Source organism: Pedobacter vanadiisoli, from assembly GCF_042684385.1.
Taxonomy (GTDB): Bacteria; Bacteroidota; Bacteroidia; order Sphingobacteriales; family Sphingobacteriaceae; genus Pedobacter; species Pedobacter vanadiisoli.
The window spans coordinates 1-57,671 of sequence record NZ_JBHULL010000013.1 but is presented as its reverse complement, the minus strand read 5'-3'; the positions used below and the strand labels follow the sequence as shown (position 1 = coordinate 57,671).

The window sequence follows — 57,671 nt, the reverse complement described above, 5'->3', positions numbered from 1 at the left end:
GAGAGCTTTCTGCTATGTTTCCTAAGGCGGGCGGGCAATACACCTACCTCAAGGAGATTTTTGGTAAAATGATGGGTTTTCTTTATGGCTGGGGGCTGTTTACGGTAATTCAAACAGGTACTATAGCGGCCGTTGCTGTTGCATTTGGTAAATTTACAGCCTATCTGATACCAGCTTTAAATGATGCTGCCCCGATTTTTCAGAGTGGCAGTTATAAAATTACCTGGATTCAGATTCTAGCTATCGCCGTTATCCTGCTTTTAACCTATATTAATACCAAAGGTGTTGAAGGCGGAAAAATTTTACAGAATATTTTTACAGGATCTAAAATTGTTGCCTTAATAGGCTTGATTATATTGGGGTTTCTTTTGGTTAAAAACAGTTTCTGGACTGGAAATATGGGATTTGGATGGAGTGCTTTCAATAATCTGAAAACAGATCCCAGCGGAAATTTCCTTAAATCGGGATGGGAATCCATCTCAGGAATGACCATAGTTGGCGGTATAGCAGCGGCAATGGTGGGTTCTGTATTTTCGAGTGTGGCCTGGGAAAACGTAACCTTTGTTTCGGGAGAAATTGAAAATCCAAAGAAAAATGTAGTTCGTTCAATGGTTTTAGGCACCACGGCAGTAATGATCCTTTATTTATTGGTCAACTTTGTATACCTCAATACCCTAAGCAGAGATAGTATTGGCTTCGCATTAAATGATCGGGTAGCTGTTGTGGCTTCAGAGCAGATTTTCGGTAGCGGAATAGGCACCATTATAATTGCCGTGCTGGTGATGATTTCTACTTTTGGTTGTGTTAACGGAATCGTTCTGGCCGGTGCAAGGGTTTTTCAGAGCATGGCAGAAGACGGAATGTTTTTTAAGGCTGCGCTTAAAAACAATAAAAACGGGGTTCCCGAAAAATCACTCTGGATGCAGGGGATATGGGCTTCTGTTTTATGTTTAAGCGGACAGTATGGAAATCTTTTGGATATGATATCCTTTGTGATTGTACTCTTTTATATGATTACCGTGTTCGGCGTTATATATTTAAGAATAAAAAAACCTGGTGCCGATAGGCCTTATAAAACATGGTTATATCCGGTTACTCCGATAATTTACTTACTCATTGGCGCTGCATTTTGTGCGCTGTTGCTCGTTTACAAGCAACAATATACATGGCCGGGGCTTGTAATTGTTTTGCTGGGGGTACCAGTCTACTTTTTTATTAATAAAAAAGAGCAGTAAAATTAGTAGGCAGATTTAAGCCTTCGCTGAGACCTGTAAAGTTAAATCTGCGAAGCTTTTTTGGGGGCATTTTAAGCCTCAAGTCTAGCAGTCTCAAATGTTTCGGTCATATTTTGAAAAGCAGGGTTCTGTATCAATCGGTTCCGGAAGCCCCGCTGTTCGCTTTACTTTGTGCCCGCTGCCATCGGGTTTATTTGGGTTGTTTCGTGCAGGTAGCCACGTTTTTTAACCAATATAGGTGCCCGGCTTAATGAGCAGGCAGGTATGAGTATGTAGCGGCACCAACGCTGCCATAAAAGCCAGGCCTTGCTTAAAAAAAGGAATCTACTATCTAATCCTCTAAACTCTAATCCATAAACCGATTCAAAACCGTATCATTTTTTAGACTTAAAATGCCAAAGCTGGGCATGTTAAATGATGCTGCAGAAAACTTTTCAACAATTTTACATGACCCATTTGCTGATTTAAATCCCTGTTTTAAGCCGGTAAGAATGCATTTCCTTTTCTTTTGATTTCCCCTTGGTATTTGTTAATGGGCTTGGTATGTTACAATTGGCCTAATATTTGGTTTAAGGAGCCTGGTAGCAATGGCTACACTAATCAAATTTTTAACCTTTAAACTTTAAAACTATGGCTTTCAAAGCTAGATTAAATTTTTCAGGCAAAAAGTACAAGGTACTTCAGTATGCCTACGCATTAAGCCGTGATATCTGTGGAAATGTCTGTTCCAAAATTCACGTTGACAATACAACTATCAGATTTGACGAAAACCGGGGTTAATTGCCCTGATACTAATTTAATGTGTTGGAATAAATGGTGTTACCGCTTAACACCCATCATATGCCGGCATTGTTTTTTAAACCTTTAACATGCAGTTTATGCGCTCGTACTTCCGTTTTAATGTTTTTTTTGTTTTGTTATATGCCGTATCTGCCTGTTTTGCAGGTTGTAATGGTAATGGCAAGGAGGAAAATAAACCAGGCAATAATAAGACCACAGCAAAAGTAAATGTTACCGATCTGTTTCTTTCTTATACCGATTCGGTGGCAAAGCTTCCGCTAAGCAGGTTTAATGAAGCGGGTATAACATCTTTGAACAAAACATTTGCAGGTAAATTACCACTAACCATATATGACGGTAAAGAACATAGGGATGATAAAAGTATCGTTATTCAACCCTATAAAAATAATGATGTTGCCACTATAAGTGCCGGCATGATATTGCTGGTTCCAAAATCGATTACCGAATCTTTACGTATAGGAGATTTTACCCGCCATTTTGGAGAAATTAAGAAAGAAAAACCGTTAATCTGCACCACAGAACAGCCACTTCCCGTTGAAATAAATATAGATGCCCATACCTCGCTAAAATTGACTTTTAACAATAACGAAAAACTCGATCAGGCCCATGTGACTATGGTTGAAGTTTTAAAATATAGATAACAACAATGAATACGCTCGTAAAAATTAAAGAATATGATGCTCACGGTGGGCCTTCAAATGTTAAAATGGGGAGCGATGGTCATTCGCAAACCTCTACAACAACCGGTAGGTTCGTAATCAAAAGTATCGAAAAACACGTTAGCTATGGCCGTTACGCCATGTGGTCGGGCATTGCCTGGGGAACCGAAGTAAAAATAAGCGGCAACATCGTGATGGTGAAGCTGCTTGGGAGCTGGAAAAAATTAACGGATGTAAATGCACAGTGGGGCAAATACAAAAACGATCAGAAAGGCGTTACTGATGCTGTACTTAAATACCAGCGCGATCTTTACCCCAACTCACCTATACCAACAAAATGGCTATTCAATGATTTCGGACATATTTCGGTCAAGTATTTCAAAGATCTGAATAATGATCGGAAAATGAACGGAAAGGAATATATCATGGGCGATTTTATCCATACCACGCCGCCAGATGAAGCAGCAACAGCAGCGGGCAGGGTTTTCCAGCTGGCAGAATCGCACGGTTGTATTCATGTACGCCCAAATGATATCGATACCATGATTGGAAATGGGTACCTGAAAAAAGGCAATACTATAGAGGTACATCCCTACACTAAAAAAGCTATAGAGGTTTCACCTAAAAGAAATACAGCAGGAACGCAATTCGAAGTACATTTCTACCCCGGACTTTATAAAATTGTGATTTATAAAACAATGTAGCCAATAACACTACAGATAAAGTAAATGAATACACTACACTATGGAAAACAAACTTATTGTAGAAATCAGTATTGAAGATTCGGCAATAGCCCATTTTGCATCTTTTAATCTGCTACAGGCTTTTAATCAGCACCATTATTTCGAGCTGCATTTTAACCATGATCAGCTGGGCGCTCCGGGTTTAATCAGCTTAGACGATAGCCGCGATTTCGTGGGCAAAACCTTAACCGCTTCTTTTGGCCATTCGCCAGAAAATCTGCAGCATTTTTCTGGCCTGGTCACAAAAGTAGAACTCTCGCAAAGCCATGGCTATCACGGCGTACTTGTGGTAAGTGGCTATAGCCCTACAATATTAATAGACCGCGGACCGGATTTGGGATCTTATCTTGATAAGGATCTTGATACCATTGTTAAACTGGCCACTAAAGATACGCCGGCTAATGATCTTACCATTGTAAGCAATGCCTCAAGAAAAGCGGCAATCGATTATCTTATCCAATATCGTGAAAGCGATTTTGAATTTCTGAATCGCTTATCGGGTGAATATCACGAGTGGTTTTACTATGATGGAAAACAGCTCAATTTTGGTAAACCCGATAAACAAAAAGAAGTATCGCTTTTTTATGGCCGCGATGTGTTTAACCTGCAATACGCCATGGAAGTTTCGCCCATCAAATACAAACGATTTGCCTATAATCCTAAACAGGATGAAATGCTGCAAAGTGAAAGCACAGGCCAAGCTGATGGAAATCCCGACCTGGCATATGCCATCAGGGCATCGAACACCATGTACAGTAAAACATTTAATCAGCCATCCTTAATCAGGGTCGACAATGGCAACGATATTAAAAGCCATGTAGAAAACGAAGAAAAGGCACATATCAGCGAGTTGTTAAAAATTAATGCAAGTGGCGATAACGCCCAGCTTAGTATTGGCAGTATTGCAGAAATTACCATGAGCATAAGGAAAGAACTCGCCTTTGCAACTGAAAGTCTGGGCAAATTCCTTATTACCAATATTAATCATCAGATAGATGGAACAGGTAAATATAGCAATACTTTCGAAGGTTTAGTGGCTACTACCGAGCGCATCATGGTTAAGAATTACCAAAAACCACAATCGGATATGCAGCTGGCTGATGTGATTGATAATGACGATCCACAGGGGCAGGGCAGGGTGAAGGTTAAATTTAAATGGGAATGCCAGACCAATGATCCTACAGAATGGTTAAGGGTAATCAGCCCGAATGCAGGGAGCGGCGATACAGGAAAAAACAGGGGCTTTCATGTCATTCCCGAAAAAGGCGACCAGGTGGTAATCGCTTTCGAAGAAGGGAATGTAGCCAGGCCGGTGGTAATGGGCAGTGTATACCACGGGAAAAGCGGAGATAGTAGCGGATTTAAAAACAGCAATACCAAAGGACTCACTTCTAGAAAAGGGAGCAGTTTAAGCTTTGATGACCTTAACCATGCATTAAATCTTGGTACCAATGCCGCAAATTTTGTAAAAATAGAGAATGGTCCGGGGTTGATTACGGCCCAGTCTGCCGAAACGATTGTGATTAAGACCGGGCAGAGCAGCATTACATTAAAGAAAGACGGAACGATTGATATTATCGGCAAGGTGATCAACATTCAGGGTACCCAGGTAATTAACGCAAATGCAGGTGAGAAGCCTGGCAGTGCCGTAAATATTGGTAAAAATGCTACTACTGCTGTAACCATTGATACAAAAAACATCGATTCAAAAGCAAGTAATGGCATTACAGTTAACTCTCAAACCACTATTTCGCAAACCTCAACAGGCGTACACACCATTAACGGTAGCCAGGTAGATATTAATTAATTATGAGCAGATTTAAATTTTTTGAAGAAGAGGAGGTTAATGATAAGTTGGTTCGTGTGACCCGGTCTGAAGAAGATAAGGTTGCAACAGATCATCAAGAAAAATCGGCTAAGCGCTACAGATACAGGGTAGAGCAGCTAATGATCACCAAATTTAATGGCCAGATCATTAACCATGGTACAACAAAGCAGGAATTCGTGGTGCAGAAGAATTTTTTGGATAAAAATCTTAAAAGTCTTCAATTTGAGTTGGTTGAAAATGTAATCAAATTTGAGCCACCACAACTTCAAACCGCAATATCCCTATTGTGCGATTTTGATATTATTAAAAGTAATATTGAATTAGGTTTCGATGCCGAAACGGGAAGATTAAATCGGATAATAGATAAAACAGCAGTGATGAATGCGTGGGAAGATTATAAAAAAGAAACGCTTAAAACCTACAGTTTTGTTAAATCTGCCGAAGCACAACAAAATATTCAGCTTTTTATCAATAAAGCTGAGGAGCAGATTAATAACGATAGTCTGCTTTTAAGCGATTTCGAAACCAAACTCTTTTTTGATATAATTTTTGACCGTTATCTTGTTAAGGAAGAGGGCAATATGGCGTATGATAAAGAATTTATTTCAAATCTGTTCGACTATAGGAAGATTAACCTTCATATTGGTCAGTTTATAGTGATGGAATCTCCTGAACTGATCAAAATTAAAAGAACCGGCACACTGGATCAGCGCTCCATCGATAAGGATTTTATGGTTAAGCAGTATGATGAAAAATTTAAGCCATACGTTGGATTCAGTTTCTCTTCGTATAACTACGCCTATAATCAAAGTTTTACTATAAATAATGAAGAGAACTTAATTTCCGAAGCCAACATTGTTATAGTTGAAGAAGTAAAGAACAATGTTCAGATAACAGTTAATTATGATTTAAAATTGGTTGATTTATGAGCAAGTCTTATGTTCCCGCAGGAACCTGCATAGTTTGTACCAGTATGACCGTTTCCAGTCCGCTAAAACTGGTGCATATCCATAATAGCACAACGTTTCATAAAAGTGAAAACAAAGCACTTTTGAATGTTTACGACAGGAAAACGAGTGATACCTTTGTTTGTAAAAATGCTCAAAAATTTTGGGGTGGGTTAGGGACAATGCTTTTAGGTATCGCTGCCGGAATTATTATAGGAGCGGCTATCGTTGCTACAGCCGGTACAGCTGCAGTTGTAATTGTAGCTGTTGCTGCTACGGTTGCTGTTGCAGGTGTTGGAGCAGGGATTGCAGGAGAGGTAATTGCCCGTAATGATTGTGACGTAATTCAATCTACAGATTGGAAACTGTTTCATGCCAAAGTAACGATCGATGGCAAAAATGCGCTGCTTCAATCTTCCATACTGCCATGCAGTAAGGGTGGGGTAGTCTCAATTGTTGCCGACCCGGTAAAAGCACAGCAATATGCAGAAATTTATGCCAACAACAATAATGCAGAGGTGGCAACACATATGCTTTCACAGTTTGCAGAGGGGTTTATTTCTGGCGTTACTTTCTTAGGTAGCCCTGCAGCAGCTATAGCCGGAACAGGCTTGGGGGTATATTTTTACAATAAAAATGAAAGCGAAGGATTGGATAACCAATACAAACAATTGCAGGGCGTAAGCGTGCCGCCCCCTACTTTTGGTGGCGATCTGCAAAACCAGCTTGGTCAAGAGGCAATTAATCAGCCTGTAGGAGCGGGAATCGGGGCTGCAGAAACGGGTACTAAAATTGTTAAGGAACAGATGATCCCAACTAATCAGGCCTTAAATACACAAGTTTCTCAATTGGGAAGCCAGGCGGCGGCTTTAGAAACCGAAGCAGCAGAATTGGCTGCCCGGGGCTTGACGAATGAAGCCGCAGAAACTGCAGCCCGTGCTGCAAATGTAAGGTTGGCACAGGATATTGCCAGCAGATCTTACCGCATGCCTTGGGCGGTCAGTGGATGGAGAGGCCTGAATTTAAAACCTGATCTGAAAACGTTCGGAAAAGGCCTCGGAGTAGGGATATTGGGAGCAGCAGTAAATTTTGGAATAGAACAATGGGTTAATGGAATGGAAAATGATAATTTTAAAAATGTGTTTGATCAATTGGATTTCTTAACGAAAGAAAATAATTCATCTGCACAAGGTATTAATATAATAGCCATAAATGGGTAATGAGCTGGTTTAAAAATATAGGCGGTTTTTTGGGTTATATCATTGGAGCTGTAATCATTCTACCCTTGATATTAATTGGATATAATTATTTTTTTATCAATAAAAATGATTCCGAAAAATATATTTCTTCCTATTTGAAGAATTTTTCGGAAATAAAAATAAATATTCCAAAAGCGCATTCTGTTAAAGAATTAGTGTTGTCGAAAAGTAAAACCATAAAAATGCAAGCAAAAAATATGGGGAGAGATGGGAGTAACAGGACTACTATGAGATATAGGGTTGTTTACGATCAAAATACTCATAAATATTTCCAGATTACAATGTTTGATCTTTATAACCATTTTTTTGGTGCAATTGACGATAATCGGGTTCTGGTAAAGGTTAACAAACAAGATCTCGGTAACCCAGCTTACGGAACAAAAGATAAACCATTAATGGTATTTAGCGTGCGCGGAGATGGTAAGCCTCTCACTGAGCGTCGTGCTACAGACAAGGATCCGGCCGGGCACGATTTTAACATTGATACCACCCCAGAATGGTATAGATATAATGTATATATATACCTCACTTATATTATGCCGAAAAAGGAATTTCAGGAACGCTTTGAAAAGAAATAATAAACTACCTCAAAGTATAATCATTTTCAAAAAAGCGAAATATACTATATACTTGTTTCCCCTTAATACCTAATTGTACACTCAATTTCACATCTCCTGTCTAATATCTCAAATCGAACTCCACGTCTCGTTCAAAAACCGTATTTTTGCAAACAATGGGAACACAGGTAGATTCAGGTATAAAAGGATATAAAAATTACGGCACGTATCTGCGCGAAAAATATAAAGGACAACGTGTATTTAAAGTAATTGTTGATGGCGGTTTTACCTGCCCCAACCGTGATGGCAGCAAGGGGTATGGTGGTTGCACTTATTGCAATGTCGATTCTTTTACGCCAGAGCCTTCACGGAAAAACCCTAACATCAAAGATCAGCTCGAAGAAGGCATGTTAAGGGCAAAAACCTCTTACAAAGCCGATAAGTATATCGTATATTTTCAGCCCAACACCAATACATATGCACCTGCGCACTATTTAAAGATGATGTACGATGAGGCCTTATCTGTCAACACCGAAGATATTGTGGGTTTTGCTGTGGGTACCCGGCCTGATTGTATTGATGCAGAAAAGGTTGCGCTGTTGGAAAGTTATACCGATCGTTTTGATGTGGATCTTGAAATGGGGATGGAATCAATTTACGATGAAACGCTCAATCAGATCAACAGGGGCTGTAGTCATGCGGAGTTTGTTGCTGCGGTTGAACTTTTAAAAGATAGCAAGCTCGATCTTTGTGTGCATACTATTTTTGGCTTTCCCTGGGAAACGAGGGAGCAAATGCGGGCCTACATTCATGAGATTAACCGCTTTCCGCAGATTAAATTTGTAAAATTCCACCACCTTCATGTGGTAGAAGGATCAATAATGGGGGCGAAATACAAGAAAGAACCGTTTAAACTGTTCTCTTTAGAAGAATATACCGATCTGCTCTGCGAACTGATCCCATTGTTGCGCCCGGATATTGTAATACAACGACTTTTTGGTATTTCGGACTGGGATTTATTAATTGCGCCTAATTGGGGGCTTAATAAATCGGCAATTCAGACCTATATGGATAAAGAAATCGAAAAAAGAGGTGTTGTTCAGGGTTCTGAATATTTTTATTGAAAAATTAGAATTTTATATAATTTTTTGAAAAACCAGTGAATTTTCACTGGTTTTTCTGTTTTTAACAAGTTTTTTTAGCTTATTCTTGATGTATTTTGTGTAAAATCTTTTAAAATGCTCAAAATTATGTGTTTTATTTTTATTAAAAAGACGTATTAAAAACCGCTATTTTTTTTATTATTTTTATTTTTTAGGTTAATTTTTGTTATGTTTTATAAAAATAACTGTTTTTTGTTAAAATATTTCAATTTAATGGTGTAAAAATTACAATATGTCGTATTTTTATAAAAAATAAATAACCAAAAATCACACTATTTAAACAATTCTAACAAATAAATCTAAAAACTATGAGTAAATTCTCCTTTAAGCAGTTTGCGCCTTTCGTTATATTGATGGCTGTCGCAATTTTCGCTCTATTTATTCCTCTTCTTCCAAATTTTGATGAAGGAAAGTACAGCGGCCCGGATGTTGCCTTTATTTTAATTGCTGCCGCACTGGTATTTTTAATGACACCAGGCCTTGCATTCTTTTATGGTGGTATGGTTCACCGTAAAAACGTGTTGTCTACCATGATCAAAAGTGTGGTAGCTGCTGGAGTAATCACTGTTTTATGGACAGTTGTAGGTTTTAGTTTAGCTTTTGGTGATACTATTGGCGGATTTATCGGAAATCCATCAACGTTTTTGTTCTTTAAAGGAGTAAACTCTGGAGCACCTCACTTGCAGGGAGGATCGGATCTAACTATTCCGCTTTCTTTATTTGCAGTGTTCCAGTTAATGTTCGCCATCATTACCCCAGGTTTAGTGGTGGGTGCCGTTGCAGAACGTATCCGTTTCACATCTTACATTTTATTTATTGTTTTATTCGCAATCTTTGTGTATTCGCCTTTAGCACACTGGACCTGGCATCCACAAGGCTTCCTTTTCAAAATGGGCGTGTTGGATTTTGCAGGAGGTACGGTAGTACATATTTCGGCAGGTATGGCAGCTTTGGCAGGAGCGTTGGTTTTAAAACGTAGAAAATCGCACTTGGAACATAAAGAAGTTCCGCCAGCTAATATTCCATATGTATTAATCGGTACAGGTTTACTCTGGTTCGGTTGGTTCGGTTTCAATGCAGGTTCTGCACTAAGTGCTGGCAGTTTAGCCGTTTCGGCATTCTTAACCACCAATACAGCTGCTGGTGCTGCTGGTTTATCATGGATGTTTTTCGATGTGGCCAGGGGTAAAAAACCTTCGGTATTGGGTTTCTGTATCGGTGCTGTAGTGGGTTTGGTAGCCATTACACCAGCTGCCGGTTTCGTAAGCATTCCATCAAGTATATTTATCGGCGCCATTGCTGCGGTTATTTCTAACCTGGTAGTTTCTTGGAAACAAAAAACCAGCTTAGATGATACTTTAGATGTTTTCCCTTGTCACGGTGTAGGCGGTATCGTTGGTATGTTATTAACAGGCGTATTCGCTACAAAAACAGTTAATGCAGCTGGCGCCGATGGATTGTTCTATGGCAATGCAGAATTCTTTATCACCCAGTTAAAAGGTGCTTTAATCGTAATCGTTTTTAGCTTTGTGGTATCGTTCATTATTTTCAAACTGGTAAACTTGATCAATCCAATCAGGGTTTCAGAAGAAGAAGAAGAATTAGGATTAGATGCATCTCAACACGACGAAAAATACACTCAGGGAACCTTATTGGTAGAAGAGAAAGCCATCTATATCGAAAAAAACAGTCCAATAACAGAACCAATTTAAGGATTTTATATAATATCTAAACTCAATTCAAGCTCAAACATGAAGAAACTTTTAACCGCTATTTTCGCAATGGCCAGCACTACGTGTGCCCTGGCACAAGAGACCACCTCATCACCACTTGAAATTTCAGGCTCGGTTGATACTTATTTCAAATATGATTTTGCCAAAAAAGGAAACAATATCACAACCTCCTTTGCCAGCGACCATAACTCGGTATCGTTGGGTATGATTGATATTGCTTTGAAGAAAAAAACAGGCAAAGCTTCATTTGTAGGAGAACTGTCTTTTGGTCCGAGAGGACAATCTCAATCCATCCCGGATGCTGCTGCCGGTGGCTCATCTTTCCACATCCAAAACTTATATGTGAATTATGATTTTACCGATCAGTTTTCGATGACTGCTGGTTATATGGGTACATTTATAGGTTACGAGGTAATTTCGCCTGCTGGTAACTTCAACTATTCTACTTCGTACTTATTTACCAATGGTCCGTTTCAGAACGCAGGTATCAAAGCAACCTATAAATTCTCTGATAAAGTGAGTTTAATGGCAGGTGTATTTAACGATTGGAACCTTTATAGTGCAACACGCGGTGTGTCTGCAGTGGGCGGGCAGTTAATGGTAGCACCAGTTGAAGGCTGGACCGCTTATCTTAACGTATTGTCAGGCGCTGGCGCTGGTGGTTATGGTACTATCGAAGATTTAACAACCTCGTATCAGATTACAAAAGAATTTAAACTAGGTTTAAATGCTGCAAATTACGACATCGATAATGATGGAGGTGGTTATGCAGGTGCTGCTCTTTACCCTCAGTATGCGGTTGCAGATGGTGTAACATTAGGTTTAAGAGGCGAGTACTTTAAGTATAAAAACGTAGGTCCGGTTCAAGGCGTAAAATATACTGCCGTAACTTTAACTGCAAACATTAAATCTGGCGGTTTAACTTTTATTCCGGAAGTTAGATTAGACCATAGCGGAGATAAACCGTTTTTTAACAAAAGCGGGGCAGCTGCGCCAAACGCAGGTCAGTTTTCTCTAGCTGCGGTTTACGCATTTTAAAGAATAAAATTTGTTAATATTTAGCCGTCCTGGTATAAAATCCGGACGGCTTTTTTGTACCTTTAAATATCCGGTTAGTACATTAATCCATTCTGATGAAATACATTATTCTATTTTTTTTAGTCGCTTTTTCAATTGATCTTTCTGCACAGCAAAAACAGTTTGCTAAAGATGATAACGGTAAATTTATCTACTATAAAGTGGTAGATTCTCAATTCCTGAATAAAGATACACTGCTGCAAAGGGCTAAATCTTTTGTTAAGGTGGCCTATAAAAAATCGATGAAGGCAGAAAGCATTACCGATACCTCTATTTTGGCCAAAGGGACTATGATCATTGATAAAACCATTTTAGTGGTTGGTCATCCGAGTGGCGAAGTGAGCTATAATTTTGTATTTGAAGTTCGTAAAGGGAAATACCGTTTTTGGTTTACTGATCTATTATTTATACCCTATCAGCGTGATCGTTATGGAAACTTCGTAGCAACCACCAAAATAGGTGTGCCATTAGAACGTACACCAGGTAAACTTGAAGCCGGAGCATGGAAAGATATTGTAAATAGTACCTACACTAAAATTGAAAAGTTTGAAGAGGATTTTAAAAAATACTTAGCAACCGATAGGGTAGAGAAAGCCAAAAAGAGAACCGAAACCATTTCTACCAAAAAATGGTAATGTCCTTAAGCTAAAGCTTACCAAAAATTTCTTCAACTTTCTGATAGCGGAACTTAAAAATCTTATTGATTTTATTGTTTACGATTACCGCATTTGCGATGCTGCCAATCGGGCTCCAGCCTATGCTATAGTGCAAAATATCTTGCATTAAAATGCCTCCATCTATTTTTTCGAAATGATGTTGATGGTGCCAGAAAGCAAAGGGGCCGAAACGTTGTTCATCTATAAAATATTCTTTATCCTTAACATGTGTAATTTCAGTTACCCAGTTCAATTTAATTCCGAATAAAGGAGAAACCTTATAAGTAATAATTAAACCCGGATACATTTTGGTGTTGGCCATATTAGGCGAGGTAACATCAAAAGCCATATCTTTTGGGGTAATCTCTGCCAGGTTTAAGGGCGAAGAGAAAAAATCCCATGCAGCATCTAAATCTATTGGAAGTTTCTGCTTAAATTCTAATCTGTAAGTTTTCAAGTGTTTGTTTTAAACTAAAACAACAAAGATGCGGTTTTGTTGGAGTTTAACCGCAAAGTTTGCAGAATGGAGGCGAAGAGATCGCAGAGTTAGAGCGCAACGAATTTCGTCATCCCGACTAAAGTGCAGCAGAATGCCTGCCCGTACAGACGGTGAGGCATCTATTAGCGATATTGATCGCCAACGTGATCTATAGATTTCTCGGCTGCGCTCGAAATGACGGTACCCGACTTCGGACTTCTGACCTCAAGCTTTCCGACTTACTTAATGTACCATTTTATCAGCACAGGTGGAACTGGCAAATGCTTCAGGTTTAGCTTTAAAGATAAAACCCATACTTAAAATATAACCCATCGCATCATTAAGTGCTTTGTTCGATTTAAATGAAGGACTGGTGTTGATATCGGCATGTACTTCCAGTGCCACATCATAAATGTCAAGTAAATCGCAGATAGAATAAGCTGTTTCGATAGATTTTTGTACTTCCATCAGCATCCTTTCCTTAATGCTTACCTGTTGTGTGCTTTTCTCCTGGTGGATATACATAAAGCCGCCATGATGTTCTCTTAACAACACAATTACCGTTGCAAAATCGGTTATGGCTCCTTTTACCTGCGAATCGGTGCCGATACAAACTTTAAGCTTATAGCCATTTTCGCTTTCTCTGATAATTGCTTTTTCTACTTCTTCTAAGATCGAAGTTTTAATAATTTCACCATTAAATTTTTTCCACGTCATACATTGTGTTTTTTGAGGTTAACTCCAAAGGAAATCCCTTTGGTACAAATGGTTATCAGGTTTTTATAAAAATAAGCGCTAAAAATTAAATATGTGTTAAGTGTAAATTGTTTATTTGCTAACAAAACATTAGTTATCAACAAGTTAATGATAATGTTCCGGATCAGTGTATAATTTATTGAAACAAATTATTATTCGGCCCGTTACTATTTGTATATTCATAAAAAACTTAACTATGAGAGCAGAACTGATTCTAGAGCTCCAGTTATTACAAAATAGCAGGGCCAATAAATTTTCGGATGAGCTGGCAGATAGAATTTTATCCTCAGTTGATACCATAAATGAAAAAGTGCTATCATCTATGTCCAAACGCGGAAACATGCTGATGTTATTGGATAAAACCTTAAATTTTTCGAGGCTACGTAAACTAAAGAACAGGTTTTTCAGATCCTGAGCAAATAACCGGTTTTTGCCTAGGGGGAAATGATTACCTTTATGGCTGAATGATAGAACATGCGTTAAGAAAATTAAATATTGCTGCACTGAACCAGATGCAGGAAGCTTCTTTACAAGCGGCTACAACCGGTAAAGATATTGTATTGATTGCACCAACAGGTTCGGGAAAAACATTAGCCTTTTTATTGCCTTTACTTTCCAGCCTCAAAACTGGGGTAAGGGGCGTTCAGGCGCTGATTTTGGTGCCATCTAGAGAACTTGCCCTGCAGATTGAACAGGTTTTTAAACAAATGGGCACTGCATTTAAGGTAAACTGCTGTTATGGTGGCCATGCTGTCCGGGTAGAAAAAAATAACCTCGCACACCCGCCTGCCGTTTTAATCGGTACACCGGGCAGGATAGCTTATCACCTGGATAACCAGAATTTTGATGAATCTTTTATCCAGACATTAATTTTGGATGAGTTTGATAAATCGCTCGAGTTTGGTTTCGAAAGCGATATGTCTTACATTATCGGTTCGCTGCTTTCATTAAAACAACGCATACTAACTTCGGCAACCAAAATGGAAGAGATTCCGGCATTTGTGAAAATCAATGCTCCGGTAGAAATTGATTTTTCAAAGAATATCGAAGCCAGGCCAGATTTAAAGTTTAAAAAAATAACAGCACCGGCAGCTGATAAATTAGATTACCTTTTCAGGCTGCTAAGTAAGATAGGCGATAAAAACACATTGGTTTTCTGTAACCACAGAGAAACCGTCGATCGGATCAGTGATCTGCTTTTCGAAAACGGTTTAGGGCATGATGTCTTCCATGGCGGAATGGAACAGTTTGACCGGGAAAAAGCTTTGCTGAAATTTAGAAATGGGAGCCATAGGATTTTGATTACGACAGATCTTGCTGCCCGTGGCCTTGATATCCCTGAAGTAGAACACATTGTACATTACCAGTTGCCTTATGCACAGGATGCCTACATCCACCGAAATGGTCGTACCGCACGTATGCATGCCAAAGGAACAGCTTATGTTATTTTAACCAACGAAGAAAATTATCAATATCTACCTGATGATATTGAAGAGGAAGTTTTATCAGCTCAGTATAAATTGCCCGAGGTTAGCGATTGGATAACCTTGTATTTGGCCCACGGCAAGAAAGATAAAATCAACAAAATTGATATTGTTGGATTATTTTTGCAAAAAGGCAATTTATCCAAAGAAGATCTGGGATTGATAGAAGTTAAAGATACCACGAGTTATGTAGCCGTTAAAAGGAGCAAGGTAGAAAAACTATTGAAAGCGCTGAATGGAGAAAAAATTAAAGGGAAAAAACTTAAATTAGAAATAGCCAGTTGAGGTTTTTTGGTTCAATAGTCATTTGGCTTAGGCAACTGTCCAAATTTGAATTTTCCCGCATTAATTTTTTCAGCCCTGCAACATTTCTGCATTAAAACGTTCTAACATTAAAACATTCAACAACTCAAACCACATGAGCAATAACGATATATTAAAAAAATTAAGAGTAGCTTTATCATTGAAAACGGAAGATATTATTACGATCTGTAATCTGGTTGGCTTTAAGGTAACCAAGGCCGAGCTGGGTGATATTTTCAGGAATGAAGATCATGAGAATTTTAAACCTTGTGGCGACCAGATCCTCCGTAATTTTTTAAACGGTCTGGTAATTTACAAAAGAGGTCCGAAGGATGAAAAAAAGCAATAATTTATGCTTTTTATTATTTTTTATACTGATCACTTTCTCTTTTAACGCTCTCGCACAGTCTCAGTTTAAAATAAGAGGCAGCATAATAGATTCTTTAAAAAAGCCTATCGAGGGGGTAACCATCCGGTTGCTTACCAACAAAGATACCCTTCGCTCAAATTCTGATGCGAAAGGGAATTTTACATTCACAAACGTAAGCCAGAATAAATTCTACCTTGCCATTACTGCCTTGGGTTATAAACCATATGCCTCCGCCTACGAAATTGAATCTTCTGAGAAAAATTCCGTTCTGGAGCCCATTATGCTCAAAATAGAAACAATCCGTCTGGAAGATGTAGACGTTAAAATAAAAGTGGATCCTATTAAGATCAAAAAAGATACTATTGAATATAATGCCAGGGCTTATACAGTGCGAGAAAACGATAAAGTTGAAGATCTGTTAAAGCAACTTCAGGGGATTGAGGTTGACGAAAAAGGTGCCGTTACCGTAATGGGTAAAAAAATGACCAAGCTCCGGGTAAACGGCGAAGATTTTTTTACCAGTAACGTTGAAGATTACATTAGGCAATTGCCGGCAGATATTATTGCAAAACTTCAGGTTATTGACGATTATGGCGATGAAGCCAACTTTACAGGTATAAAAACCGGTACACCGCAAAAAATGCTAAACCTGGTAACCAAGCCTGGTATGGATAAAGGTTTTTTCGGCGGAGTAGAAATGAGTTCTGCTACCAATAATGCACATAATCTTGCTACCCGTGGCAGTATATGGAAAAAAACAAAGCAAATTGGTTTTGGAAGCAGTTACGGTTTAACAAATAATGAATTTTCCAAAATAAACAATGGTGGCTTAAACGGTAACATAAGAGATAAAATTTCGAAAGAATTTAGTTGGAATGGTGGTTATCATTTTAACAACGGAATTAACAAATCTGTTCAGAGTAATTATCTCGAAACATTTAATCCGCAGGGAACCATATTCGATTTAAGGGAAAGTGCCAATAATTCCAGGTCTTTAAGCAATAGTATTAACCTGGGCCTAAATGGGGCCACAAAGAAAAATTATTTTAATATATCACTTAACGGAGCTTTAGCCAACACCCGTAACGACGCATTTTCAACTTCGAATAAAACCGGGTTTATCAAACAGGACCTGATATCTAATTCAGGTTCCCGGAATAGCAATCCTAATGTTAACGGAAGTATCAATTGGTCTTCGCGATTGGCCAATAATAAGCGGTCGTTATCAATGGGGTTAAATTTTGGCTCAAGTGAAGGGAATTCGAGCAGTACAATCAACGACATTATCAGGTATTATAATGAAACCACCAATATACTGGTTAAAGATTCTTTACTAAACAGATTGGTTGCCAACAATACCTCAAATTCTAATGTTGGGGGTAACTTTCAATTTTCCAATTCATTAAAAGAAGCGAACGATAGTACAGGGTATAGCTTTATTAATCTGTCTTATCGTTTTTCGGTTAGTAGAAACCGGAATTTGCAAACCACAAGAGTTACCAATCCGCTGGGCAATAGTTTTATTGTCGATTCACTGGGACAGGATTATGTGTCCAATTTTATTAACCAGAATTTTGGAATCGGTTTTAACACCAGTGCAAAGCAGATCAGTTATAATTTCGGGCTTAATTTCTCACCAAGTATCATTATTGGTAAATACCAAAATACCGGGCAGGAATTAAGGAACTACCAGTTTAATTTTTCGCCTTCTGCTAATTTAAGTTACCAGATAAAAGATAATAAAAACTTAAGCTTTGGTTACAACGGTTATACCAGCTCGCCCGATTTTAATAAATTACAGCCTATTAGAAATAATAATGATGTACAAAATCTGATTATCGGTAATCCGGATCTGAAAGCAACATCGAGCCATACCGCCGATTTGAGCTATAATCAATTTGGCCTCAAATCGGGATTGAGTATTATGGCAGGTTTATCCGGCTCTTTCGCCTTTAATAGCGTAGTCAGTAACACCATTTTTCTTCGCGATACGCTAAACAGCTTAAAACAGCAAACCACCTATGAGAATGTAAATGGTATTTACAATGTGGGAGGTAATTATTCCTTAAATAAAAGATTGTTAACCAATAAGCTGTCGCTTTCTATCAATGGCAACATTGCCTACAGTCATAATGTTTTTTATACTGAAAACGTATTAAACCGCAGTAGTGGGATTAATGTTTCGAACGCTTTTAGGCTTAACCTGAATCAGAAAAAATATTCATTTAATACCAGTGTGTCGTACAGTTTCAGTTCAAACACTTATTCTATAATGAATCAGAATATTAAAAATATCCAGGTTTTAGGCTTAAATGGTAGTACCAGTTGGATTCCAAATAAACGTTTTAGGGTAAATGCATCGGCTTCTAAAAGTTTAAATTTCGGGTATAATCTATATGCAGGCAATCCTTTACTGGTAAATGTGGGATTAAATGCTTCCTTATTAAAGAGTAACAAATTGCTCTTTTCTATCCAGGCAAACGATCTGTTTAACCAGGGAGCACTTTTTAGTACCAGCATTAGCAATAACGCTATTTCCGAGAACAGGACAAGGTTTATCAGCCGTTTTGTACAAGCTACTTTAAGCTATAACCTGAGTCAGTTTGGAAATAAAAAGGGTAAAATGAATAGTAACTTTAATGCCGACGAACAAAATAATTAAACCCAGATTATTTAGTTTAGCATTTCGCCCGTTACTAATTACATATCCCATGAAAAGTAAATTCTTGTTTTTCATCTTGCTAATCTCTGCAGGCAGTTTGTTTGCCCAGGTTCAGAAAGCAGATTCCTTAAACAATAAACCTAAAAAAGAAAATTTTGCCGATGATTGGGCAGCTCTTACGAAGTACCAGAAAGAGAACGAACTTTTGCTGCCTCCAAACCGAAAAGAAAAGCGCGTGGTATTTTTAGGGAGTTCGATTTTTGAATTCTGGAAGCAGAAAGATCCTGAATATTTTACTAAAAACCCATACCTGGACAGGGGGATAAGCGGACAGATTTCGCCGCAACTACTTATCCGTTTCCGGCAGGATGTAATTAACCTTAAGCCAAAAGTAGTGATTATTTTGGCGGGTAGTAATGATATTGCAGGCAATACAGGTCATGTTACCATCGATAAGATTATGGATAATATTAAATCGATGGCAGAACTGGCGCGGTTACACCATATCAAGGTAATACTTTGTAAATACCTGCCTGTTTACGAATATCCTTGGAATAAGAATATTAAAGCAGCTGATATCATTGTTAATCTAAATGAAAAGATTGCTGCCTATGCAAAAGATAGNGATAGAAATTACACCGTTTTGGATTATTGGACACCTTTGGTAGATGAAAGGAAAGGGCAACGGGCTGAATTAACAGTTGATGGTGTTCATCCTAATCTTGCAGGTTATAAAATAATGGAAGAAGTGACAGATGCTGCGGTAAAAAAAGCCTTGAAAAACAGGCATTAGAAGTTCATTGGTTATTAGTTTATTGTTGGCATTGTGCAGAAAGACAATGCGTATTCTGTGAACCATCAGCTAAAATATCTTTATATTAAAAGAGAAACATCGCCATCTCTACCAAAGCAACGCGGAGCAGGGAGATTTGTCTGCGCTGAACTTTTATATCATTATCACTTTATTTTTTCAGTATGAATTGATGTAGTAATTTATTTTCATGAATTTTCAATAATATTTGAAAGTTTAATAAATTTAACTTACTTTTACACCATGAAAGGAAAAAGAGTGTAAAACATTTTTAAAGAATGCCTCAAAAGAGGCGTATTTTTTTTATCTGTGCTTTCAGTTTTTCCTGAAAATTAAATAATTTAAAGTTGTTGGTTATGGATTACAATGTAACCGGATATGGCATTTTTATCTTAGTGATTGTGTTTATTATCGCAGTAGTGGGGAACATATGCTATCGTAATGGCAATATCTTTGTGGCCGAACTGATCCCAGATCACCTTGACCTTTGCAAACAGATCAATAAATCACTATTGGTTGCTTACTACCTGGTAAACATAGGTTATTGCGCCGTAACGTTGGTAGGTTGGGAGACGATCATTTCATGGCAACAGCTAGCTGAAGTAATGGCAGTAAAAGTGGCTACCATTGTTTGCATCTTATCGGTACTTCATTATTCAAATATTTATTTACTTACCCATACCATACATAAATTAATAAAATAACAACCTAAATTTTTTCATTATGGAAACGACTAAAATTTTAATCGGCTACGCAGTTTACCTACCCATTGCGCTTTTTTTAACTTTTTATGTTTCAAAAACGCTGTTCAAAAACAGTAAGGTATATATGCTCGATATTTTTAAGGGCAGGGAAGAAATAGCGGGGGCTACCAATAAACTTTTCGAAACGGGTTTTTATCTGCTCAATATTGGCTTCGCCCTGCTAATCATGAAGATTACCATTAATGAAAACAATTACCGCAATTTAATAGAAGCTTTAAGTTCCAAGATTGGTGGATTTGCGATCTATCTAGGGATAATGCTTTTCGTTAACCTGTATTTCTTTTTCAGGGGAAAACGAAAAGCCAAAGAAAGCTCAAAGCCTATTCCTTTTCAATCTGCATAATATAAGAAAAATGGTCATCCTGAGCCTGTCGAAGGACCTACGTAGATTTATTGTAAGCGTTTCAATAGGCTCAACGTGACATTTTCTGGTTTTTCAAGTTGAACACTCAGATTTATTTTAAAACCTTTCCATTAACGCCTCAAACAAAAAAGTCCCGATTTTTGATCGGGACTTTGCATTAACTTAATTTTTTATACCTGATGCGTTTTGGTGTAACATCACCTAAACGTTTTTTGCGGTTTTCTTCGTAGTCTGAATAATTACCTTCAAAGAAATAAACTTCAGAGTTACCTTCAAAGGCCAGGATGTGCGTACAGATCCGGTCAAGGAACCACCTGTCGTGACTGATTACCACAGCACAACCACCAAAGTTTTCCAAAGCTTCTTCAAGGGCACGCAGTGTGTTCACATCGATATCGTTGGTCGGCTCATCCAGCAACAGTACGTTTGCTCCTTTTTTCAAAGTAATGGCCAGGTGAACACGGTTACGCTCCCCACCGGAAAGAATTCCTACTTTTTTCTGCTGATCGCCACCGTTGAAGTTGAATTTTGAAACATAGGCACGTCCGTTAACTGCCTTGTTGCCCAACTGAATGTTATCTAAACCATCGGTAATATTTTCGTATACGGTTTTATCAGCATCCAGGTCATTGTGCATCTGATCTACATAACCCAGTTCAACTGTTTCGCCAACACGGAAAGTACCTGCATCAGCTTCTTCCTGTCCGGTAATTAAACGGAACAAAGTGGTTTTACCCGCACCGTTTGGTCCGATTATACCGACAATACCCGCTGGAGGCAGGGAAAAATTTAAATTATCGAACAAAACTTTATCGCCATAGGCTTTGGTAACGTTTGTCGCTTCGATGACTACATTACCCAAACGCGGGCCTGGAGGAATAAAAAGTTCCAGTTTTTCTTCTCTTTCTCTTCCATCTTCAGAAGCTAATTTATCATAATTAGCAATACGTGCTTTCGATTTTGCATGTCGTGCCTTAGGTGCCATACGTACCCATTCAAGCTCACGTTCTAAGGTTTTCTGACGCTTGCTTTCTGTTTTTTCTTCCTGTGCCAAACGTTTGGCCTTCTGGTCTAACCAGCTGCTGTAATTTCCTTTCCATGGAATGCCTTCGCCACGGTCTAATTCTAAAATCCATCCGGCAACATTATCCAGGAAATACCTGTCGTGGGTAACCGCGATAACGGTTCCTTCGTAATTTTGCAGGAATTGCTCTAACCAATCGATACTTTCGGCATCAAGGTGGTTGGTAGGCTCATCCAGTAACAATACGTCAGGGTGTTGAAGCAATAAACGGCACATGGCCACGCGGCGACGCTCACCACCTGATAGTACGCTGATTTTTGTTTCAGGATCCGGGCAGCGCAGTGCATCCATAGCCCTTTCGAGTTTCGAATCGATTTCCCAGGCTCCCAATGAATCAATTTTATCCTGAAGCTCACCTTGTCTGGCCATTAATTTATCCATCTTGTCAGGATCAGAATAGTTTTCCTCCAAACCAAAGGCTTCGTTTACCTCTTCATATTCTTTTAAAATAGCGGTTACTTCGGCAACGCCTTCTTCAACAACTTCGCGTACGGTTTTCTCGGGATCGAGGATAGGCTCCTGCGCCAGGTAACCAACAGAGTAACCTGGTGAGAAAACCACTTCGCCCTGGTAAGATTTATCTAAACCGGCAATGATTTTTAAAAGCGATGATTTACCTGAACCGTTTAAACCGATCACCCCGATTTTGGCTCCATAAAAGAAAGAAAGGTAAATATTTTTTAAAACCTGTTTTTGTGGCGGGTAAATTTTATTTACACCTGCCATTGAAAAGATTATTTTCTCGTCAGACATGTTATTTTTTTACATTAGCTTATATTAAAGGCATTTTTTTTCTTTGAAACTGGGATTTCGAGAGGACTGTAATGCTAAATCCCTTTATTATGAATTTACGGGCTTACAAATCAAACCATTTCTTATCTGTTATAAAAAATGTCTGCACCAAACCATACATCTATCCCAGCTCCGAAGCGGTAATGCTCAGACCGGGTACAAAGATAAAAACAACAAAGCCATTACAAAATGTTTGTGGAGTATATCATGATTTTTGAAGGTTTTAAATCCTGTGAAGAGAATGAGACTCCAACTTCACTATAGATTTCAATTACACTAAATTTAAATAAGGGGAATAACATTTAAAGGTTATGCCTGGGGAATTACCTGCACAAAGCTGTTGCAAAATCTTTGGTTTTATAAGCCTTCAATAACTTGTATGCGTTTTGGGTAGTTTCCAAAACCCGGGCATCATCTTTAACTGTTTTTTTATCCTCTATCAGGCGTACGGGTTTATCATCCTGTACATAATACCGGCGTTCGGTAGTGGTTACCTTGCCTATTGCCGGGCCGCCTACCATCTTTTCATAACAAAAGAAAAATTTGCCCAAATGGTAATAATATTCATTCAGCCAGCTCCCGTCGCCTATGCTTCCTGATTCTGAGATCTTAACAATGGCGTTTCCTTCCTTAAAATAAGTTACAGTTCCATCTTCCACACAGCCTTCTACCTCGTATTTGAATTTTTCTTTCTGTAGGACAAGTGAATTGATGTGGTTATATTTTTCGCGGATATCCCTTATGGTTGCGGATGGGTTAGCTGGTTGTACTGAAGATTTTTCGCCCTGCTGGCTAATCTCTCTGGTTTGTGCGCACAAGTGTAAAGAGATGTTTAGCATTAGGATAAAAGAGAGGAGTGGTAATTTCATTTTGTAGGATAATTAGCTGTTTATCGGTTTTGGTGTTGAGGTTTAAACGCTCAGCACCATGTTTTGTTTGTCGGAAGTTGATAAGTGTTTTTGTCCTGTAACTAAAGTGGTTATATTCGCAATAAGATATAATGATACGCGATCTGACCAAATAATATAATTATTTTAGGCAGGTGATCTCTTTTATTATCTTTAAAACCAAACTATCCAGCTATTTTAATGAAGTACCTTTTCTTGCCCTTGCTCCTTTGCCTGTTTTTATTTAATAATGCCCGTTCTCAGGAGATTTACTCCAAAGCCTATGGCAACCATTCAGACCCTGCAATTATCTTTATTCATGGCGGTCCGAGGGGTAATTCGAGTTTATTTGAAGGTACAACAGCACCTTTAATTGCCAAAAAAGGATTTTATGTGATCGTTTATGACAGAAGGGGTGAGGGGAGGTCGATAGACACTTCTGCAAAAATCAATTTTGCCGAGGCGATTACCGATCTTGATCAGCTCATGGAAAAATATAATATAAAGAAAGCTACATTAATTGGCCACAGTTTTGGGGGGATTGTAGCCACACTTTATACCTCTTCGCGGCCTGAAAAAGTAGAAAGACTTATCCTTGTTGGTGCTTTATTCGCCCAACAGGAAACTTATGATCATATATTAATAAGCACAGAAAAACTGGCACTTGCAAAAAGAGACACGGCATCTTTGAACCAGATTTCTTTAATCAGATCCCTGGATCACAAAAGTGCCGATTACCGAAAGCGTTGCTACGACATGGCATCTAAATTTGGTTATTTTAGTATGCCACATCCTACTTCAAAATCCCAGCAACTGGAATTGGATTATCAAAATAGTCAATATGGTAAGATGAATATTCGAAATAACGAGGCTCCGCTGCGCTTCTATAAAAATGAACAGCTGGTGAATATAAATACCAAAGACATTTTAAAAAACATCAAAAAAAAGGGAATAAAACTATTTGGTATTTACGGTAAGCAGGACCGGATCTTTTCTGACAAACAACTGCGCGACATTGGGCAACTTATTGGGACCAGACATTTTGATCTGATTGACAATTGCTCACACTATCCATTTATAGATCAGCAACAGTTATTCATTAATGACATCGTAAAATTTATGATGTAGTACGCCAGGTATAAGGTGTTCAATTAATCGTAATCGGTTTATAAATTTTAATGAACTGACCTGCGTAATCGCTTATTGCCGGGCATTACTTCTAAAAAGACCCTAAAATATATTAAATGCTAATGTTTGTCTTTACCATGTCTCCTGTTTTTTTGATGGTATAATTGATGGATTGTGCTCGTTATTTTTTATTGAATATCTGTAAGTTGATAAAAAATAGCTGATTTGTTTACTGTTTTTGGTTGAATTTATATTGTTTTAGGTGAAATTTGTTTGAATTTTATAGAAATAATCGGATAATAGCTGTTATATACAATAAAACAGCAAAAATTGTATGAATTACCTTGTGAAGTTAGAGAGTAAAATTTTAAAACCCATATTTTATTTGATTTTTACGAGCATAGAAAGTAGCTTGTTTAATAATAATGAACTTAAATCCTTGTTTAATCATTGCAAGGATTTTAATACCCGGAATAACATTACCGGCATATTATTATATGTGAGGGAGCTGCAAATTACGAAGAGTAAAGGGAGGTTTATGCAGTTGCTTGAAGGAGACGAGCGTATTATTCGCAGGCTTTTCAAAAAAATCGTAAATGATGAACGTCATGAATCGGTTGTTTTACTACAGATTGGCAAATATGAGCGACGATGTTTTACTGATTGGAGTATGGGTTTTGAACAGTCTGACGGTGAGCTTTATCAATCGCTATCTGGTCATTTCGATTTAAATGATTTAAGTTCAAAATGTAATAAACTCGATGTTACCGATGTACCATTACAGTTTTTACAGAAATTATCTTCAAACCATAAAGAGGAATTTGCAGAAGCATTTTATGGTTGAAAATTTTAATGCAGAACAGGCTGGTTTCAGGATAAAGCTTTGCCGTGCGGTAATAAATGATAATAAACAGCTGTTTAAAAAAACAAAACAACCTAATTACGGTTAAATTCGTATTAAGCTTATTAAGACATATAGTTGATCGGATCAGTGTATTTATTTTTATCTAGTGAAATTGTTAAATGATGTCACGTTCTTTTTGTTTTTCTGTCAAAACTTGTAAATTGCCTTTGTAAAAAGCAACAAATTGTCAGTTATTCGAATCGAAGAAATCCTTACAATAAACCGACAAAATGATATTTTAAAAGGTGGTAATGGATTAAATTGCCTTTTAAAACCTATAAAACAGTTATTACGTAGATAGATATATATTTATAGGAAGATATTCAAAACGTATTTTTTAAGCTAGTGGATATCATTACTGCCTTTTATCCACCTATATGGCGCAATTGTTGATAAAATAAACAAAATGGTACAGTCGCTTTTTATAATTTATTTTATAGTTTAGGGACGTAGCTGTTAAGAAAGGTATTATGGAAGCAAAATTTTCACCACAGGTTAAAGATGTAATCTCCTTTAGTAGGGAGGAAGCCCTTCGCTTGGGGCACGATTACATCGGAACCGAGCATTTATTATTGGGCCTCATACGCGAAGGCGATGGTATGGCCATAAAAATTTTAAGATCGTTAGGGGTTGATACCGGTAAATTGCGCCGCTCAATTGAAGATGCCGTTCGCGGTACCTCGAGTGTTACAGTAAACTTAGGCAATATTCCATTAACAAAACAGGCAGAAAAAGTTTTAAAAATCACTTATTTAGAAGCTAAAATATTTAAAAGCGATTTAATTGGCACCGAACATTTGCTGTTATCGGTTTTGAGAGATGATGATAACATCGCCTCGCAAATCCTGTTACAATACGGTGTTACTTATGATGTTTTTAAACAAGAGGTTGAAGTAAATAAAAATGGTTTCAGAGACGATATTTCAAACAGTGCTTCAACAGGAGGCGATGATGATTATCGCGAAGAAGAAAGCTTCAGTACACCTAAAAAGGTTTCAGATATTAAATCTAAGACTCCAGTTCTTGATAATTTCGGTCGTGATTTAACAAAAGCTGCAGAAGAAGGTCGTTTAGACCCGATTGTAGGCCGCGAGAAAGAGATTGAACGCGTATCGCAGATTCTATCCCGCAGAAAAAAGAACAACCCGATTTTAATCGGAGAGCCCGGTGTGGGTAAATCGGCAATAGCAGAAGGCTTGGCACTTCGTATTGTACAGCGTAAAGTTTCGCGTGTGCTTTTTGGCAAACGCGTGGTTACACTGGATTTGGCATCGCTGGTAGCCGGTACCAAATACCGTGGCCAGTTCGAAGAGCGTATGAAAGCCGTAATGAACGAACTTGAAAAATCTACAGATGTAATTCTGTTTATTGACGAGATTCATACCATTGTTGGTGCAGGTGGCGCATCTGGTTCGCTTGATGCTTCGAACATGTTCAAACCGGCTTTGGCCAGGGGCGAAATCCAATGTATTGGTGCCACTACTTTAGACGAATACCGTCAGTACATTGAAAAAGATGGTGCTTTAGACCGTCGTTTCCAAAAGGTGATGGTTGAACCTGCCACTCCTGATGAAACCATTGAGATTTTAAGCCGCATTAAAGACAAGTATGAAGAACACCACGGTGTAACGTATACCCAGGAAGCGATTGAGGCTTGCGTTACGTTAACTTCACGCTACATTTCTGACCGTTTCTTGCCGGATAAAGCCATTGATGCTTTAGATGAAGCAGGATCGAGGGTACACTTAACCAACATTCATGTTCCTCAGAACATTATCGATATCGAAGCTAAAATTGAAGATATCAAATTAGAGAAAAACAAGGTTGTACGTAGCCAGAAATATGAAGAAGCTGCAAAACTCCGCGATACAGAGAAAAATTTAATTGAAGAATTAGATAAAGCTAAAGCAGAGTGGGAAGCTGAAACGAAAACCAAACGTTACGAAGTATCAGAAGATAATGTAGCTGAGGTGGTTTCAATGATGACAGGAATTCCGGTACAACGTGTTGGACAAACAGATAGTACAAAACTGTTGAACATGTACGATAAAGTAGCCGAGAAAATTATCGGTCAGGATGATGCGATCAAGAAATTGACCAAAGCCATTCAACGTACAAGAGCAGGCTTAAAAGACCCGAAAAAGCCAATAGGTTCGTTTATTTTCTTAGGCCCGACAGGCGTAGGTAAAACAGAATTGGCAAAGGAACTGGCCCGTTTTATGTTCGATAGTGACGATTCTTTGATCCAGATCGACATGAGTGAGTATATGGAGAAATTTGCGGTTTCGCGTTTAGTGGGAGCGCCTCCAGGATATGTTGGTTACGAGGAAGGTGGACAGTTAACTGAAAAAGTGAGAAGAAAACCTTACGCAGTAATCTTATTGGATGAAATTGAAAAAGCTCACCCTGATGTATTCAATATCTTATTGCAGGTTTTGGACGAAGGACAATTAACTGATAGTTTAGGACGTAAAGTTGATTTTAGAAATACAATCATCATTATGACTTCTAATATTGGTGCACGTCAGCTTAAAGATTTTGGTCAAGGTGTTGGTTTCTCTACAACAGCGAAAACAAACCAGGCCGATTCTCACAGCCGTGGTGTGATCGAAAGCGCATTGAAACGTGCTTTTGCTCCAGAATTCTTAAACCGTGTTGATGATGTAGTGGTATTCAACAGCTTAGGTAAAGATGAAATCTTTAGAATTATAGATATCGAGTTAAAAGCTTTATTCGGTCGTGTTCATACCCTTGGTTATGAAATTGCATTGACTAATAATGCTAAAGAATATATCGCTGATAAAGGTTTTGATAGTAATTTTGGTGCCCGTCCGTTAAAAAGAGCAATCCAGAAATATTTAGAAGATCCGATTGCTGAAGAAATTCTTAAGGGCGAACTTGCCGAAGGTGATGTTTTAGAAATTGATTACGATAAAACAACCCAACTGATTTCGATCAATCATAAAAAAGGCGAAAAGAAAAAAGAAGAGCCAAAACAAGAAGAAGATTCTTCAAGTAAATAATAAAAAACTCCCGGTGAAAATCGGGAGTTTTTTGTTTATAATACCCCCCCATTGCTTAGCTGTTTTTGGAGTATGAAAAAGATGGCCATTAATTTATTTTTTTAATGAAAATCATAGTATCTTTCCTTAAACAAACTATAAAATGAAATCTACCGTCTTCCCGCTAATGTGTATAGCGCTGTGCTGTGTACTGTCCTGTAAAAAAGGAGCTGATTCCAATACACCGGATACATCATCTAAAACATTAAAAATAGAAATTTCAACGGCAACAAACATCAATAACGATGTGCTGTTAAAATTGGTTAACGACACACGTCTGGCTGGTTGTAATTGTGGTACGACTAAAATGCCGCCTGTTGCCGCTTTAACCTGGAATGCCAATCTGGCTTCGGCTGCAATTTATCAAAGTAATTACATGGCATCGATTAAAAGCATGGTACATACCTCCGCAAACGGAGAAACAGTTGGGGCAAGGGTTACGGCTACAGGTTATAACTGGACAACTGTAGGCGAAAATATTGCTGCAGGACAAACTTCAGAAGCACAGGTTTTTAACGAATGGCTAGCCAGCGAAAGCCATTGTAAAAACATCATGACGGCGTCTTTTAAAGAAATGGGTGCAGCCAAAGCAGATAACTATTGGGTTCAGGTTTTTGCAGCTAAATAAAGAGCTTTAGGATCGTCATCTTGACTGAAACGCAGTGGAATAGAGAGATCTATTTTCAGTAGATTTAACTTCGCTGAGCAATACGAGGTTCTCTACTCCGCTGCATTCCGCTACCATTGATGTATTTTGTAATTATTTAAATATGAATGGTTTACATCCCGTCATATTTCTTCCCAACTAGGCTGTAGTACGTATCTCTGTTCTATTTAAATCCGGCCTAACAAATTTTTAGGATTGCTCTGTTCTAGCCGTGCCGCTTGCTTTGAAAGAAAACGGCGAAGTGCTCATGAATGCTGCTGAAGGCTACAAAAACAGATGAATAAATTTTCAGCAGGCATTTTTTGTTTTTTCACGAGCTTTTATGTTTTTAATCGCATTCAAGCTAGCTATGCTGGTCTTTTTAATGCCAAAAAGAAAGAAGCCTGTCTGGCTAAGACTAATAAACACCCCCGTCCTGCGGACATCCCTCTGTACAATAAATTGTCCCTTTAAATGACGATTCTCTTTATATCAGCTCCTTTAAGGCCTGATAATACCGCTCATAATTTTGAGATTCGGTATTCAAAAACAGAAAAGGTTCAATCAGTTCTAATTCCATCAGTAAAAAATCGCCATTTACAAAAGTGCCGTCAACACGGGCATAGAGACAGTTTTTGGCAAATAAATCTACGTATTGCTGTGCCGTAGCAATTAGTTCTTCACCAGGTTTTTGCGGATGCACAGATCCTCCATGCGCAGGCTGTACCCTAAAATCGCCAGACTTGGCTTTTTTAATTAACGAATGGCTATAAATGCCATTAAAGAAAATGAAAGACCATTCGCCGTTTTCTAGAATTTCTGGCAAAAATGGTTGCACAATAAAATCTTCTTCCTGTATAAGCTGGTTTAATTTTTTATTTACTTCTTCAACATTATCGATGATTACTTTGAAGGTGTTTTTGGCTCCGCCACTAACACATGGCTTTACAATTAACTTACCGGTATTAAATTTTTCGAAGTAATGATTAAGGTTTACACGCTCATTCTTCCGGATAAAAACGCTTGGGGTAATCTTTAAACCTGCCTGTTCAATTTCCTGAAGGTATTGTTTGTTGGCATTCCACCTCACCACCTCAATAGGATTGATCAGTTTTACTTTTTTTGCCTCCAGGTGATTGAGCCATTTGTAAAAATCTTCAATCAGATCAAAATAATCCCATGGCGATTTTAAAATGGCTAGTGAATAATCTTCCCAGCCCACATCTGGATCGTTCCAGATTACTTTTTCAATCTTCAAGCCTTTTCCTTTTAAAAAATGTAAAAGTTTATCATCTTCACTTTCAACGGTAGTGGTATCATAAGCACCTTTATCAAGGTAGGTGATCAATGCAATATTCATAAGGCTAAAACTAAGTTTAATCGGAATGGATTACAAATCTGTAATCAAAAGATCCCGATTTACAATCGGGACCAGCATGTTGAGATGGCCGTGATTACAAACCACGGCCTTGAGAGCGGAGGATTTTTCTCCCCGAATTTAAAACAAACTCACCTGGTTGCTCGGAATTTTGAACAACGTGTGGTTTAAAATAATATCTTTTACATTTAAGCCGTTTAAACGGCAGTGTAGTTTAAAATTATCCCTGATCATCTGAGAAATATTGCCGTCTCCACGCATGCGGTTGCCAAAACGGCTGTCGTTCACATTACCGCCATGGCAACTCTGAATCGAATGCCAAACCTTATCAAAACGGTCAGGAAAATTTTTTCTAAGCCAATCTTCAAATATCTGGCCGATGGCCCCGTTTAACCGTACCACTGTATAACCAGCTTTTATCGCACCGGCACCTGCAACCGCTTTTAAAATTTTCGGAATTTCATGATCACTTAAACCGGGTACCAAAGGTGCAACCATTACGCCCATGGGAATCCCATCCTTACTAAGTTCTTCTACTACCTTCAGGCGCTGTTTCGCCGTTGTAGTACGGGGTTCCATTACCTGGCGTAAGTCTTCATTTAAACTGTTAATGGAAACATAAACCATGCACAGGTTTAACTTGGCCATTTCCTGCAAAATATCCCGATCGCGTAGGATTAGGGAATTTTTGGTAATCATGCCAATGGGTTGTTTATAGGCCAGGGCAATTTCAAGTAATTGGCGGGTAAGTTTAAATTTCCTTTCTGCAGGTTGGTAGCAATCGGTATTGCCAGATAGTGAAATGGTGGTGGCATCCCAGCCTTTTTTCTCCAGAAACTTTTTAAACAGGGCAGGGGCATCTTTTTTTACGATTATCTTCCGTTCAAATTCGATGCCTGCACTATAACCCCAGTATTGATGAGAATTGCGGGCATAACAATAGGTACATCCGTGCTCACAACCCTGGTAAGGATTAAGGGAGTAAGCCATGCCCACATCAGGACTATCTACTTTATTTACAATGGTTTTAGCATTTTCGAAGATGAAAGAGGTTTTACGGTCGGTTTCTTCCCAATCGTCTATCCCTTCATTATGTTCTTTGATGTAAACATCCTTTAAAAACTTATTGTGTGGATTAACCTGAGCGCCCCGCCCTTTAAAATACTGTTTTTCTTCTTCACTAATCATGGATTAAAAATACTAATATTTTTAGTAAAATAACAAGATGTTGAAATCTTTTATCCGATTTAAAATCGATTTATTTATTGTATTTTTTTATTAAGTTTATGCACCAAACAAACTATTCAAATGAATGCGCCCTTATCCTGTATAATCGTTGACGATTGTGAGCTGGACAGAAAATCTATTGAAAATGAAGTTGTTAATTCGGCTGTTTTAAAATTAACAGGTAGTTTTAATAATTGCGTAGAGGCATTAACTTTTTTCAATAGCCACCAGCCAGACGTGGTATTTGTGGATGTGGACATGCCCAATATCAATGGACTTGAGTTTATAAAAACTATAAATGATAGCAATGCCATCAATATCATTATCTCTTCGCATCCCGAATACGCTTTGGATGGTTTTCAGCTTAAAGTTTTCGATTTTATTTTAAAACCCCTTGAAAGCGATCGTTTCGAAACCTGCATCAAACGGCTGGTAGATTTTATTCAGCTTAAAAATAAGGCAGAAGCTTATGATGTTCTTTTCAGAAACGAACAGGTAGTGTTTAAAGATGGACTTAGTACAGTCAATCTGAATGCTGCCGAAATCCTCTTTCTAGAAGCCTTTGGCGATTATACCAAAATTGTAACGGAGAAAAAGGTTCATTTAACGTTAACCACCCTTTCTAAATTTATGGATTGTTTGCCCCAGGGTAAATTTGTAAGGATACACCGCAGTTATGTAATTGCACGGAATAAAGTGAGCAGGCTTGATACAAAAACGGTTGCCATAGGGGCAAATGCCCTCCCAATTGGGAAAACATACCACAAAGCTTTAAAAAATATATTTAAAAACGGTCAGCAATTTTATAATTAACGGATTAAAAGTTGCATTATGAGGATAAGGAAAATCACATTTGGCATATGGGTTTTACTGGTTTTGGTCAATACAGGGCAAATCTTGGCTCAGGAAAAGGTGGCTTCCGATAAAAGGCTTAGAGAGTGGAATATTTACTGCGATAAACTAAAAGGTATCCCTGACGGGAAAGAAAATTACCCTGAACTGATCAAAGCTGCAATCGAGGGGATAAAGATGACCCCTCCCGATAATTTTTTATATCAATCTATTTTTAATTTTCACCTGGCCGGAGGTTATGAGTCTACCTATAAAATAGATAGTGCTATCCGTTATTACGAAATTTCGAAAAAATTTGCTGAGAAAGCAAAGAGTAATTCGAGGATTGTTTTGGCTTTAAGGCGCCTGGCCGGATTGTACGATAATAAACAATGGCTAAAAAAGGGAGATGATGCAAGGAATGAGTTAATTGAAATTGCCAGCGTTGATAAAGATGAAGAAATTCAGATTGGTGCAAACATAGTTTTGGGCGAATATTACTTTAATGCCGGGAGGTTTGAGAAGGCGCTGCAGCGGTACATTGAATACATAAAATACCTCAAAATAGATTACGCCAGGCATAACAATTCTGCATCACGGTCTAATATTGGTGTGGGGTATTTGGCAGTAGGCGAAATTTACCAGAATTTAAACCGGGCCGATGAAAGCCTTGCTTATTTTAAGGAGTCGGTAAGCTATCTCAGCAATTATAACGAAGGTTTGGAAACGGCCTATAAAGATTTGGTAACCTCTTATTTATCGTTAAATAAGGGAGACTCGGCTTTGGTTTATTATACCGTTTTAAAAAAATCAGTTCGTAAAAGTGGCGACTATACTATTTTGGTTGATGCGCAGGTAGAACTGGGCAGGATGTACACATCCAAAGGAAGATTGGATCAGGCGGAAAAAATTCTTTTCGAAGCAGAGGAAAACGCGAAGATCAGCAAGGAAAAAGAAGATTATTACCTGGTGAAAAATGCCCTGGCTGATCTTTTTCTGAAGCAGGGCGATACCAAAAAGGCGATTAAATATTACAAACAAGCGTTGCCCCTGGCCATCTACTTTAAACATAAAGGCGTTATTGCAACCTTATACCTTAACCTGGCTACTGCCGAAAAGAAAGAGCATTTAGAAAACGACGCTTATAACCACATATTATTATATGCAAAATATACCGACTCCCTGAAAACAGAATCTATTTCTAAAAATATAATAGAGATGGAGGCACGTTTCCAGAACGAAGTGAAGCAGCAGAGAATAGGGATCCTGAACCAGGAGAACCAAGCCAAAAACCTGCAGTTAAAACAGGAAAAAAGCATCCGCTGGCTTTTAGGCGGAACAGCACTGATTTCGCTCATTGCCCTCTCACTGATTTATATGATCTATAAAAATAAACAGAAGGCCAATCTTTTGCTCGATAAAAAGAACCAACAGCTCGATATTACCAATAACCAACTGGCCAATGCCAACCAAACCAAGGCCAAGCTGTTCAGTATCATTTCCCATGATTTAAGGTCGCCGGTTAGCCAGTTATTTACCTTTTTAAAGATCCAGCAAAATACTTCCCAGTTTTCGGAAGAGGAAAAAAACAAACACCGGCAAAAACTGATTGCTTCTTCCAGGGGCTTGCTCGAATCAATGGAAGACCTGTTGTTATGGTCGAAAAGTCAGATGGAGAACTTTGAAATTGACCATGATTTTATTGAAATGGAGCAGTTATTCGAAAATACAGTTTCCATGCTGGCCGCACAGATAGAGGTTAAAAACCTCAAACTGGCTATGAATACCGAGCGGCTTGGCCATTTGCAAAGCGATGAAAATATTTTAACCATCGTATTAAGAAACCTTTTGCAAAACGCCATCAATAACGCGTATAGCGGTACGCAATTAAGCTTAATTTCCGGTATAAATGAAACAGGCCAAAAATATCTTTCCATAAGCAACGCTGGGGATATGATTCCAGAAGATAAAATAGCGTTGTTGCTCAACGGCTCCAGCGTACAGAGCAAATCATCGGGTTATGGCTTAATGATTGTAAAAGATTTACTTAAAAAATTGAATGCAGAGTTAAGTATTTCGAGTAATAAGCAGGTAACGCAGGTAAGCATTACATTTAATTAGTCGTTTACCATTCGCTCCGTGTGCATTATGCCAGTCAATGAGTAAGCAGCTAACGAAGCAGTGAGTTAAAAAAAACTGTTTATCAATTAATAACGGTCAGTTTTTCGTTTTTGCTGAAGCTGCAGATGAACCCTTCTTTCCATTTGGCGAAAGCGCTAGCCCTTACCACAGGTAAAATTCGTCAACGCGGGATAACCATGGCCTCTTTAGCGATGTTTCCATTTATCCCGATTCCCTTTACCGATTATAATCAAGCGTTCATCGATTAGAAAACTTAAATCGTTGAGGGTTGAGCTAATTTCAAATTCAGTTGATAACCAAACATTACACATGATGCTATTCCCAACTTATGAAAAATGTATGCCGGTTAATGGTACCTGAAAAATGAAGAACCAACTATGGATTATGGCTCAATAATCCCTTTAAAGAACAAATTATGAAACGCTTATCCTTATTATTTACCTTTCTCATATTACTGTTGCTTGCGCTTCAGGGCACTGCGCAGGATTTGGGCGAAATTGCCAAACAAAAACCTGTCGTATTAAATGGCTCTTTGGGTTTAGGCTTTGGAACCTATAATGTTAAAGGCATTCCGGCCAGGCAGCGCGCATACTCTTATGTATTTAATGGCGCACCCACCTTATCAATTTATGGGGTTTCATTTCCCTTTTCTGTTGTGGTTAGCGATCAGCAAAGAAGTTATACCCAGCCTTTTAACCAGTACGGCATCAGTCCAACCTATAAATGGTTAACCGTGCATGCAGGCTGGAGGAGTCTTGAATTTTCTCCTTTTACGCTCGCAGGGCATAACTTTTTGGGTGGCGGGGTAGAGCTCAATCCCGGTAAATTAAGATTCGGGTTTATTTATGGCCGGTTTAACAAAGCCATTGAAGAAGATATAAATCAGCCTTTAGCTCTTGCACAGCAACCAGCCTATAAAAGAACTGCTTACAGTGCAAGATTGGGGGTGGGCACCGAACGGAACCATTTTGATGTTATTTTCCTTAAAGGAAAGGATGATGTGAGTTCGCTGGCGGTAAAACCCACATCTTTATTGATTACGCCGGCCGAAAACATGGTATTAGGCATATCTTCCAAATTCAGTTTCTTAAAACATTTCGTGTTCGATCTCGATGTATCAGGAAGTATTTATACCCGCAATGTACTGTCAGATACCATTCACAACTCCACTTTGGATAAAGTTGATTTTCTCAGAAAAATTGTCCCCTTAAATTCTTCAACACAATTGCTAACCGCCGGGCAGACCAGTTTAGGTTATTACGCAAATTTATATAGTATAAAACTGAAATATAGAAGGGTAGACCCCGATTATAAAAGCATGGGGGCATATTATTTTGAAACAGATGTTCAGAATTATACCCTTGAAACAGCATTGAGGCTGTTTAAAAGCCAATTACAGATTAGCGGAAGTTTTGGCTTGCAGAATGATAATTTATTGGGTGATAAAGCTGTTCGCTCCAACCGTAAAATCGGATCAGCAAATGTTTCCTTCAACAAGCCTGAATATGGTATCGATCTGCGTTATACCAATTTCGGGATTACCCAGGATAGGGGCTTAAACCCCGTTCTGGATGTGTTAAGGATTTCGAGGACCAATCATAACCTGAGCTCGGTATTCAGGTATAATATGAATGGCGAAACCGTTTCGCATGGTTTTGTGCTGGTGGCAAATATCCAATCGCTGGTCGATCTGAACGAATTTACCGCCCCTAACAGTAAATCGAACAGTAAAACAGGCAATTTTTCTTACCAGTTTAGTTTACCGAAAAAAGCTTTTGGTGCCAATTTCAATATCAATTATACCCTGGCCGATGTGGCTTTTGGGAGAACGATATTTTATGGCCCAACCCTGGGGATCAGTCAGGCCGTCGATAAAGGAAAGCTCGGTTTAAATCTTTCGGCCAGCTACCAGCTTCAGCGGAATAATGATATCGATGCCGGTACCATTTTCAGTTCTAATTTAAATGGTTCTTACCGGATCGGTAAACGCGATGCCGCCAACATCTCCCTTAATTACCTCAAAAGCAATTCTAAAGATACCACACTGCCATCATTCAACGAGTTACGAACAAATGTTGGTTTAGTACATACATTTTAAATATAGCGCCATGAAGAATTTTACATCATTGCTTAAAATTTATAAGAATATAGGGCTCATCTTATCGGTGATTTTACTTTCGCTGGCAACAAACAGGCTATGTGCACAATCGGTAAATATTACCGTTAACGTAATTCCGCCATATTCGCCATACTATGCTGACTATGCCGGGGCTAATGCTGGTAAGGTGCTGCTTGTAGTGCAAAACCTTACCCCAAGGACTTTAACCGTTAAATTAACCGGACAGCTGGAAGGAGATAATGGGATCAAAATTTCTACCAAGCCCAACTATGTTCCTTTGCAGCCTTTGGTTTTAAATCCGAACGAAACTAAACAGTTAAACGGTTTATCCATTAAAGATATCTTCGATTTAAATAACCTGAATGTTTCTGGAATCGACAAAACCAGGCTGATTGTTTCCTCACGCTTACCGGAGGGTAATTACTCCTTTTGTATCCAGGCGGTTGATGTAAACAGTAACCAGGTATTATCATCAATGGCGCCATTGGGCTGTACGGCCATAGCTATCGCTTATCCCGATGCGCCGGTACCTGTTAGTCCGGCAGCTAATTTTAACGTTTTGGCAACTACACCGCAAAGCGTGGTATTCAACTGGATCAATGCTGGGTTTACGCCTGTTGGCACACAATATTTGTTACAGGTTGCTGAGATGCCTTTAAATAATGCCGATCCAAATCAGGTATTAAATTCAACCTCTTTTCCTTTGGTCAATAAAACCGTAAGTAGTTTGTCTTATGTGCTGTCTCCGTCCGATCCACCTTTGAAGGTAGGAAAACGCTATGCCTGGCGTGTAAAAGCAATTGATCCGACAGGTAAAACGACTTTTAAAAACGATGGCGTAAGTCAGGCATTTCAGTTCAGGTATGGCGAAGAAATAAAAGTAGCTTCCATTTTAACCTTAGAACTACCAAAAGCAAACCAAAAGGTTGATGATGCCAGTAAACTTGTGTTTAGTTGGTTGTTCAAAGATAATTCTGCTGGCAACGATCCGGTTTCTTTAGGTGGATTAAGTTCTGTACCTAATCTTGGTTTTAATACCGGCTTGTTCAAACTGCACATTACACGCGTGAAAACCGCCCAGGAGCTGGCGAAAGAAAAAACCGATAAACTGGCAAATGCGAAAAGTAAAGTACTGCCTGCAGAAGAGATTGTGGTTAATGTAAATGCAAAAAACATCAGTTATAAAAATTCGGCGGTTATTGCCGATTTTATAAAAGACCAGAACCATTACGAATGGTATGTAGAACATCCCGCAACCGGAACAAAATCGGGTACGCAGAATTTTGTAGTACAATATGCCAAGGCTGCTGCCGATTACAGCATTCAACTGGTTGGCAGGCTAAAATATCGCTATTATGATGATCTTGGTGCCTACAATTTAAAAACGCTTCAACGTGCAAGCAACCCGAATTTAACTTATACCGAGGCAGAAGCAGGTTATGCATTGGGCAAAACAAATATCCAGGCGTTAAGAATCAAATTGCTGGTGCCGGTTTACAGGACGAAACATAGCGTTAAGGTAATCGAAAATGGCCAACCGAAAGTATACACCGAAGAGGTTGACAGTATTCCAACACTTACTGATCTGCGTAAAACCTATATCGCACAGGTTAAAGTGGCTTCCGTAATACCAATTGCTGCGGGGCAGACAGACGATATGGGAAACTTCGACCTCAAAGTACCTATTTCGAAACATAATTTTAATGTAATTGATAGTAATGTGTACACCAAGGGCTCATCGGCCAGAAAAGCACTGGTAGAAGGCATTGTAGTGCAGGTTAATGATACGCGTTTTAGCGATCCGAACTGGTTTATTTATCCTACACCAAATAAAACCAGTGTTGCACTTAACGAAGATGTGGTACAGATTTACGATTACAAGCTTAATGTAAGCTTTAACACAAAGGTACAGCGCAATTACAAAGGCAAAATGTATGTGTTAAAAGCGGAAAAAAACCTGGTTAAAGGAGAGGTAGACAACCTGGTAGGGCAGACTAAAGAGATGCTTACCATCTCTAAATCTATTTATAATTTCCCTGGTAATAAACAAAAATACAATTACGGGCATAGTACCTACAGTGTTGTAGGATCGAGTTCGGTAACCGGAGAGGTGAATGCAAATGCAACCCTGGCGGTTAATTTTAAAAGGCTGGTATCTGAAATAAATGGCACTACAGCTCCTTACCTGGTTTATTTTGAACCCGACGACGAGCAAAATGCCCTGTATTTTAGTCCTGAGAATGTTGCCAACAGCAATAAAAAGACCGTAGGCTTCGAAAGCACTGTTTTTAAGGCCAGCAATGTTACCGAAAATGTAATATTGGGGCCAAAATACCTCAACATGACCATTTCAGGTCGCTACCTGTACAAATGGAAAGAAGCTTACGGAAAAGTGAATACACCGCTGCCACTACCCGAAGGAACTAAACTTACCCTAGTTAAAGGTTACCTTACTACAAAAAGTCTTATCGATGATAAAGGGAGCGATTTATTGGAACAGAAGAAAGTAGCCACTACAACTGTAGGGAAAAACGGTGATTACCAGTTTGACCTGGGGCTGCTCAATTACGATGCCTTTAATGCCGACGGGGGCAAAAACATGGTCATACTGGTTGATGATCCTTATTATGCATCTGAACCAACCTTTATCGCCTACAACCAGAACGAAAATATCCAGCTGCCAGACATGACAGCCGTGGTAAGGCAGTTTAAATTTACCTCGCGCTTAATGTATAAGAAAGATGGTGTACCAACCCCTGCTACATTTATGCAGGTATACCTTTGCCGTTTAAAAAATGTGAAGCCTAAAACCATTCCGGTAAACGAGGGCGACCCTAATAGCAAAGATTATTTTAAGAACACCTATAAAAACATCGATGGAAAAGAATATGACATACTCGATAAAACCACCCTGGCTGATGGAGGAGTATTCACTTTTAACCGTTTGGTACTCCCTTCTGAAGATCCGAGCGACCAATATTTTATATTGGCTGAGCCCAATAGCACCAGCAATGATAATTATTTAACGGAAGAGGCATTCCCACTAACAGGAGTAATGAAATTCTGGAGCATTTTTACCCTGGGATCATTCGGACAGCAGACTTTTGCCGATGCCACCCAGGTATTGGATTCCAAATATGTTGGCAATGGGCAGTACGTAACGGTTGTGCCTCAAAAACCCTATATCGATGGAGCGGTATATCCTTTTAGCAATACCGCAACTTCTGTACTTTCAGGGGTAAAAGTAGAATTGTTCAATATGTCTAACCTCGATATTCCGGCAAATTCGACCTACGAAGCTTTCGAAAAATACTTTAATACCAAACAACCCATTGATGTGCAGATTACCGGTACAAACGGCAGGTTTTTGTTCGACGATTTTTACGATAACATCGCCAACCGTACCAAAGGCAAGATGTTAAGGCTTACCAAAGCAGGGTTCATCACCACCTATAAACCTATTGAGGGCGGAATTCCGATTACTAAAGGCCGCAGAGCAAACCTGGGTAAGGTATACCTCGATCTCCCGATCGAGCTTAATGCCATCGTAGTTGATAATTACGGAAAGGGTGTTCCTGCCCGTATTGTAGTTGGCGATGATTTTAGCTGGGCCGATACCTATAAAACCGGGCAAACATCAATGGCTTACTTAAAATCTCCAAAGGGTAAGGTTAAGTTTACCGTTATCCCAGGCGATCTGGCTACTTATAAAACCACTGTTTCCGAACTGACCATCGATCCTAAAAAATCAACCAACATTACACTTGTTGTGAACAGCAATATGCATAGCATCGGGGTAACGGTTATCGATAAAATTTCGCAGAAAAGTGTACCGGCAAACGTCTACATTACCAATATTAAAGAAACACCGGGTATAGAAAAATTTATGAGCAATGGCAATGTGGTTAATGTGCTGGAATTTGCCTCCTCAGGCAGCCAGTTTGATATTAAAGTGGTTCCAACGGGCAATTTTACCATTGCCAAAACGCAGGTAAAATCTGATATGACCAAAGCGGTAAATGTAACAGTTTATGTAGAGCCGGCCGTAACACTTACCTGTTTTGCCAGTACGATGAATGGCAGCAGAAAGACAGACCTCAATGATTATCACATGGTGATAGATGGTTTGGATGAAGATGAGTATATTTTTACCAAGCGGTCGGTTGCCCTTGGATCTACCCTGAGCAAAATACCGGCAAACCGGTGGTTAACGATTGGTGCCACGCAAAAAGGTTATGTCGGACAGGACCAGGCAGTGCTCACCAATTCACCCAAAACGCTTTATTTTAAATTTACCGATGCTTCGGATTTTCCGGTTGATAACCTGTACGGTTTTCCGATAGAATTAACAGGCTTGGGCAAGCTTAACGATGGCAGTTACCTGGCTTCGGGCAGGCTAAACCTACAGGGTAAAGCCGGAGCATCGAATCTGACTTTGGAAAGTAACGACCAATGGTTGCGTTTTAAAGATGTTAAAATTAAAGTTGCGGAAGAACTGATAAATGGACAAAGGACGGCTGGCAAGCCCAAAGTGACCATTCTATCCGACATTATTTTTGATGAAAACGAGATTGATGCCAAATTGTTTAACAAAATCAGCGTTGCCATCCGCGATAATGCAGGGCTGAGTTTGCAGGGCTCGGGCAACACCGGTTCTATTATGGGCAGGGTTTCATTAGATCCTTCGTCACTGTCGGCAGGTGTATTCTCTAATGTTGCAGGTACGCAGGGTGAAGGGAATTACCTGTACCTCAATAAAATGGATACCGAGTATATCCCTTCCGGTGCCATAGGCAATGCTACAAAGGCTAATATACTCCATACATTCTCTACGGGCACTTCGGATGTTACGGGTGATAATTTACTGGTTTCTACTTTATCGCGCAGGCGCCCCATATTTTATATGGTAGATGATTTTACGGTTAAACCGGATGATAAAGTATTGGTAAGCAGTTATGGCATTACAGCGAAAGCTACAGTAGCCACTAATCTGTCCAATGTGGCAGATAAGGATGCTGCTTTAAAAGGAACATTCAATATTGGTTACAATACCGTTTGGTTCACCAATCAATCGCCGCTAAAAATCAAGCTCAGGGATTGGCAGCTGGAATTTAATACCTGGTATTTATCAAAAGCAGGCTTTACAGGCGAAGGAAACCTGAACGCACTGGGCTTAAGCATTCCATTTACCAAATTAAAAATGACTCCTAAAGCAATTGGTTTTGGCAATTTCGATGTGAAAGAACTCACACTCCTCAATAAATTCCCAGTTAAAATCAATGCGAACGAGGTAATGACGAGTTTTGGTTTTGATAAAGGTTATTCTGCAGAAAAAGGAGCATGGTCTGTTGCCATTTTGGCCAACACACAATCTTCGTCTTTAGCATCGCTAAGCGGGTTGCCTGATTTAAACCCAAGCGATAAAATCCTGATCAACAACATTAATTTGTACGATACCGGCGACCCGAACGATACACGGATCCTGTTAACCGAAAATCAGCCTGCGGTTACCCTGAACGGCATTTCGAGCTTTAAGCCTTATTCGGTTTTTGGCGACCTGCTTTCTATCGTTTTCCGCGGAAACCTGGACATGAACATTCCAAATCTGAACGGTTTGGGTAACGTGGTATACGATCTGAAGTACAAAGTAGTAAACAACCAGTTTGTGCATGTACACGATACCCCATTTAAAAACCTCAACCTGGATGCAAATGGAATTAGGGTCGACTTTTTACCCGATGGGCAGGAATTTACCAATGGCAAATTGAAATTGATCGGAAATTTAAAAGATAAAGATCCATCGAGCCTGTATAAAATCAATGTCCAGCTGGATAAAGATCTGAAACAAACACGTTTACATATTCCTGAAAATACACCTACGCCACAAAGGGTTTATTTATCGGGCAACTTGCAGGATAAAAATTACCTGAATAATGCTGCGGGTGAGATGAAACTAAATAATAATGTTTGGAATAACTTTACTTTCAGTGGCGATATGGCAGGATCGGATGGGGTAAATGCCGCAGATAGTAAGGTCAACTTTACCATTAAAGGGGATATTGTTGCCAACGACAGCAAAATCGGGGTACAGAATATGGATGCCGCTGGTATGAAAGGCATCAATTTTACTTACGATTTTAAAGAAAAAGCCCTCGTAGGTTCGGCCAGTATGCAGCAGAATACAGACTTTGCCGATCTAACGATGGATATAGATCTAAAAGTAACGAGCTCGAAATGGTATATATTCAGTAACTGTTTGGCCAATAATATCAAAAATACGCCTTTTAATCAGGCGGCAGCAGGTATTATGCTGGGCGACGCCGATCTAACGCCTGAGCAGCTGGCCTCATTGCACAAACACTTTAAGGATAACGATATCCCTGCAAATTTTGACAATAACTTTAAATCTGTAAAAGGGATCTTAATGGTAATGTCGACGGATATTCCAATCCCCATTATCCCAACTTTTGATATCAACCTGGACCCTGTTGCACATGCCAGTTTAACACATGGCATATACGGCAACTTATATTATAATGCGGGCTTTAGTCTGAAAAAAGAAGATTTAAGCCTGGCGATTGGTGCAAGGCTGGGGGCATTTTTAAAACTTGGTGTGGGTGCCAGTATTGGTCTGGCCTGCGTAGGCATTAACCTGCATGCCGATGTGCATTCCGATGTGAGCGGGAAACTGGTGCCTTTCGCCCCGGCCGGGCAACGCTTGTTATTGGATGCCGGCATCAAATTTACGCTGCAAGGCAGTGCGTATGTTGGCGGAGGCGTTTGCGACAGCGATTGCGAAACACCATGCGTAGATGCCGGTTTCTTCGATGTCTGCAGTCCGATACCATGTTTTAAAAAGAGCCTGGACAAAACGCTGGTTTTAGGTTTAAGTGCCGAAGTAACGGATGCGAAACCTTATTTCCACTTTAAAGGATTATCCGAACTATAATGATTTTAAAAATACAGAAGATGAAAAAACTGATCTATATATTTATGTTGATTCTTCCATTAGCGGTAGCCGCGCAAAAAAAGGAAGCAAAGGTTGCCTTTAGTGGTTACAAGGGTAATTACATCTATAATTTATTTAAACCTGCTTCAGCAGCACATCCCGATGGCGAGGTAGTAGGTTTCAGGCTCGATCGTAAGCTGGCTACCGAAGCCAATTGGCAAACCATACAAACTTTTGCTTCGCCATCAAACTATAACGAGCTGGCGAGTACAATTGAAGATGGTAAAAGGAAAGCTTACGAGTATAAGGCCGAAAATGCTTATACTATTGATGATGTTTGGCCGGTTTATCAGAAAACATTCCGTTACGATTCGCTTTCAGTATACCTTACGCAGCAGCATCTGGCGATTGGCTTTAAGGTTTTATTGGTTGATACTACTGCAAACCTTTCCAATCACTATCAGTACCGGGTGGTACAACTCAAACGCGATGGATCTGAATATGGTAAATATGTTTCGCAACCGGTATCGCAAAACCTGGGTGCATTGGCCATTAACAAACCCAAAGCCAACAAACGTGAAGTAATGGGAGGGGTATTCAGGTTATCCTTTGCTGCTAAAGCAGGTACAGAAGTACCGCAGGCTTTATTGATCAGGAGAAAAGCAGAAGGCGATAAAGATTTTAAAAGGATAGAATTACTGTATAGCATAGAACAGCTGAGGGATAGCATTTTTTACAGTATAACAGACGATAATGCCCGTGCAGATGCACTTTATCAATACACAGTGACACCCGTAAACCGCTTTGGGGGTGGAGCAAAAGTTGTTTCAGATACCTTATCGGTAAATTCAATTTCGCAGAAAATGCTGATTCCTAAAGCTTTTGTAGCAGTTACCGATAGCGTAAAAAAACAAATTAACCTTTCGTGGGGATTCATCAAACCCGAACTGATCAGCATGGTTAAAATTTACCGCTCAGAAAGTTACGAAGAGGGCTATTCATACCTAACATCAACCAATAAAGCTTTTTATGAAGATAAGAGCATTATTCCTGGTAAAAAATATTATTACTACCTCATTATTAGCGATCAGTTAGGCCGTTCGTCCGAAAGGAGTACCAAAGTGTATGCATTGATGCAAAATGCCGGAAAACCCAACGCACCATTATATGTAGAGGTGATCAAAACAGAAAGAGGAAATAAAATCTCCTGGCAGGATTATAACCTTGAGAACCGTGGTTACAAAATTTTCCGTACCAACCAACTCGATGGTGAACTGGTACCCATTGATACTTTTGTTTACCTTGACCGGAAATTGGAAGGTAAATATAGTTTTATCGATGCAACTAAAAACAGTGGTGGATTAACCGGTTATGCCGTTGTATCCGAAACCATGAGTAATGTGCAAAGTGGTTTTTCTAAAACGGTTTATTTAAAAGAAGAAGCCAAAACAGCAAATCTTTCGGCTCCATTACTGCTTGATTTTCAAAAGGATAAAAAATCGGTCAGGATTTTCTGGCAGCAAAATGCCCGTAATACGAATGTATCCGGCTTTAATGTGTACCGTAAAACCGGAGAAAAACAATACATTAAAATCAATAAAGCCCTTGTCAATTCAGACAGAACAACTTTTACAGACTCGTTAACTGTTAATGGTCAGGATTTGTATTATAAGATAACTTCGGTAAGTATATCCGGTAAAGAAAGCGAAGCAAGCAATGAAATCCAGGCCGATGTCCTGACGATGGTTTATCCGCCATCTTCAGTAAAATGTTCATTTAATGCAGATAAAAGTGCTGTAGAATTGTTTTGGCAGCCTTCTCAAAGCGAAATATCCGGGTATGAAATTTATAGGTTTACCAGAGGAAGCGAGCCGGTTAAAATAGGGAGCAGCAAAGGCCAGGCTAATTTTGTAGACAGAGGTTTCGAAAAGGACAAAATAAATTATTATTATGTAATATCGTTAGCACATAATGGAAATACTTCTGTTCCTTCCAACCAAACCTTTTTATCATTAAAATAAAAGGGGGGACTAATTCCTCTCATCAAGATTCGTCATTGCGAAGTTGGAACAACAAAGCCTGCCTGCAGCGGGCAGAGGCTATCACATTGAAAATCTATGGTATACAGGTGGTTTCGTTGGCTGAAAAACCTTCTCGCTATGACGATACTTCTTAAGTACCCACCAATGGTAGCGTAGTTGAAAGATTTCCAAATTTATTCCTGACTACTTCTTTGGGAGCGGAACATAATCCATCGGTACCATATCGGCCACTTTTTCGTAAGCCCAATAGCCTTCGTAAAGGAGTGAACGTGAATCATAAATGCCACCATTTTCATAAAAACGAACACCATCACCCGTTAAATTTGCTACCGAGATTTCGTATTCAGGAACATCCAAAGGCCTGAAAATCCAGAAACCGGTTTTAGAATAAGCCAGCGATTCTTTTTCCTTCGTGTATTGAATAAGCAAAGCATCGGTATAGCTGAGGTATTTTAAATTCTGGTTATAATAATGTACCAGCGTATCGGTAAGTACATCGGCCCTCGAAAACTTGTCGATGGTTTTAGGCATTTCCTGTTGTTTTGTCCAAAAGGCAAGTAATGCCGTGTCTATTTTACCTTTCGTTTGCCTGATGCCTGTTTTTTCGGGCACGGCTTTGATTTTTTCCAGTTTGGCATTAATTACATATTGCGGATAACGGTTTGGATTGGGGATTTTGATCATTTTGTTAATGATAAAACCTTCTTCCTGTGTTTTATTCGCGTAAAGCGAACGGAAAAAATGTTGCGAAGAACCATAATAGGCTACCTCACGGGCCGCGATATATTTTTTCTTTTTAGCTGCTGAAGCTTTAAGTTCTTCAAAAAACGGATGACCGGAGTAATAAATGATGTGTGTACGTGAATTGTATTCGAAATGATCAAGCATGTATTTAAGGCGGTAGCCCAAAGCTTTGTTTTCAACTATCAAAAACTCAGTTGTAGAAACCGTTAGGGTACTTTTGGTTACATCATAATCGACATTTAAAACCTGAGGGTTTAAGATTTTGCATTGCGTTGCATTGGGTGTTTTGCCGATGAAAAACTCTTTAAACTGATTAATGTATTTCTGCCGGTTAGGATCGGCCCTGATCACCACTTCGTCTAATTGGGCCACATTTTCTTTCAGTACCAATTCGACCTGTACCGATTTATCCGAAATAATTACGCTTTTAGAGTAGGGGAGGTAACCCACCAGCTGCACCAGGATATCGTAGCTGCCCGGTTTTAGGTTCGTTAAGGTAAAGCGGCCGTCATTATCGGCCACAGTAGCAATTTTATAGCCACTTAAATAAATGCTTGCTCCTGGCAATCCGTCTTTCTGATCGCGAACCAGCCCACTGATCGAGAAGGTATTTTGAGCGTTGGCATTAGTACCCAAAATGATGAATATAAGGGCTACTAAAAGGCTTTTAATCATAGAGCCGAATGTAATTAAAAGACTTAATATTTATCAAAAGCGCAAAAGATTTTTAACAAATTTAACATTTAAGGTTAAGCATGAATAAGTGCCGTTATCCTGAATATTCCCGCCATGGCAAAATTCCTTAAGTATCTGTTAATGGTAGTGTATCAGAAGGGTAACCACCATGTGCTTTTGAAAACCGGTGGCCCGTTTTCATGGCTACAGTTGTCCCGCCATCGCTCATAGTCCTCGTTACACTGCGCTTCACTGTGGGCTACCCGCTCTGTCGGGTTTATTTAACAAAGTTGGTGCTGCTATGCTGCAAAAACCTTTAAAAGGATTGGTGACCATGCCAGCTAAAACTCCGTCTGTACGGGCAGGCGATTGCAATGTAAAACTTACAACCCGCTGCACAATGCTCCGGTCGTATTCTGGGTTTACCATTACTTTTTCCCCTCTAAACCGGCTGGCGGCAAATAATCCATCGGCACACTATCGGCAATCTTTTCCCAGCCCCAGTAACCTGCATAAAGCATCGAACGCGGATTATATATAGAGCCGTTTTCGTAGAAATATACCGGAACAACCTGGAGGGTGATGGTCGAAATCTGGTAATCAGGCATATCCAACGGTCTTGCAATGGATAAACCGATCCGGTTGGCATAGGCAGGGTCTTCGCGTTCTTTGGTATAAACCACATAAAGCTTATCGGTAAAATTGATGCTCCTAATGCTTTCGTTCTCTACATGTACCAGTGTATCCTGGGCGATGGGAGCACGGCTTAAAATCGATAGCGCTCGTGGCATTTTTTTTATTTTTATCCAAGAGTTTAAGGAATCGCCTGTTCTAATGGTTAAGGGGCTGGTTAAACCGGTTTGCGCTTTTGTTAAGTCTTTAATATTGGCATTAATGGTGCTGTCAGATGGCCTGTCTGGATTTTCCTTGGTGATGAGTTTGTTGATGATATAACCTTCTTCGGTTGCGCGTTGATTAAAAAGAGCCCTGAAAAAATGTTGTGGAGAGCCTAAATACGCCGCAACCCGTTTTTGCTCCCAGATTTTTTTTCTCCTTACAGAGCCTTTTAAATCTTCGTAATAGGGAAAACCTTCATAATAAATGATCCTCGTTTTACCATCATATTCAAAATTGTTCAGCAGGTATTTAATGCGGTAACCTAATGCCTTGTTTTCAATAATCAGGAACTGGGTAGTTTTTACGGTAAGTTTAAATGTCTCTTTATCATAATCAACAATAAGTACGTTTGGATTGATGATTTTACATTGCTCAGCATTAGGTGTAGTGCCGATAAAATAACTCTTAAACATGTTGATATAATGCTCCCTGTTTGGATCGGGTTTAATAGTCACCTCGGCCAGTTGGGTTACACTTTCTTCTAAAATGAGGTCGAGTTTTACGGCCTTATCTGAAATGACAATGTTTTTATTCAGGGCTTTGTAGCCAATCAACTGTACTAAAATGTCGTAGTTTCCGGGCTTTAAGGGAAGGTTATACCTGCCATCGTTATCGGTAACGGTAGCAATTTTATAACCGCTTACATATACACCAGCTCCGGGTAATGCCTCGCCATGTTTATCTTTAACAATGCCAGAAAGCACATAACTTTGCTGTGCTAAACAAAATTTACCAATGAATAATAGAAATATAAGCAGTGTAGATTTCATTACATAAATATAAACTAATTTATTAGTTTAATGAAAATGCAAAAGAAATATTACTTAATGGTAATTCGTTGGTCTTGTGTTTTCACTGATCCCTAACTTTACCGGTTTTGTGCGGAAATGAAAATGGCCTGAGAGGATACAGCCCCTGCAATTAGCATGTAATAACTAAGCCAATAATTCTTTGGCGTTTTCGATGGCCGATGCGCCCGGGTTTTTTCCGCTTAACATTTCGGCAATTACATCAATACGTTCTTCCTGTTTAAGTTTGCGGATTCCGGTAGTGGTTTTTCCTTTGTCCTCGTTTTTGTATACAAAATAGTGCGAGTTTCCTTTGGCAGCAATCTGTGGCAGGTGTGTAATTGAAATTACCTGCATATTTTTGCCCAGATCAGCAATTACTTCACCAACCTTTAAAGCCGTTTCGCCCGAAATCCCAGTATCGATTTCATCAAAAATAATGGTAGGTAAAGAAGTATGCTTCGCCAGCAGTGCTTTTATAGCCAGCATTAAACGAGATAATTCACCACCTGATGCTACTTTATTTACAGGGGCAGGCGCTTGCCCGGCATTTGCTGTAAAAAGCAGGTTAATTTCATCCAATCCATCTTTGTTAAGGTCAGTTAAGGTTTTTTGGTCAAGAACGAGTTTGGCATTAAGCATACCCACTTTTTTTAGGGTGATGCCAGTTTGCTCTTCTACCACTTTGATGGCTTTTTTTCGGTTGGCACTTAATTGGTCGGCTTGCTTATGCAGTTCTTTTTTGAGCTGATCGATTGCTGCCTGAATTTTTTCAATTTGTTCGTCAGAAGATAAAAGCCTGTTCAGGTTTTCTTCCAGTTGTTTTTGAAGGGCTAACAGCGCTGTATTGTCGGCCAGCCTGTGTTTTTGCTGAAGTGAATAAAACAGGTCTAACCTTTGGTTTACAATTTCCAGGCGATCGGCACTGTGCAAAGTATTTTCTTCTATGGAAGAAACTTCATCGGTGATGTCTTTTATTTCTATGATCGATGAGCGTAAACGTTCATAAAGTACATGAATGGCAGGATCGAATTTTTCTATTCCCTGTAACTGTAACGAAGCTTCCTTTAAAATCTGGAGGGCAGAAGGTTCACTTTCATTGATCAGGCCCGAAGTAGTAAGTAATGCCCGTTTAATGGTTTCGGCATGTGTTAGGCGTTCCAGTTCCTGTTCCAGTTCTTCCTGTTCGCCTTCCTGTAACTTTGCCTGTTCGAGTTCGTTAAACAAAAACTGTTCGTAATCCTGTCTATTACGGGCCTCGTTGGCTTCATCGATTAAATTTTTTAACAGGGAAGTATCTTGTTTAAGTTTTTTAAAACCGCTGCGGTAATCAAATAGCAATGATTGATGATTGGCCAACGAATCAACAATCAGTAATTGAAAATGAGCATCATTGATTTCCTGTGTAGCATGTTGCGAGTGGATATCAATCAGTTTTTCGCCGATCTGTTTCAGGATGGATAGATTGACCGGTGTGTCGTTAATAAACGATCTTGTTTTACCATCAATTGATATTTCCCTGCGTAAAAGGCTTTCGTTCAAAAAATCAAGGTCATTTTCCTCAAAAAGCTCTTTCAGGTTTTCGTCTGCCAATATAAAACTGCCTTCTATTACGCACTTTTTATCCTGGTTAAAGAAGTATTTGCTCTCTGCCCGCTGGCCTAATAGTAGCGATAATGCCCCCAGTATGATAGATTTACCGGCACCGGTTTCACCTGTGATGATATTTAAGCCTTTATCGAATTCGATATCAAGGCTATCAATTAATGCGTAATTACGGATCGAAAGTTTTTGTAGCATGCCTTAGCAAAAATATTAAAATTTATTCAACAGGCCAGTACAAAACAAAAACAGCGGAGAATAATCTCCGCTGCTCCTTAATCTGTTTGGTTGTGTGTGTTTTTTATTTTACCGAAATGTTGATGGTATTTTGGTTGGCAAAGGCAACAGGGCTATCGGTTTTTACGAAACTTTTTAATGCCAATTGATCTGCAATTTTAAAATCAGCCTTTTTATAAGTAACCATTGCATTCTCAATTTTCAATGTTTGAACAGGAGCTGAAAAATCTTTATTGTTATAAAGTATTACCGCAGGACTGATCTGTGAGCTTTTGTTACCACCCTCTGTCTTTTCGTTTTTCTCTTTCTTATCCATTTTCTCTTTCAGCTCTTTTACATCGTTATCGAATTTTTCTTTCAATTTCTTATACTCTTCACTCTGTCTTATCTTCCTGTTTGAGTTATCATTGTAATTAAAAATTATACCATCGGGAGAAAGCATATAAGCCCTGTTTTTTAATAAAGAATCGGAATGTATTTTGCCTAAGGCAGATAATTTTGCAATATCTCCTGATTTTAAGGCAAGTGTTCTGATATTCTCTAATTGTACCCTAAACTCCGGACTATTTACTTTGGCTGCAATGTCTTCACCCAATTTTTTCCACTTTGCCTGTGCTTCTGGTGAACTGAATTCCTTAGCCATATCTTCACTCATTTTTTTCCATTTGGCCTGTGCCTCCGGCGAATTCATTTTCCTTTGCATTTCCTCTCCAAACTTTTTCCATTTGGCCTGTGCTTCTGGTGAGTTATATTTTTTGGCTATATCATCACCAAATTTTTTCCATTTAGCCTGCGCTTCAGGCGAATTGAATGCACGGTCAATTTTAACCCTGAATAAGGAATCTTTAAATTTAAATGCACTATCCAACTGCAACTTGAATGCATTTTTACCTGCAAAGAGTTGATCGTTGTAGAAATCTTGTCGAAGGCTGTCAGGCATCTCTTTTACCGAATTATACTCGGTTTTATTGCCTTTAGCATCAATGGTCACAATTTTTATTTTACGTTTTTTGGTGGTATCGGTACACGAAACAGGGTTAAAAGTCGGACTTGAGGTAACGAACCTTACCATTTCCTGTTTGGCTTGCTTTTTAGTCTCTTTTTTCTTCTCGGTTGGATTCACCCAGGCGATGGAAAACAGACAGGCCACACCAAGGGTTAGGGCTGCCATCTGTTGCTTGGCATTTAAATAATTTGTTTTCATGTTGGTTATTCTTTTAATACGTTGATATAAATTTTGGGTCTTGCCAGTGGCAGCAAGAGCGTAAACCGGGCTGTTTTTGTCTTTAAGCAGCTCGAGTTTCAGTAAGGCATGCGCATAATTCAATGGTTTGCCTGTAATTTTAAGCACCAGGTCGTCACAGGCATGCTCGCGCTCAATATGAATGAAGCGGCCGGCAAGCCATACAAAAGGATTATAGAAAAGCAGGGTTTCTATCGCTGTTTTGATGAGGTTCAGTAAAAAATCGTTCCTCCTGATGTGAGATAATTCGTGGATAAGAATGGCTTCTACCTGATCATTGTCTAACTGGTTTACCAGGGCTACCGGAAATAATACCACGGGTTTTAAATAACCAATAACCAAAGGTACATTAACAATAGAAGATAAATGGAACCTGGTTATTTTTTTGATTCTGAGCTGAGTGGTTACCTGTTCGAAAATAACTTTCCAATGATCAGGAATGGCACTTAAACTTTCTTTTTTCAATTTGGAAAGCTGACCATAACCTTTAATAATAACAAACAGCTGTAACAGGATGCCGATGATATAAAATATTACAATAATAGGGAAGTACTGCTCTGCTTTGCTGCTAAAACTTTGGGGAAGGTTATTAAAATACTGATAGATCTGAATATTTTGCGGATTAATGACAGCCTCCTTACTGCTGATGCTCTGCATAAGTTGATTAATAAAATTGTAGGCAAAGCCAGCAAACATTAAAATAATGGAACCAAATGCAAGATTGTGCTTATATTTTGCTGCCAGCTTCGGAAGGCTAAGCATTACGATAAATAAGATACCATAGATAATGGCGCTTTGCCATAATGAGTTTAAAATACTCCAGCCAAATGCTTTGATGAACTGTTGTAATAAAGTTTCCATAACGGTGGTTTTAATTTTTTATGCCGGGATAAACCGAAAATGTTAATTTTTATTAGGGACCCAAACCCTACACTTTTCAACCCACTACTTAACCTTACTTAAGGCTATCTAAATACTTTTTGATTTCATCAATTTCATCTGCACTTGCACTGTGGTTACCTAATGCCTGCATCACCAGTCTTGCGGCCGATCCGTTAAATACGTTATCGATCATTTTGGTCACCAATTGCTTTTCGGTTTTATCCTGACTAACAAGGGCTCTATAAATGTGCGTTTTTTGACTGGTATCTCTATCTACGATTCCTTTCTCGTGCAAAATCTGCATCAGTTTTAAAGTAGTGGTATAACCAGAGTCTTTTTTATTCAACGCTTCGTGCACTTCCCTTACCGTTGCATTCCCCTTTTGCCAAAGTACCTGGAGGATTTCCATTTCCCCTTCTGTTGGTTTGATGTTCTGATTGCTCATATGTTACAGTTGTACGAATTATTTCGTAATCAAATGTACGAAGATATTCGTAATAACAAAATATTTTAACAAATTTTTAACTTTTAAGGTATGGCTTAGCGTTATAAATAGGCTAGCGGGCTCGCTTTACACCAAGCAGCCATACCTCTTGTTTCAGCATAAGACAGAGAAAGGAAAGAAATGTTGCATGCCCATTTGGCTTTGGAAGGGAGCTTGCCTATGAAAAACAGACAATTGTTATTAAGTCTGATTGATATAGATACCGCCAGCGCTTAAAGCCTGCAGACACCCGCCTGAATGAACGGGCAGGTATGAACGAAAGGGGACTGGCTTTAATTGAAATGCTGTTACTGATTTGCAAAAAACTGAATGAAATAAGTTGCATTTAGCACATAAAGATCGATTAACCGATTTAAACAGTTAACCAACAATATTAATTCTTCTTCAGCCCTTCATACTTGCCAATGTTCGCCGGATCGATTTCTGCCAGCATATTATAAACCTTTATACGTTCCTGTCCGTTGAGCTTAGAAAGTACATTGGTTACTTCTTCTGCTTTGGAAGCAAAATAAACATTCGGAAAAATAGAACCTAATTTTTGTTTGTCCATTTGTTGAAGTGCTGGTAGGGCAGCCACAATCTGTGTTAAACCTTTATCGTTATCAGTTAGCTGATCCAGGCCGCTTAAATGGTAGCTGTAGATGAAACTCCTTAATTCGCTAAATATTGGATTCAGTACATTTTCATTAAACCAGAAACGGTTGCGTAAGCCATCTGCAGCTCTCCAGCCGGTATTGCCCGATGCCTGTGCTAAATTAATGATGTTCTGCGCTTTTTTATAAAAAGGTGTTCCACCCATTTTGCTAAAACTGTCTTTATCCATTCCGATAATGGTATAAGCATAGTAGGTGAGAAGGGCACTGATATTGGAAATATAGTTCTGGTCCGAAAAATCGATTGTGGAGCCATCAAGATAATTAAAATCGAAATTTTTATCGCTCATGTTTAACAGTGTACTATTATAAGAACTGTTAAAAACCGGCCGACTGCTTTGAATCTGTGCTTCGGCAGTATAACCAGAGCCACCATCCCATGAATTAATGGTAATGACAAAACTGCACTCAATACGTTCCTGTGGTTTGTAACTTTCGTTACTGAATTTATTATTGTTTAAGAAATCGCGGATGGTTTTTTGAAGCGCATCAATTGTTGGTTTGCTAATGTTCGAAACCTGCGGAGCCAGTACAGTTACTCTTGCATTGAGTTCCTGTGCCTGTAGTTTCTCCAAGCTCATTAACAATATCAATAGCCCAAAAATCCTTTTTATCATTTTGCAATTTTTAAAATAGCTGAACAAATATCTTTAGCCACGTTGGTTTTCGATTTCATTTCAAATACCGTTTGTTCCAAAGCCCTGTTAAAAATAGTAATTTTATTGGTATCTGATTTAAAACCTGCCCCTTTATCGTTTAAAGAATTTAAAACAACAAGATCGAGGTTTTTCTTTTCCAGCTTGCCTTTTGCATAATTTTCTTCATCATTGGTTTCCAGGGCAAAACCCACCAGGATTTGATGTGCTTTTTTACTTCTGCCCAAAGATGCAAGAATGTCGGTCGTCTTTTCAAGTTCAAGCACCAGGTCGCTGTCCTGCTTTTTGATTTTCTGTTTGGCCACCTGTTTAGGGCGATAATCGGCCACAGCTGCACACATTACAGTAATATCAGTTTCAGAAAATACGGCAGTGCAGGCCTCGAACATTTCCTGTGCACTCACCACATCAATTCTTTTTAAGTTTTGTACAACTTTTTGTGCGGTAGGCCCGGCAATTAAGGTAACATCGGCACCTAGTTTGGCCAATTCATCAGCAATGGCAAATCCCATTTTACCTGAAGAATGATTGCCTATAAAACGTACAGGGTCTATAGCCTCGTAAGTAGGTCCAGCGGTAACCATTACCTTTTTGCCATACAGGGGCATCGATTTTTTAATGGCACTATCCAGAAAAGAAACAATTTCTTCTGGTTCAGCCATTCTGCCTTCGCCCCAGAGTCCGCTAGCGAGTTCTCCATTTGCAGGAGCGATAACGGTATTGCCAAAACTGATAAGGCGTTCAATATTACTTTGGGTAGTTTCGTGTTTCCACATATCCAGGTCCATTGCAGGCGCAACATATACCGGGCATTTGGCCGAAAGATATACCGCAGTGAGTAAATTATCGCAGATTCCTGTAGATAGTTTAGCCAGTGTGTTGGCACTTATTGGAGCGATAATAATTAAATCGGCCCATAAGCCCAGTTCAACATGATTACTCCATACGCCGGTTTCTTCTTCGAAATATTGCGTATAAACCGGGTTTTTAGAAAGCGTAGCAAGGGTAAGTGGTGTAATGAAATTAGCACCATCAGGGGTAAGAATAACCTTAACGTTTGCGCCAGCTTTAACGAGCAGCCGGACCAAAAATGCCGACTTATATGCTGCGATGCTACCGCAAACGCCGAGGATTATATTTTTATTTTTCAGCATAGGATACAGGGCATGGGGCTTAGAGCATTGATATGCTTACAAAACTGCGCCATGCTCTTTGCTCTCTGCTAATTACTTTTGTTCTTTAGCAGGGTTTCTGTGGTAAACTTTGCCATTCAAAAACTCATCCATAGCAACCAAAACAGGCTTCGGCATACGCTCGTAGTGCTTGCTGATTTCAATCTGCTCACGGTTTTCGAAAATTTCTTCCAAATTATCGTTGCTAGAAGCAAATTCTGCCAATTTACCGTGTAACTCTTCTTTAACGTTGTTCGAGATCTGATTTGCCCTTTTGGCAATCACCACTAACGATTCGTATAAATTATCGGTAGTTTTATCTAAATCGTGTACGTTTCTGGTTACTGTAGTGTTTGGTACAGCAGGTTTGTTAGTATTCATTATTACTTGTTTTTAATATTCGTATTATCAGCATTTGTTGGCTTTGCAGAAACGGTATCTTTCAATTTACCGGTTCTGATCAACATTTGCTTGTATTTTTCCTGATCGGCAGCATATAAAGCCAATTCTTCTTTGGTAGCCAAAATACCGGCTTCAACATCTTCTTTAAGTCCTTTAGCATCTTTGGCAAATTTGCTGTCCGGATGATTTTCAGTAAACTCAGTATATAAAGCTAATGCCTCATTGTATCGGTCTTCCTGACGGTAAACCAAACTGTTTTTAGCGTATAAATATTGTGCCTTAATCATTAAGAAATCCATTTCCTCGGCATATTTAATATCCGGATAATCGCGCTGTGCATTTTTTAAGGCAATAACTGCAGCTCTGTAATTATCAATATTACTCGGGCCGGTTGTTAAATACATCTTCGCATTTTCAAAAGCTTTGTCTTCCAGTTTGCCCCTTAAAGTAGCAATATATTTGGCTGCTGCTGCAGCACGGTCGCTGGTAGGGTATAAGTTAATGAACAATTGTAATGCATCAATAGCTTTGTAGGTGTTTTCCTGATCTAATGAGAAATTTGGCGATTCTAAATAATAGCAATAAGCGCCCATATACCTCGCTTCTTCTGCATTTTTACTTGCCGGATAGGTATCTGCAAAGCTTTTAAACTGATATCTGGCCGTAGTATAGTCACTTAACCTATATAAAGTATATGCATAATAATAGTTAAGATCTTCAGCTTCTGCACGGCCACGGTATTTTTGAGAAAGATCCTCAAAAAGTATCAATGCTTTACTGTAGTCACGTTTATTATACAAACGAAGTGCTTCCTGGTATTTTTTTGCAACATCATTACTAGCCCTCAATTTCTCGAAACGACTTTTACAACCCGCAAGCCCTAAAGCGGCAACAAATACTAAAATAATTAAGTGTTTAACTTTAAACATTCTGCAAAGATAATTAATAATACGATAAGATCAATAAAAACAATTCGCCGCTAAGCTATGCAAAGCAATTCAGTAGGATATAACAGTTAACAAATTTTAACATATACTATATAGTTGGCATTAACGCTGTAAAGGGGGGGGTGTTTGTAGTTTTTATGATATGTGTATATAGGTAGCTTTTATGTTTTTTCATTAAAGCGGTTTTAGTGCTACTATCTAATTGATTTCTTGCTTTCCATTTCAATCGCTTGCCCGTACAGGCCGGGGTTTAGGTGGGCTTGCCTGAGGAAACCTGATAGGTTTGAACAGCTAAAAAGCTTGCTTAAACAGCGGGGAGTTCCAATTGTTTTGCATGGATTAATATTATTTCCTGCTGTAAACCATAGGTTTACCGAATTCTGTTCAATATTTTGATTCAAAGTCTTTGCAGGGGTGATAATTTTTT

The 57,671-nt window shown here is 39.0% G+C and carries 43 protein-coding genes (1 of these 43 running past the window's edge); 27 read left to right on the top strand and 16 right to left on the bottom strand.

The window, feature by feature from the left end:
* From ACFSR6_RS15755 to ACFSR6_RS15705, 11 genes are all read left to right on the top strand, one after another.
* A protein-coding gene (locus ACFSR6_RS15755) for an APC family permease (protein ID WP_379080530.1) crosses the window boundary here: on the top strand, positions 1-1,235 show its 3' portion. The gene continues 202 nt to the left of window position 1, outside the view; only the last 1,235 of its 1,437 coding nucleotides appear in the window; its start codon lies beyond the left edge, outside the window; its stop codon occupies positions 1,233-1,235.
* An 869-nt stretch (positions 1,236-2,104) separates the two neighbouring features.
* Positions 2,105-2,677, top strand: coding sequence for a hypothetical protein (locus ACFSR6_RS15750; protein WP_379080529.1), 573 nt, complete (start codon positions 2,105-2,107; stop codon positions 2,675-2,677).
* Positions 2,678-2,682: 5 nt separating this feature from the next.
* On the top strand, positions 2,683-3,399 hold the full coding sequence (locus ACFSR6_RS15745) for a hypothetical protein (protein ID WP_379080527.1): 717 nt from the start codon (positions 2,683-2,685) through the stop codon (positions 3,397-3,399).
* A 40-nt stretch (positions 3,400-3,439) separates the two neighbouring features.
* A complete protein-coding gene (locus ACFSR6_RS15740; RefSeq protein WP_379080525.1) occupies positions 3,440-5,245 on the top strand; it encodes a type VI secretion system Vgr family protein in 1,806 nt (601 codons plus the stop codon).
* A gap of 2 nt (positions 5,246-5,247) precedes the next feature.
* A complete protein-coding gene (locus tag ACFSR6_RS15735) occupies positions 5,248-6,195 on the top strand; it encodes a hypothetical protein (protein WP_379080523.1) in 948 nt (315 codons plus the stop codon).
* Positions 6,192-7,433 carry a PAAR-like protein gene (locus ACFSR6_RS15730; RefSeq protein ID WP_379080521.1) on the top strand — a complete coding sequence of 414 codons (1,242 nt, stop codon included), beginning with the start codon at positions 6,192-6,194 and terminating at the stop codon, positions 7,431-7,433. Before ACFSR6_RS15735 ends, ACFSR6_RS15730 begins: the two co-directional genes overlap by 4 nt.
* Positions 7,433-8,050 (top strand): hypothetical protein, encoded by a 618-nt coding sequence (locus ACFSR6_RS15725; protein ID WP_379080519.1) that lies wholly within the window; start codon positions 7,433-7,435, stop codon positions 8,048-8,050. The genes ACFSR6_RS15730 and ACFSR6_RS15725 overlap by 1 nt, the downstream gene beginning before the upstream one ends.
* A 155-nt stretch (positions 8,051-8,205) precedes the next feature.
* A complete protein-coding gene (locus ACFSR6_RS15720) occupies positions 8,206-9,153 on the top strand; it encodes a TIGR01212 family radical SAM protein (protein ID WP_379080517.1) in 948 nt (315 codons plus the stop codon).
* A gap of 347 nt (positions 9,154-9,500) precedes the next feature.
* Positions 9,501-10,904 carry an ammonium transporter gene (locus ACFSR6_RS15715; protein WP_379080516.1) on the top strand — a complete coding sequence of 468 codons (1,404 nt, stop codon included), beginning with the start codon at positions 9,501-9,503 and terminating at the stop codon, positions 10,902-10,904.
* 39 nt (positions 10,905-10,943) lie between these two features.
* Positions 10,944-11,963 (top strand): porin, encoded by a 1,020-nt coding sequence (locus ACFSR6_RS15710; RefSeq protein WP_379080514.1) that lies wholly within the window; start codon positions 10,944-10,946, stop codon positions 11,961-11,963.
* 95 nt (positions 11,964-12,058) lie between these two features.
* Positions 12,059-12,637: a DUF4468 domain-containing protein gene (locus tag ACFSR6_RS15705; protein ID WP_379080512.1), complete on the top strand. Its 579-nt coding sequence runs from the start codon at positions 12,059-12,061 to the stop codon at positions 12,635-12,637.
* Between the two features lie 10 nt (positions 12,638-12,647).
* Here the strand turns inward: ACFSR6_RS15705 and ACFSR6_RS15700 are convergent, their stop codons facing one another.
* On the bottom strand, positions 12,648-13,115 hold the full coding sequence (locus tag ACFSR6_RS15700; RefSeq protein ID WP_379080510.1) for an SRPBCC family protein: 468 nt from the start codon (positions 13,113-13,115) through the stop codon (positions 12,648-12,650).
* A 264-nt stretch (positions 13,116-13,379) separates the two neighbouring features.
* Entirely contained in the window at positions 13,380-13,853 is a 474-nt protein-coding gene (locus tag ACFSR6_RS15695; protein WP_183768681.1) for a ribonuclease H-like YkuK family protein, read from the bottom strand.
* A 235-nt stretch (positions 13,854-14,088) separates the two neighbouring features.
* Between ACFSR6_RS15695 and ACFSR6_RS15690 the strand changes: the two genes are divergently transcribed.
* The 7 genes from ACFSR6_RS15690 to ACFSR6_RS15660 all read left to right on the top strand — a co-directional run bounded on the left by ACFSR6_RS15690 (position 14,089) and on the right by ACFSR6_RS15660 (position 20,629).
* Positions 14,089-14,307 (top strand): hypothetical protein, encoded by a 219-nt coding sequence (locus ACFSR6_RS15690; RefSeq protein WP_379080508.1) that lies wholly within the window; start codon positions 14,089-14,091, stop codon positions 14,305-14,307.
* A gap of 49 nt (positions 14,308-14,356) precedes the next feature.
* On the top strand, positions 14,357-15,661 hold the full coding sequence (locus tag ACFSR6_RS15685) for a DEAD/DEAH box helicase (protein WP_379080506.1): 1,305 nt from the start codon (positions 14,357-14,359) through the stop codon (positions 15,659-15,661).
* Between the two features lie 133 nt (positions 15,662-15,794).
* The gene (locus ACFSR6_RS15680) at positions 15,795-16,028 is read left to right on the top strand and encodes a DUF1456 family protein (RefSeq protein ID WP_379080504.1); all 234 of its coding nucleotides are present in this window, start codon (positions 15,795-15,797) and stop codon (positions 16,026-16,028) included.
* A complete protein-coding gene (locus tag ACFSR6_RS15675) occupies positions 16,012-18,711 on the top strand; it encodes a TonB-dependent receptor (RefSeq protein ID WP_379080502.1) in 2,700 nt (899 codons plus the stop codon). Before ACFSR6_RS15680 ends, ACFSR6_RS15675 begins: the two co-directional genes overlap by 17 nt.
* On the top strand, positions 18,689-19,504 hold the full coding sequence (locus ACFSR6_RS15670) for a GDSL-type esterase/lipase family protein (protein WP_456238603.1): 816 nt from the start codon (positions 18,689-18,691) through the stop codon (positions 19,502-19,504). Before ACFSR6_RS15675 ends, ACFSR6_RS15670 begins: the two co-directional genes overlap by 23 nt.
* A 374-nt stretch (positions 19,505-19,878) precedes the next feature.
* Complete coding sequence (locus ACFSR6_RS15665) at positions 19,879-20,226, top strand: hypothetical protein (protein WP_379080498.1); 348 nt, start codon at positions 19,879-19,881, stop codon at positions 20,224-20,226.
* A 19-nt stretch (positions 20,227-20,245) separates the two neighbouring features.
* Complete coding sequence (locus ACFSR6_RS15660; RefSeq protein WP_379080496.1) at positions 20,246-20,629, top strand: hypothetical protein; 384 nt, start codon at positions 20,246-20,248, stop codon at positions 20,627-20,629.
* Positions 20,630-20,807: 178 nt separating this feature from the next.
* Here the strand turns inward: ACFSR6_RS15660 and ettA are convergent, their stop codons facing one another.
* Positions 20,808-22,487, bottom strand: a complete 1,680-nt coding sequence (ettA, locus tag ACFSR6_RS15655; RefSeq protein WP_379080494.1) for an energy-dependent translational throttle protein EttA — start codon at positions 22,485-22,487, stop codon at positions 20,808-20,810.
* Positions 22,488-22,849: 362 nt separating this feature from the next.
* A complete protein-coding gene (locus ACFSR6_RS15650) occupies positions 22,850-23,395 on the bottom strand; it encodes a hypothetical protein (protein WP_379080492.1) in 546 nt (181 codons plus the stop codon).
* Between the two features lie 219 nt (positions 23,396-23,614).
* On the opposite strand from ACFSR6_RS15650, the gene ACFSR6_RS15645 reads away from it, so the two are divergent.
* The 4 genes from ACFSR6_RS15645 (at position 23,615) to ACFSR6_RS15630 (ending at position 29,135) form a co-directional block, all read left to right on the top strand.
* A complete protein-coding gene (locus tag ACFSR6_RS15645) occupies positions 23,615-24,541 on the top strand; it encodes an alpha/beta fold hydrolase (RefSeq protein ID WP_379080490.1) in 927 nt (308 codons plus the stop codon).
* A 334-nt stretch (positions 24,542-24,875) separates the two neighbouring features.
* Positions 24,876-25,385 carry a BLUF domain-containing protein gene (locus ACFSR6_RS15640; RefSeq protein ID WP_379080488.1) on the top strand — a complete coding sequence of 170 codons (510 nt, stop codon included), beginning with the start codon at positions 24,876-24,878 and terminating at the stop codon, positions 25,383-25,385.
* 530 nt (positions 25,386-25,915) lie between these two features.
* Entirely contained in the window at positions 25,916-28,468 is a 2,553-nt protein-coding gene (locus tag ACFSR6_RS15635) for an ATP-dependent Clp protease ATP-binding subunit (protein WP_379080486.1), read from the top strand.
* Positions 28,469-28,610: 142 nt separating this feature from the next.
* A complete protein-coding gene (locus ACFSR6_RS15630) occupies positions 28,611-29,135 on the top strand; it encodes a CAP domain-containing protein (RefSeq protein WP_379080484.1) in 525 nt (174 codons plus the stop codon).
* A gap of 505 nt (positions 29,136-29,640) precedes the next feature.
* Here the strand turns inward: ACFSR6_RS15630 and ACFSR6_RS15625 are convergent.
* Entirely contained in the window at positions 29,641-30,513 is an 873-nt protein-coding gene (locus ACFSR6_RS15625; RefSeq protein ID WP_379080482.1) for an ATP-grasp domain-containing protein, read from the bottom strand.
* 138 nt (positions 30,514-30,651) lie between these two features.
* Positions 30,652-31,719 carry a PA0069 family radical SAM protein gene (locus ACFSR6_RS15620; RefSeq protein ID WP_379080480.1) on the bottom strand — a complete coding sequence of 356 codons (1,068 nt, stop codon included), beginning with the start codon at positions 31,717-31,719 and terminating at the stop codon, positions 30,652-30,654.
* A 120-nt stretch (positions 31,720-31,839) separates the two neighbouring features.
* Between ACFSR6_RS15620 and ACFSR6_RS15615 the strand changes: the two genes are divergently transcribed.
* The 5 genes from ACFSR6_RS15615 (at position 31,840) to ACFSR6_RS15595 (ending at position 45,820) form a co-directional block, all read left to right on the top strand.
* Positions 31,840-32,571, top strand: a complete 732-nt coding sequence (locus tag ACFSR6_RS15615) for a LytR/AlgR family response regulator transcription factor (RefSeq protein WP_379080478.1) — start codon at positions 31,840-31,842, stop codon at positions 32,569-32,571.
* An 18-nt stretch (positions 32,572-32,589) separates the two neighbouring features.
* Positions 32,590-34,710 carry a tetratricopeptide repeat-containing sensor histidine kinase gene (locus ACFSR6_RS15610; RefSeq protein ID WP_379080476.1) on the top strand — a complete coding sequence of 707 codons (2,121 nt, stop codon included), beginning with the start codon at positions 32,590-32,592 and terminating at the stop codon, positions 34,708-34,710.
* Between the two features lie 436 nt (positions 34,711-35,146).
* On the top strand, positions 35,147-36,829 hold the full coding sequence (locus ACFSR6_RS15605; protein ID WP_379080474.1) for a hypothetical protein: 1,683 nt from the start codon (positions 35,147-35,149) through the stop codon (positions 36,827-36,829).
* Between the two features lie 10 nt (positions 36,830-36,839).
* On the top strand, positions 36,840-43,799 hold the full coding sequence (locus ACFSR6_RS15600) for a hypothetical protein (protein WP_379080472.1): 6,960 nt from the start codon (positions 36,840-36,842) through the stop codon (positions 43,797-43,799).
* Positions 43,800-43,819: 20 nt separating this feature from the next.
* Positions 43,820-45,820: a fibronectin type III domain-containing protein gene (locus ACFSR6_RS15595; protein WP_379080470.1), complete on the top strand. Its 2,001-nt coding sequence runs from the start codon at positions 43,820-43,822 to the stop codon at positions 45,818-45,820.
* Positions 45,821-46,024: 204 nt separating this feature from the next.
* Here the strand turns inward: ACFSR6_RS15595 and ACFSR6_RS15590 are convergent, their stop codons facing one another.
* The 10 genes from ACFSR6_RS15590 to ACFSR6_RS15545 all read right to left on the bottom strand — a co-directional run bounded on the left by ACFSR6_RS15590 (position 46,025) and on the right by ACFSR6_RS15545 (position 57,226).
* Positions 46,025-47,260, bottom strand: a complete 1,236-nt coding sequence (locus ACFSR6_RS15590; RefSeq protein WP_379080468.1) for a carboxypeptidase-like regulatory domain-containing protein — start codon at positions 47,258-47,260, stop codon at positions 46,025-46,027.
* Positions 47,261-47,509: 249 nt separating this feature from the next.
* Positions 47,510-47,689 carry a hypothetical protein gene (locus tag ACFSR6_RS15585; protein ID WP_379080466.1) on the bottom strand — a complete coding sequence of 60 codons (180 nt, stop codon included), beginning with the start codon at positions 47,687-47,689 and terminating at the stop codon, positions 47,510-47,512.
* On the bottom strand, positions 47,689-48,927 hold the full coding sequence (locus ACFSR6_RS15580) for a carboxypeptidase-like regulatory domain-containing protein (RefSeq protein WP_379080464.1): 1,239 nt from the start codon (positions 48,925-48,927) through the stop codon (positions 47,689-47,691). The genes ACFSR6_RS15585 and ACFSR6_RS15580 overlap by 1 nt, the downstream gene beginning before the upstream one ends.
* A gap of 165 nt (positions 48,928-49,092) precedes the next feature.
* The gene (gene recN, locus ACFSR6_RS15575) at positions 49,093-50,745 is read right to left on the bottom strand and encodes a DNA repair protein RecN (RefSeq protein ID WP_379080462.1); all 1,653 of its coding nucleotides are present in this window, start codon (positions 50,743-50,745) and stop codon (positions 49,093-49,095) included.
* Positions 50,746-50,848: 103 nt separating this feature from the next.
* Positions 50,849-52,888 (bottom strand): M56 family metallopeptidase, encoded by a 2,040-nt coding sequence (locus ACFSR6_RS15570; RefSeq protein ID WP_379080460.1) that lies wholly within the window; start codon positions 52,886-52,888, stop codon positions 50,849-50,851.
* Positions 52,889-52,982: 94 nt separating this feature from the next.
* Complete coding sequence (locus ACFSR6_RS15565; RefSeq protein ID WP_379080458.1) at positions 52,983-53,354, bottom strand: BlaI/MecI/CopY family transcriptional regulator; 372 nt, start codon at positions 53,352-53,354, stop codon at positions 52,983-52,985.
* Between the two features lie 433 nt (positions 53,355-53,787).
* Complete coding sequence (porD, locus tag ACFSR6_RS15560) at positions 53,788-54,684, bottom strand: type IX secretion system protein PorD (protein ID WP_379080456.1); 897 nt, start codon at positions 54,682-54,684, stop codon at positions 53,788-53,790.
* Positions 54,681-55,877: a bifunctional phosphopantothenoylcysteine decarboxylase/phosphopantothenate--cysteine ligase CoaBC gene (gene coaBC / locus ACFSR6_RS15555; protein ID WP_379080454.1), complete on the bottom strand. Its 1,197-nt coding sequence runs from the start codon at positions 55,875-55,877 to the stop codon at positions 54,681-54,683. The genes porD and coaBC overlap by 4 nt, the downstream gene beginning before the upstream one ends.
* A 72-nt stretch (positions 55,878-55,949) precedes the next feature.
* Positions 55,950-56,276: a DNA-directed RNA polymerase subunit omega gene (locus ACFSR6_RS15550; RefSeq protein WP_090988294.1), complete on the bottom strand. Its 327-nt coding sequence runs from the start codon at positions 56,274-56,276 to the stop codon at positions 55,950-55,952.
* Positions 56,277-56,278: 2 nt separating this feature from the next.
* Positions 56,279-57,226, bottom strand: a complete 948-nt coding sequence (locus ACFSR6_RS15545; RefSeq protein ID WP_379080452.1) for an outer membrane protein assembly factor BamD — start codon at positions 57,224-57,226, stop codon at positions 56,279-56,281.
* Positions 57,227-57,671: the final 445 nt, after the last annotated feature.

What these genes read in the sequence shown, in the direction of transcription:
- ACFSR6_RS15750 (WP_379080529.1), top strand. Translation starts at nt 2,105, where the DNA reads ATGCAGTTTATGCGCTCGTACTTCCGTTTTAATGTTTTTTTTGTTTTG.
- ACFSR6_RS15745 (WP_379080527.1), top strand. Translation starts at nt 2,683, where the DNA reads ATGAATACGCTCGTAAAAATTAAAGAATATGATGCTCACGGTGGGCCT.
- ACFSR6_RS15740 (WP_379080525.1), top strand. Translation starts at nt 3,440, where the DNA reads ATGGAAAACAAACTTATTGTAGAAATCAGTATTGAAGATTCGGCAATA.
- ACFSR6_RS15735 (WP_379080523.1), top strand. Translation starts at nt 5,248, where the DNA reads ATGAGCAGATTTAAATTTTTTGAAGAAGAGGAGGTTAATGATAAGTTG.
- ACFSR6_RS15730 (WP_379080521.1), top strand. Translation starts at nt 6,192, where the DNA reads ATGAGCAAGTCTTATGTTCCCGCAGGAACCTGCATAGTTTGTACCAGT.
- ACFSR6_RS15725 (WP_379080519.1), top strand. Translation starts at nt 7,433, where the DNA reads ATGAGCTGGTTTAAAAATATAGGCGGTTTTTTGGGTTATATCATTGGA.
- ACFSR6_RS15720 (WP_379080517.1), top strand. Translation starts at nt 8,206, where the DNA reads ATGGGAACACAGGTAGATTCAGGTATAAAAGGATATAAAAATTACGGC.
- ACFSR6_RS15715 (WP_379080516.1), top strand. Translation starts at nt 9,501, where the DNA reads ATGAGTAAATTCTCCTTTAAGCAGTTTGCGCCTTTCGTTATATTGATG.
- ACFSR6_RS15710 (WP_379080514.1), top strand. Translation starts at nt 10,944, where the DNA reads ATGAAGAAACTTTTAACCGCTATTTTCGCAATGGCCAGCACTACGTGT.
- ACFSR6_RS15705 (WP_379080512.1), top strand. Translation starts at nt 12,059, where the DNA reads ATGAAATACATTATTCTATTTTTTTTAGTCGCTTTTTCAATTGATCTT.
- ACFSR6_RS15695 (WP_183768681.1), bottom strand. Translation starts at nt 13,853, where the DNA reads ATGACGTGGAAAAAATTTAATGGTGAAATTATTAAAACTTCGATCTTA.
- ACFSR6_RS15690 (WP_379080508.1), top strand. Translation starts at nt 14,089, where the DNA reads ATGAGAGCAGAACTGATTCTAGAGCTCCAGTTATTACAAAATAGCAGG.
- ACFSR6_RS15685 (WP_379080506.1), top strand. Translation starts at nt 14,357, where the DNA reads ATGATAGAACATGCGTTAAGAAAATTAAATATTGCTGCACTGAACCAG.
- ACFSR6_RS15680 (WP_379080504.1), top strand. Translation starts at nt 15,795, where the DNA reads ATGAGCAATAACGATATATTAAAAAAATTAAGAGTAGCTTTATCATTG.
- ACFSR6_RS15675 (WP_379080502.1), top strand. Translation starts at nt 16,012, where the DNA reads ATGAAAAAAAGCAATAATTTATGCTTTTTATTATTTTTTATACTGATC.
- ACFSR6_RS15665 (WP_379080498.1), top strand. Translation starts at nt 19,879, where the DNA reads ATGGATTACAATGTAACCGGATATGGCATTTTTATCTTAGTGATTGTG.
- ACFSR6_RS15660 (WP_379080496.1), top strand. Translation starts at nt 20,246, where the DNA reads ATGGAAACGACTAAAATTTTAATCGGCTACGCAGTTTACCTACCCATT.
- ettA (WP_379080494.1), bottom strand. Translation starts at nt 22,487, where the DNA reads ATGTCTGACGAGAAAATAATCTTTTCAATGGCAGGTGTAAATAAAATT.
- ACFSR6_RS15650 (WP_379080492.1), bottom strand. Translation starts at nt 23,395, where the DNA reads ATGAAATTACCACTCCTCTCTTTTATCCTAATGCTAAACATCTCTTTA.
- ACFSR6_RS15645 (WP_379080490.1), top strand. Translation starts at nt 23,615, where the DNA reads ATGAAGTACCTTTTCTTGCCCTTGCTCCTTTGCCTGTTTTTATTTAAT.
- ACFSR6_RS15640 (WP_379080488.1), top strand. Translation starts at nt 24,876, where the DNA reads ATGAATTACCTTGTGAAGTTAGAGAGTAAAATTTTAAAACCCATATTT.
- ACFSR6_RS15635 (WP_379080486.1), top strand. Translation starts at nt 25,916, where the DNA reads ATGGAAGCAAAATTTTCACCACAGGTTAAAGATGTAATCTCCTTTAGT.
- ACFSR6_RS15630 (WP_379080484.1), top strand. Translation starts at nt 28,611, where the DNA reads ATGAAATCTACCGTCTTCCCGCTAATGTGTATAGCGCTGTGCTGTGTA.
- ACFSR6_RS15625 (WP_379080482.1), bottom strand. Translation starts at nt 30,513, where the DNA reads ATGAATATTGCATTGATCACCTACCTTGATAAAGGTGCTTATGATACC.
- ACFSR6_RS15620 (WP_379080480.1), bottom strand. Translation starts at nt 31,719, where the DNA reads ATGATTAGTGAAGAAGAAAAACAGTATTTTAAAGGGCGGGGCGCTCAG.
- ACFSR6_RS15615 (WP_379080478.1), top strand. Translation starts at nt 31,840, where the DNA reads ATGAATGCGCCCTTATCCTGTATAATCGTTGACGATTGTGAGCTGGAC.
- ACFSR6_RS15610 (WP_379080476.1), top strand. Translation starts at nt 32,590, where the DNA reads ATGAGGATAAGGAAAATCACATTTGGCATATGGGTTTTACTGGTTTTG.
- ACFSR6_RS15605 (WP_379080474.1), top strand. Translation starts at nt 35,147, where the DNA reads ATGAAACGCTTATCCTTATTATTTACCTTTCTCATATTACTGTTGCTT.
- ACFSR6_RS15600 (WP_379080472.1), top strand. Translation starts at nt 36,840, where the DNA reads ATGAAGAATTTTACATCATTGCTTAAAATTTATAAGAATATAGGGCTC.
- ACFSR6_RS15595 (WP_379080470.1), top strand. Translation starts at nt 43,820, where the DNA reads ATGAAAAAACTGATCTATATATTTATGTTGATTCTTCCATTAGCGGTA.
- ACFSR6_RS15590 (WP_379080468.1), bottom strand. Translation starts at nt 47,260, where the DNA reads ATGATTAAAAGCCTTTTAGTAGCCCTTATATTCATCATTTTGGGTACT.
- ACFSR6_RS15585 (WP_379080466.1), bottom strand. Translation starts at nt 47,689, where the DNA reads ATGGTAAACCCAGAATACGACCGGAGCATTGTGCAGCGGGTTGTAAGT.
- ACFSR6_RS15580 (WP_379080464.1), bottom strand. Translation starts at nt 48,927, where the DNA reads ATGAAATCTACACTGCTTATATTTCTATTATTCATTGGTAAATTTTGT.
- recN (WP_379080462.1), bottom strand. Translation starts at nt 50,745, where the DNA reads ATGCTACAAAAACTTTCGATCCGTAATTACGCATTAATTGATAGCCTT.
- ACFSR6_RS15570 (WP_379080460.1), bottom strand. Translation starts at nt 52,888, where the DNA reads ATGGAAACTTTATTACAACAGTTCATCAAAGCATTTGGCTGGAGTATT.
- ACFSR6_RS15565 (WP_379080458.1), bottom strand. Translation starts at nt 53,354, where the DNA reads ATGAGCAATCAGAACATCAAACCAACAGAAGGGGAAATGGAAATCCTC.
- porD (WP_379080456.1), bottom strand. Translation starts at nt 54,684, where the DNA reads ATGATAAAAAGGATTTTTGGGCTATTGATATTGTTAATGAGCTTGGAG.
- coaBC (WP_379080454.1), bottom strand. Translation starts at nt 55,877, where the DNA reads ATGCTGAAAAATAAAAATATAATCCTCGGCGTTTGCGGTAGCATCGCA.
- ACFSR6_RS15550 (WP_090988294.1), bottom strand. Translation starts at nt 56,276, where the DNA reads ATGAATACTAACAAACCTGCTGTACCAAACACTACAGTAACCAGAAAC.
- ACFSR6_RS15545 (WP_379080452.1), bottom strand. Translation starts at nt 57,226, where the DNA reads ATGTTTAAAGTTAAACACTTAATTATTTTAGTATTTGTTGCCGCTTTA.